51 protein-coding genes and 4 tRNA genes (2 of these 55 only partly in view) are annotated in these 57,671 nt (G+C 53.0%); 14 read left to right on the top strand and 41 right to left on the bottom strand.

Going from position 1 to position 57,671, the window contains the following annotated elements:
* Positions 1-778, bottom strand: the beginning of a protein-coding gene (leuS, locus tag BSR28_RS08055; protein ID WP_073713887.1) for a leucine--tRNA ligase. Its footprint begins 2,087 nt before the window's first position; 778 of the gene's 2,865 nt are visible here — the first part of the coding sequence; it begins with the start codon at positions 776-778; its stop codon lies beyond the left edge, outside the window.
* A gap of 115 nt (positions 779-893) precedes the next feature.
* Here leuS and BSR28_RS08050 point away from each other — a divergent pair, with 115 nt between their 5' ends.
* Positions 894-1,295, top strand: coding sequence for an HIT family protein (locus BSR28_RS08050; RefSeq protein ID WP_073709448.1), 402 nt, complete (start codon positions 894-896; stop codon positions 1,293-1,295).
* Positions 1,296-1,585: 290 nt separating this feature from the next.
* Here the strand turns inward: BSR28_RS08050 and BSR28_RS08045 are convergent, their stop codons facing one another.
* Entirely contained in the window at positions 1,586-2,470 is an 885-nt protein-coding gene (locus tag BSR28_RS08045) for a vitamin K epoxide reductase family protein (protein WP_073713886.1), read from the bottom strand.
* A gap of 175 nt (positions 2,471-2,645) precedes the next feature.
* Between BSR28_RS08045 and BSR28_RS08040 the strand changes: the two genes are divergently transcribed.
* The 3 genes from BSR28_RS08040 to BSR28_RS08030 all read left to right on the top strand — a co-directional run bounded on the left by BSR28_RS08040 (position 2,646) and on the right by BSR28_RS08030 (position 3,467).
* Positions 2,646-2,718 (top strand) — tRNA-Lys (locus tag BSR28_RS08040).
* Between the two features lie 35 nt (positions 2,719-2,753).
* A tRNA-Lys gene (locus BSR28_RS08035) sits at positions 2,754-2,826 on the top strand.
* A gap of 110 nt (positions 2,827-2,936) precedes the next feature.
* Complete coding sequence (locus BSR28_RS08030) at positions 2,937-3,467, top strand: hypothetical protein (RefSeq protein ID WP_073709450.1); 531 nt, start codon at positions 2,937-2,939, stop codon at positions 3,465-3,467.
* Between the two features lie 117 nt (positions 3,468-3,584).
* On the opposite strand, the gene BSR28_RS08025 is transcribed toward BSR28_RS08030, so the two are convergent.
* Positions 3,585-4,055 carry a peroxiredoxin gene (locus BSR28_RS08025; RefSeq protein WP_073713885.1) on the bottom strand — a complete coding sequence of 157 codons (471 nt, stop codon included), beginning with the start codon at positions 4,053-4,055 and terminating at the stop codon, positions 3,585-3,587.
* Between the two features lie 137 nt (positions 4,056-4,192).
* On the opposite strand from BSR28_RS08025, the gene BSR28_RS08020 reads away from it, so the two are divergent.
* Positions 4,193-4,277 (top strand) — tRNA-Leu (locus BSR28_RS08020).
* A gap of 126 nt (positions 4,278-4,403) precedes the next feature.
* Here BSR28_RS08020 and BSR28_RS08015 read toward each other — a convergent pair.
* From BSR28_RS08015 to BSR28_RS07980, 8 genes are all read right to left on the bottom strand, one after another.
* Positions 4,404-5,291, bottom strand: a complete 888-nt coding sequence (locus tag BSR28_RS08015) for a metal ABC transporter permease (protein WP_073713884.1) — start codon at positions 5,289-5,291, stop codon at positions 4,404-4,406.
* Positions 5,288-6,253 (bottom strand): metal ABC transporter permease, encoded by a 966-nt coding sequence (locus BSR28_RS08010; protein WP_073713883.1) that lies wholly within the window; start codon positions 6,251-6,253, stop codon positions 5,288-5,290. The genes BSR28_RS08015 and BSR28_RS08010 overlap by 4 nt, the downstream gene beginning before the upstream one ends.
* Positions 6,250-6,990: a metal ABC transporter ATP-binding protein gene (locus BSR28_RS08005; protein WP_073713882.1), complete on the bottom strand. Its 741-nt coding sequence runs from the start codon at positions 6,988-6,990 to the stop codon at positions 6,250-6,252. The genes BSR28_RS08010 and BSR28_RS08005 overlap by 4 nt, the downstream gene beginning before the upstream one ends.
* A gap of 24 nt (positions 6,991-7,014) precedes the next feature.
* Complete coding sequence (locus BSR28_RS08000) at positions 7,015-7,992, bottom strand: metal ABC transporter substrate-binding protein (RefSeq protein ID WP_073713881.1); 978 nt, start codon at positions 7,990-7,992, stop codon at positions 7,015-7,017.
* A 184-nt stretch (positions 7,993-8,176) separates the two neighbouring features.
* The gene (gene mnmA, locus BSR28_RS07995) at positions 8,177-9,292 is read right to left on the bottom strand and encodes a tRNA 2-thiouridine(34) synthase MnmA (RefSeq protein WP_073709456.1); all 1,116 of its coding nucleotides are present in this window, start codon (positions 9,290-9,292) and stop codon (positions 8,177-8,179) included.
* Positions 9,289-10,521 (bottom strand): cysteine desulfurase family protein, encoded by a 1,233-nt coding sequence (locus tag BSR28_RS07990; RefSeq protein ID WP_073713880.1) that lies wholly within the window; start codon positions 10,519-10,521, stop codon positions 9,289-9,291. Before BSR28_RS07990 ends, mnmA begins: the two co-directional genes overlap by 4 nt.
* 4 nt (positions 10,522-10,525) lie before the next feature.
* The gene (locus BSR28_RS07985; protein WP_073709458.1) at positions 10,526-11,521 is read right to left on the bottom strand and encodes an electron transfer flavoprotein subunit alpha/FixB family protein; all 996 of its coding nucleotides are present in this window, start codon (positions 11,519-11,521) and stop codon (positions 10,526-10,528) included.
* Entirely contained in the window at positions 11,518-12,342 is an 825-nt protein-coding gene (locus BSR28_RS07980; protein WP_073709459.1) for an electron transfer flavoprotein subunit beta/FixA family protein, read from the bottom strand. Before BSR28_RS07980 ends, BSR28_RS07985 begins: the two co-directional genes overlap by 4 nt.
* An 80-nt stretch (positions 12,343-12,422) precedes the next feature.
* Here BSR28_RS07980 and glgX point away from each other — a divergent pair, with 80 nt between their 5' ends.
* From glgX to BSR28_RS07955, 5 genes are all read left to right on the top strand, one after another.
* Complete coding sequence (gene glgX / locus BSR28_RS07975; protein WP_073709460.1) at positions 12,423-14,732, top strand: glycogen debranching protein GlgX; 2,310 nt, start codon at positions 12,423-12,425, stop codon at positions 14,730-14,732.
* Positions 14,733-14,797: 65 nt separating this feature from the next.
* Entirely contained in the window at positions 14,798-15,895 is a 1,098-nt protein-coding gene (trpS, locus tag BSR28_RS07970; protein WP_073709461.1) for a tryptophan--tRNA ligase, read from the top strand.
* 277 nt (positions 15,896-16,172) lie between these two features.
* On the top strand, positions 16,173-18,218 hold the full coding sequence (locus BSR28_RS07965; RefSeq protein ID WP_073713879.1) for an alpha-1,4-glucan--maltose-1-phosphate maltosyltransferase: 2,046 nt from the start codon (positions 16,173-16,175) through the stop codon (positions 18,216-18,218).
* Positions 18,219-18,241: 23 nt separating this feature from the next.
* On the top strand, positions 18,242-20,410 hold the full coding sequence (gene glgB / locus BSR28_RS07960; RefSeq protein WP_233120639.1) for a 1,4-alpha-glucan branching protein GlgB: 2,169 nt from the start codon (positions 18,242-18,244) through the stop codon (positions 20,408-20,410).
* 192 nt (positions 20,411-20,602) lie between these two features.
* Positions 20,603-21,307 carry an MgtC/SapB family protein gene (locus tag BSR28_RS07955; protein WP_073713877.1) on the top strand — a complete coding sequence of 235 codons (705 nt, stop codon included), beginning with the start codon at positions 20,603-20,605 and terminating at the stop codon, positions 21,305-21,307.
* A gap of 36 nt (positions 21,308-21,343) precedes the next feature.
* On the opposite strand, the gene BSR28_RS07950 is transcribed toward BSR28_RS07955, so the two are convergent.
* From BSR28_RS07950 to BSR28_RS07940, 3 genes are read right to left on the bottom strand one after another with little or no spacing between them, the layout of a single operon-like run.
* Positions 21,344-22,249, bottom strand: coding sequence for a tetratricopeptide repeat protein (locus BSR28_RS07950; protein ID WP_073713876.1), 906 nt, complete (start codon positions 22,247-22,249; stop codon positions 21,344-21,346).
* Between the two features lie 16 nt (positions 22,250-22,265).
* Positions 22,266-23,303, bottom strand: coding sequence for a hypothetical protein (locus BSR28_RS07945; protein WP_073713875.1), 1,038 nt, complete (start codon positions 23,301-23,303; stop codon positions 22,266-22,268).
* Positions 23,300-24,514 carry a hypothetical protein gene (locus tag BSR28_RS07940; RefSeq protein WP_073709467.1) on the bottom strand — a complete coding sequence of 405 codons (1,215 nt, stop codon included), beginning with the start codon at positions 24,512-24,514 and terminating at the stop codon, positions 23,300-23,302. The genes BSR28_RS07945 and BSR28_RS07940 overlap by 4 nt, the downstream gene beginning before the upstream one ends.
* A 229-nt stretch (positions 24,515-24,743) precedes the next feature.
* On the opposite strand from BSR28_RS07940, the gene BSR28_RS07935 reads away from it, so the two are divergent.
* Positions 24,744-26,096, top strand: coding sequence for a DivIVA domain-containing protein (locus BSR28_RS07935; RefSeq protein WP_073713873.1), 1,353 nt, complete (start codon positions 24,744-24,746; stop codon positions 26,094-26,096).
* 33 nt (positions 26,097-26,129) lie between these two features.
* On the opposite strand, the gene BSR28_RS07930 is transcribed toward BSR28_RS07935, so the two are convergent.
* From BSR28_RS07930 to rpmE, 18 genes are all read right to left on the bottom strand, one after another.
* Positions 26,130-26,906, bottom strand: coding sequence for an alpha/beta fold hydrolase (locus tag BSR28_RS07930; protein ID WP_073713872.1), 777 nt, complete (start codon positions 26,904-26,906; stop codon positions 26,130-26,132).
* A 310-nt stretch (positions 26,907-27,216) separates the two neighbouring features.
* Entirely contained in the window at positions 27,217-28,413 is a 1,197-nt protein-coding gene (locus BSR28_RS07920; protein WP_073713870.1) for an N-acetylglucosamine-6-phosphate deacetylase, read from the bottom strand.
* Positions 28,414-28,453: 40 nt separating this feature from the next.
* On the bottom strand, positions 28,454-29,146 hold the full coding sequence (nucS, locus tag BSR28_RS07915) for an endonuclease NucS (RefSeq protein WP_073713869.1): 693 nt from the start codon (positions 29,144-29,146) through the stop codon (positions 28,454-28,456).
* Between the two features lie 20 nt (positions 29,147-29,166).
* A complete protein-coding gene (locus BSR28_RS07910) occupies positions 29,167-29,583 on the bottom strand; it encodes a DUF2550 family protein (RefSeq protein ID WP_073709473.1) in 417 nt (138 codons plus the stop codon).
* 5 nt (positions 29,584-29,588) lie between these two features.
* Positions 29,589-29,843: a F0F1 ATP synthase subunit epsilon gene (locus tag BSR28_RS07905; protein WP_083563227.1), complete on the bottom strand. Its 255-nt coding sequence runs from the start codon at positions 29,841-29,843 to the stop codon at positions 29,589-29,591.
* Between the two features lie 5 nt (positions 29,844-29,848).
* Positions 29,849-31,303: a F0F1 ATP synthase subunit beta gene (gene atpD / locus BSR28_RS07900; protein WP_073709475.1), complete on the bottom strand. Its 1,455-nt coding sequence runs from the start codon at positions 31,301-31,303 to the stop codon at positions 29,849-29,851.
* Between the two features lie 9 nt (positions 31,304-31,312).
* Positions 31,313-32,245, bottom strand: a complete 933-nt coding sequence (locus BSR28_RS07895; protein ID WP_073713868.1) for a F0F1 ATP synthase subunit gamma — start codon at positions 32,243-32,245, stop codon at positions 31,313-31,315.
* A 3-nt stretch (positions 32,246-32,248) separates the two neighbouring features.
* The gene (gene atpA / locus BSR28_RS07890; RefSeq protein WP_073709477.1) at positions 32,249-33,871 is read right to left on the bottom strand and encodes a F0F1 ATP synthase subunit alpha; all 1,623 of its coding nucleotides are present in this window, start codon (positions 33,869-33,871) and stop codon (positions 32,249-32,251) included.
* Between the two features lie 23 nt (positions 33,872-33,894).
* A complete protein-coding gene (locus tag BSR28_RS07885) occupies positions 33,895-34,710 on the bottom strand; it encodes a F0F1 ATP synthase subunit delta (RefSeq protein WP_073713867.1) in 816 nt (271 codons plus the stop codon).
* A gap of 10 nt (positions 34,711-34,720) precedes the next feature.
* Positions 34,721-35,272, bottom strand: a complete 552-nt coding sequence (locus BSR28_RS07880; protein WP_073709479.1) for a F0F1 ATP synthase subunit B — start codon at positions 35,270-35,272, stop codon at positions 34,721-34,723.
* Entirely contained in the window at positions 35,269-35,475 is a 207-nt protein-coding gene (gene atpE / locus BSR28_RS07875; protein WP_073709480.1) for an ATP synthase F0 subunit C, read from the bottom strand. The genes BSR28_RS07880 and atpE overlap by 4 nt, the downstream gene beginning before the upstream one ends.
* Before the next feature lie 44 nt (positions 35,476-35,519).
* On the bottom strand, positions 35,520-36,332 hold the full coding sequence (gene atpB, locus BSR28_RS07870; protein ID WP_073709481.1) for a F0F1 ATP synthase subunit A: 813 nt from the start codon (positions 36,330-36,332) through the stop codon (positions 35,520-35,522).
* 70 nt (positions 36,333-36,402) lie between these two features.
* The gene (locus tag BSR28_RS07865; protein WP_073709482.1) at positions 36,403-36,855 is read right to left on the bottom strand and encodes a hypothetical protein; all 453 of its coding nucleotides are present in this window, start codon (positions 36,853-36,855) and stop codon (positions 36,403-36,405) included.
* Positions 36,856-37,935, bottom strand: a complete 1,080-nt coding sequence (locus BSR28_RS07860; RefSeq protein WP_233120637.1) for an MraY family glycosyltransferase — start codon at positions 37,933-37,935, stop codon at positions 36,856-36,858.
* A gap of 44 nt (positions 37,936-37,979) precedes the next feature.
* Positions 37,980-38,624, bottom strand: coding sequence for an L-threonylcarbamoyladenylate synthase (locus BSR28_RS07855; protein ID WP_073709484.1), 645 nt, complete (start codon positions 38,622-38,624; stop codon positions 37,980-37,982).
* Positions 38,625-38,682: 58 nt separating this feature from the next.
* Positions 38,683-39,555 (bottom strand): N5-glutamine methyltransferase family protein, encoded by an 873-nt coding sequence (locus tag BSR28_RS07850; RefSeq protein WP_083563225.1) that lies wholly within the window; start codon positions 39,553-39,555, stop codon positions 38,683-38,685.
* A 24-nt stretch (positions 39,556-39,579) separates the two neighbouring features.
* Positions 39,580-40,665 (bottom strand): peptide chain release factor 1, encoded by a 1,086-nt coding sequence (prfA, locus tag BSR28_RS07845; RefSeq protein WP_073709486.1) that lies wholly within the window; start codon positions 40,663-40,665, stop codon positions 39,580-39,582.
* An 89-nt stretch (positions 40,666-40,754) separates the two neighbouring features.
* Complete coding sequence (gene rpmE / locus BSR28_RS07840; RefSeq protein ID WP_073709487.1) at positions 40,755-40,967, bottom strand: 50S ribosomal protein L31; 213 nt, start codon at positions 40,965-40,967, stop codon at positions 40,755-40,757.
* Positions 40,968-41,237: 270 nt separating this feature from the next.
* Here rpmE and BSR28_RS07835 point away from each other — a divergent pair, with 270 nt between their 5' ends.
* The gene (locus tag BSR28_RS07835) at positions 41,238-43,181 is read left to right on the top strand and encodes a DUF6541 family protein (protein WP_073713865.1); all 1,944 of its coding nucleotides are present in this window, start codon (positions 41,238-41,240) and stop codon (positions 43,179-43,181) included.
* On the opposite strand, the gene BSR28_RS07830 is transcribed toward BSR28_RS07835, so the two are convergent.
* The 5 genes from BSR28_RS07830 to argS form a co-directional block, all read right to left on the bottom strand.
* A complete protein-coding gene (locus BSR28_RS07830) occupies positions 43,178-43,942 on the bottom strand; it encodes a class I SAM-dependent methyltransferase (RefSeq protein ID WP_073713864.1) in 765 nt (254 codons plus the stop codon). The genes BSR28_RS07835 and BSR28_RS07830 overlap by 4 nt on opposite strands.
* A gap of 15 nt (positions 43,943-43,957) precedes the next feature.
* On the bottom strand, positions 43,958-45,775 hold the full coding sequence (gene rho / locus BSR28_RS07825; RefSeq protein ID WP_073713863.1) for a transcription termination factor Rho: 1,818 nt from the start codon (positions 45,773-45,775) through the stop codon (positions 43,958-43,960).
* Positions 45,776-45,998: 223 nt separating this feature from the next.
* Positions 45,999-46,970, bottom strand: coding sequence for a hypothetical protein (locus tag BSR28_RS07820; protein WP_073713862.1), 972 nt, complete (start codon positions 46,968-46,970; stop codon positions 45,999-46,001).
* A 27-nt stretch (positions 46,971-46,997) separates the two neighbouring features.
* The gene (locus BSR28_RS07815) at positions 46,998-48,143 is read right to left on the bottom strand and encodes a hypothetical protein (RefSeq protein ID WP_073713861.1); all 1,146 of its coding nucleotides are present in this window, start codon (positions 48,141-48,143) and stop codon (positions 46,998-47,000) included.
* A complete protein-coding gene (gene argS, locus BSR28_RS07810; RefSeq protein WP_073713860.1) occupies positions 48,143-49,822 on the bottom strand; it encodes an arginine--tRNA ligase in 1,680 nt (559 codons plus the stop codon). Before argS ends, BSR28_RS07815 begins: the two co-directional genes overlap by 1 nt.
* Positions 49,823-49,915: 93 nt before the next feature.
* On the opposite strand from argS, the gene BSR28_RS07805 reads away from it, so the two are divergent.
* Positions 49,916-49,988: transfer RNA gene (locus tag BSR28_RS07805), tRNA-Arg, on the top strand.
* Between the two features lie 152 nt (positions 49,989-50,140).
* Here BSR28_RS07805 and BSR28_RS07800 read toward each other — a convergent pair.
* The 4 genes from BSR28_RS07800 to BSR28_RS07785 all read right to left on the bottom strand — a co-directional run bounded on the left by BSR28_RS07800 (position 50,141) and on the right by BSR28_RS07785 (position 54,484).
* Positions 50,141-50,980, bottom strand: a complete 840-nt coding sequence (locus tag BSR28_RS07800) for a glycerophosphodiester phosphodiesterase family protein (protein ID WP_073713859.1) — start codon at positions 50,978-50,980, stop codon at positions 50,141-50,143.
* Complete coding sequence (locus BSR28_RS07795) at positions 50,974-51,996, bottom strand: M23 family metallopeptidase (protein ID WP_073709495.1); 1,023 nt, start codon at positions 51,994-51,996, stop codon at positions 50,974-50,976. Before BSR28_RS07795 ends, BSR28_RS07800 begins: the two co-directional genes overlap by 7 nt.
* 113 nt (positions 51,997-52,109) lie before the next feature.
* The gene (locus BSR28_RS07790; protein WP_073709496.1) at positions 52,110-53,168 is read right to left on the bottom strand and encodes a hemolysin family protein; all 1,059 of its coding nucleotides are present in this window, start codon (positions 53,166-53,168) and stop codon (positions 52,110-52,112) included.
* Entirely contained in the window at positions 53,165-54,484 is a 1,320-nt protein-coding gene (locus BSR28_RS07785) for a hemolysin family protein (RefSeq protein WP_073709497.1), read from the bottom strand. The genes BSR28_RS07790 and BSR28_RS07785 overlap by 4 nt, the downstream gene beginning before the upstream one ends.
* Positions 54,485-54,741: 257 nt before the next feature.
* Here BSR28_RS07785 and BSR28_RS07780 point away from each other — a divergent pair, with 257 nt between their 5' ends.
* On the top strand, positions 54,742-57,671 hold the 5' portion of the coding sequence (locus tag BSR28_RS07780; protein WP_233120636.1) for a multifunctional oxoglutarate decarboxylase/oxoglutarate dehydrogenase thiamine pyrophosphate-binding subunit/dihydrolipoyllysine-residue succinyltransferase subunit. The gene runs 679 nt beyond the window's last position; the window shows 2,930 of its 3,609 coding nt (coding positions 1-2,930); the start codon lies at positions 54,742-54,744; its stop codon lies beyond the right edge, outside the window.

Genomic DNA, 57,671 nt, shown 5'->3' with positions numbered 1-57,671 from the left:
TGGCGGGGAATACGGGGTAGTTGCCGCGTTCGGAACGACCGTCGGCGGTGACCTCTTCGTTCGCTAGTACGGTACCCAATCCGGGGCACCAGTTCACGCGTGCTTCGGTAACGTAGGCGAGGCGCTTAGAGTCTAGGTAATCGCGCTTTTCAGCCTCGGTAAGGTCGGCCCAGGCGCGATCATCTTCGAGTTGGCGAGTGCCATTTTCAAGTTCTGCGCGTAGTTCTTCGATCTTGCGGGCGCGTCCCTGGCCTTGGCCGTTACGGGCCGGAGCATCGAAATCGTACCAAGAGTTGAAGACTTGCAGGAAGATCCACTGGGTCCATTTAACGTATTCTTCGTCGGTGGTAGAGAAGGTACGGCGACGGTCATGTCCTAGGCCGATACGACGCAGTTGCCGTTCCATATTGGCAATGTTCTCTTCAGTGGTAATGCGCGGGTGCTGGCCGGTCTGAACGGCGTACTGTTCAGCGGGTAGACCAAAAGCGTCATAGGACATGGTGTGCAGGACGTTCTTGCCCTGCATGCGCTGGAAACGCCCCACGACGTCGGTGGCAATGTACCCTAGCGGGTGACCGACGTGGAGGCCCTTACCGGAGGGGTAGGGGAACATGTCTAGTAGGAAGAAGCGGGGCTTTTCGGCATTGGGTCCGGCTAGGTCGCCGACTGGGTTATCTGCATGGTAGGAGCCTAGCTCTTCCCATTTCTTTTGCCACTTAGCTTCAATTTGTGCGGCCAGGGACGCATCGTAGCGTTCGTTAATTTGGCTTTCAGTCATTGCTACACCTAGTTTTGTTCTTTAGTTTCGTTACCAGAGTTTATTCTAGTTGATTTTTACGCTTTTCTTCTCACCTGAGCCAGAAAATGCCCGAAGTTTAGGCCACAATATAGCTATGAGCACTATTTTTGAACAGATTATTGCGGGTGAGATTCCCAGCCAGAAGGTCTACGAGGACGATGTCTGCGTGGCTTTCCTAGATATTGCCCCTCAGAGCCACGGCCATTTTCTGCTTGTTCCGAGGGTGCCGGTTGACCAGTTCGATGAGCTTCCGGCAGACACTTTAGCGCACCTCTTTGAGCTAGTGGGTAAGTTTTCGAAGCCCTTACGTGAAGAGTTCGGTTCCGAACGCTGTGGCGTGGTGATTGCCGGTTACGGTGTCCCCCACGCCCACATTCACCTTTTCCCCACCAACGGGATGGAAGATTTCAACCTAGAAAAGCATCTAGAGGTTTCGCCTGAAGAGTTGGCCGCTGATGCCGAACGAGTTCGCAAGGCGCTTAGCTCGGTTGGTTAGCTTTCTGCACGCTTGGCTTCAGTCCGCTTGACTTTAGTCCACCTAGTTTTAGTCCACCTGGTTTTGGCCCGCCAAGGTTCCGGAAGCGAAGTTTTGTTTGTAGTTCGGAATGCCTCTGGCGTTATAGTCTGCGCTTGCCTGTCGGCTTTCGCCTTCACAATGCAGAGTGCTGAACTTCAGGTAAATACGAGTTTGGGTCCCGGGATTCTCGGGACCCAAACTTTTTCTCTCAGTAGTTAGTCAACTTTTTAGCTGAGGCTTGAGGTTGATTGCTACTTGAAGACGAATAACTAGCTAAATAGGCGAGTTCCCAATCCAGCTACGATGATGATTACGATCAGCGCGTACATGATGGCCATGAAGGCCCACCATTCGCGTACCATCGGGCGTCCTAGCCAACCAAGGCCCGGAATCTGGGCGCGGGCAGCACGGCCTACCAAAATGGTGAAGATCGCGATCATGACTACCCACGTAACCATACACCAGGGGCATAGGGCACGGAAGGTGAAGGCTGATTCCCAAGCGAACCAGTAAACGAATAGCAGTGCCACGACGGCCGCAAAGCTCATGGCAATCCAGAACCAGCGAGCAATCTGCACCTTTGAAAGCAGTAGGACCGCGACGGTGCTTAGCGCTGCAAAGGCCATTACACCCACAAGGGCGTTGGGAATCCCCAGGATTTCTGACTTCCATGAAGACATTGAAGCGCCACAGGAGATCCAAGAGTTGATATCGCAGGACTGCTTGGCTAACGGATCTTTAGCATGTCCGATGGTGGCCACAGTTAGCGCAACCGAAGAAACCAACCCGATCAGGGACAGTAGCAATAAGGAAAGCGAAGGCAGGAAGTCTAGGCCGCCGGCAGCCTCGTGTTCGCTGGGCTGGTTCCGTGCTTTTAGTTCTGCGTATAGTTCCGCGTCGCTGAGCTTCTTCGATTCCGATTCTTCGGAAGCTTCGTCGGCCGGACCGGTGATCTCAGTTTCAGATTCTGGTGATTCTGCTGAGCCTGCTTTAAGATTTTCGGCTACTTCTTGGGGCTGAGAGGAAGCATTAGCCTCTGCCTCCACCGGGTTAGCGCGGTTTGGATCCACATTTGCCGCATCCTGAGGAAGGGTGGATGCTTGCCAATCTTCAGTGTCGGGGGTGGGTCCAGTAGGCCTATTTTGCTCGGACATAAAGCTCCTTAATTTGGTTTACTTCTGCTATTATCCCGATCCCGCCGGGCCGCTGCAGGTTTTAGGTTCTTTCCCCCACTAACTGTGTTCTTTTTGACACGCGTGCGCGTCGATTTGTGTAACTGCGAACTAACGTGTAAAGTTTTCGTGTTGCAAAAATGAATGCAACAAACCAGCGCCGTTAGCTCAATTGGCAGAGCAGCTGACTCTTAATCAGCGGGTTGGGGGTTCGATTCCCTCACGGCGCACTCTGAAAAGGTTTTTCAAACCGTTCAGTAACCTTGCGCCGTTAGCTCAATTGGCAGAGCAGCTGACTCTTAATCAGCGGGTTGGGGGTTCGATTCCCTCACGGCGCACTTTTTATTTCCATTTTTAGGGTTAACCAAGTTGACCTTACCATCATTCTTTTCCCTTCAAAAGAAGGGAAATTTCAATTTCATAGAATATTTTTAGAGCAGGAGGCCGAATGGCACGCCGTCGTCTTACCCCGACAGAACGCGAACTATTAGATGCTATCGCTGACCGCATTGCCAGCTACCCTCCCAGAGAAATCAACCCCGCCGCCGTTAAAGAAGCAGCTAGGTTAACAGTTTCTACCCTTCGCAGCGCAGATTCGCTGCAACAACTGGTTGGACCCACCTGTTCAACTTCCGAGTTGGCCGCCTGGTGGGGCATTTCCCGCCAGGCCATTCACAAGGCCACTTCCCTGGGGCGTGTAGTGGCCGTACAGGACCCTCGTCGCACGTGGCACTACCCCACCTGGCAGCTACGAGAGGACCGCGTTCCGGTAAATGGCATTGCCGAATGCTTGGAAGCCCTAGATAAGGTACCTCAGGCCGGTGCCGCAGCTTGGTTCGTCCGCCCCAACGCCTTCCTAGACGATTCCACTCCCGCCGACTGGCTTATCGCGGGCAAGGATCTAACCTTGGCCACCATGGCTGCACGCAAGTATCAAGCTGCCTACCTACGTTCGGTTCGAGCACGACAGGGAAACTAATCCTACTAGTTGGCTACCAACTGAACGCTTACATCAGTCAGAGCTAAATAGATTTACAGGGGACCTAAGTTTGACTTAGGTCCCCTGTTTTATGTTCGTTTCACTCTGTCCCGAAGCTCAGTCCAGTTCCAGCTCCTTGATTAGGCGTTCCACGTGCCCCTTTGCCCGCACATTGGATTTCGCAAGCACAACCTTACCCTTCGGATCAATCACAAAGGTCGAGCGAATAGTTCCAATTACGGTCTTGCCGTAGTTCTGCTTTGGCCCCCAAGCGCCATAGGCACTCATAACCTCATGATCCTCATCAGAGAGCAGCAGGAAGGGTAGCTCATGGTCAGCTGCAAACTTCTCCAGCTTAGAGAGCGGATCAGGGCTAATCCCCACCACTTGATATCCATAAGACTCAAGGCGCGCTAAGTTATCACGAAAATCGCAAGCTTCAGTGGTACATCCAGGCGTATTAGCACGGGGATAGAAATACACCACTACCCCCTTCTTACTACTTTTTAGCAGCTCACTTAAAGAAACATTTCCCTTCGGGCCCGATAGTTCAAAAGCAGGAGCCTGGTCTCCAACCACGATACTCATTTGGTATTCCTTTCCTTGAATCTTGCTTTCATTCTACGTTCCGCAAGACAGAAAATTAGTATGACTTAAATTACGTCCCCAAAACCTGCATTTCGAGTGGCACACAGAGCGAATAATGGGTAATATTATCTGGTCGCGCGCGAGTGGCGGAATTGGCAGACGCGCTGGATTTAGGTTCCAGTGTCTTCGGACGTGGGGGTTCAAGTCCCCCCTCGCGCACCAGCTCTTTTGGGGGCCAACCAGTTAGGTTGGCCCCCAAAAGTTTTATATTCTACTTTTCCAGTCTCAACTAACTAAAAGTGGCTGCCTAAAAATAGCCAGCCACCAAAACCAACTTATCCCGGTCTTCTAGACGGCCGTCAAAGAACGCAGGGCGCGTCCTCGGCGGAAATACTGCACTAGTTCCTTCAAACCCAGAGCCCCTAAGAAGAAGACCCCGTCCATGACCGCCATCATTGCTGAAGTTGGTAAATCCAAGAAGTAGGCAATCTCAAAACCCAAAACGGCCGAAATAACCGCTACCACCTGCCCCCCAATCAACATCTGAGGTAACGTTCGCGCCCACAAATAAGCGGTCGCCGGCGGCACAATCACCAAAGCCACCACCAAAATCGCACCCGCAGTATCAAAAGCGACCACGACCGTTAACGAAACTAGGAACATCAACAGCCAATCCACTAGCTTCACGGGAAACCCTAGGGTCCGAGCTAAAGCCGGATCAAAAATCCCAAGTTTCAGGACCTGATAGGTCAAGGCAATAAATACTGCATTAACCACCCACACCATCACCAGATGCCAAAAGGCTTCTGGGCCGAAGGTTAGGTTGCCATAGATCAGATGCTCAGTCGGTAAGGCATTTAGATTCATATCCCCCGTCAAGACAGTATCTTCGCAGACGTGGACATTCTTCAAAGTAGTTGAAAGTAGCAACACCCCAAGCGCAAAAAGGAAAGGGAAGATCAACCCCTGGTTAGCATCCCCGGCAATTAAACCGGTACTTTTAAGCCAGTTAGCCCCTAGGACCACCAGCATGCCCATCAAGGCCGCCGCTACCGCCATCAGGAAAGAATGCGTACTACCGCTTAAAATCACGCCCACCACAATGCCCGGCAACACTGCATGGGACATCCCATCAACCAGCATTGATTGCCGCTTAAGAACTAGGAAGGTTCCTGGTAGCGCACAAGTCATGGACGCCATAATGGCAAGCATCAAAACCCCAGTTGCCAGACTCATACGCCAGCTCCTAAGGTCTTACGGATCCTTTGGCGACTCAGGCGCCTTCTAACCACCGAGCGCTCCGCGGGGAAGATCAATGAGAGAACAAAAACCCCGAACAGGATCATAACAATCACTGGCCCAGTTGGAACCCGGCCGGCATTAATTGCTAGATAACTACCTAAGAAAGCGCTCGCTCCCCCAATTAATGCCGATAAAACCAGCATCGAAGATAGGTTCCGAGTCCACTGCCTAGCGGCTGCGGCCGGCATAATCGCAAAAGCAATCATCAAGATCAATCCAACCGCTTTTACGCCCATGACAATTGAAACCGTGGCGCAAAAGAGTAGCACTGGCGTTAACACCTGACCGCGAAAACCCTGCGTAGTAGCCAATAACGGGTCAAAGATATAAACCTTCAATTCCTTCCACAGCAGGGCGATCACCAGTGCCACCACCAGCGATAAAACAGCCATTATCAGGACGTCTTCTTGGGACAGTGAGGTGGCATTACCGAACAGATAATCCTTGATACCACCGCGGTTAGGTAGGCGTGAATGGGTAATCAGATGAAGTCCGGTAATCCCCAGACCATAGAAGAGTGCTAGACAGATGGCCATGGCAGCATCCTGCCCCAGCTTTGAGGCACGACTAATCCACTCACTTAGGAACACTGCCAATCCCGAAGAGATGAGTGCGCCCGTAGTTAGCACCATCATTGAGCGGCCATCTAGATCCAGCCAAAGTGTGGCAACTGCGAAAGCTCCCATCACCCCAGCAATGGCGGAATGTCCGATAACATCAGTAATGAGTGATTGTTTACGAAGATACAGCAAGACTCCAACGGCTCCAGCACAAGCGCCAATTATCGTAGTGCCTAGGGTTACGGTCCGATAGATGTAGCTGGTGAACATCTCCCAAATCGAAACCCGATCAGAAGTTCCTCCGAAATTAGCGGCAATTATCCATAAAGTATTCATGATTTTGTCGTTAGCAGTTCCGGAGCGATGCCGTAGGCCCGATGCAAAGCATCTGCAGTGAAAACCTGATCGACTGGACCGCTGGAGATAACCTGCTTATTTCCTAACAGCACGGCCCAAGTGCAGAAGTTCTTCACGGTAGAAAGATCATGATGTACGATCACGATTGTTTTCCCCTGGTTTTTTAGGTCTATGAGCACCTCAGTTAGGGCTTTTTCAGAAGCTGCGTCCACGCCGGCAAAGGGTTCATCCATCAGAAAGAGATCTGGGTTTTGAGCCAGAATTCGTGCCATAAAGGTACGTTGTTTTTGCCCACCTGAAAGCTGCGAGATTTGCCGCTGGGCTAGATCTTCGATCCCAACTTTCGCTAGGGCTGCTTGTGCAGCTTCATACTGTGGTTTCTTTGGCCGTCTAAACCAGCCTAGGTTCCCGTAGGTGCCCATGAGTACAGTATCGAAGACCGTAGTCGGGAAATCCCAGTCCACCTGTGCCGCCTGGGGCATATAGCCAACTCTTGCACGAACTGCGTCAAACGGTTGACCGAAGAACGATACCTGTCCCCTGAGTGGTGGTTCCAAGTTAAGCGAAGCCTTTAACAAGGTGGACTTACCTGCACCGTTGGCACCCAGTAGGGCGGTCACCTCTCCCTCGGGGAGGGAGAGATTTACTCCTTGCAAGACCACGTTATCGTGATAGGCCACCGTTAGGTCGTTAATCTCGATTGCACTGCTACTCATGGGCATCCTACTGATTCTGGTTTTTTACTTGGAACTTAGAGCCTTTGAGATGGTCTGGGCGTTATGCTCGAAAGCTCCCAGGTAGGTATCAAGCGGAGCTTCCGTGCCCAGAGTGTCTGCGTATAGCTCTTGGTCAGAGACCTTTACTTCCCAGCCCTTAGATTTAACGGCCTTTTGCAGGTTTTCGATAGCCTTCGGGTTCTTCAAGTTATCTTGGAAGATCACCGGGACCTGCTTGGTCGCGATCAGGTTGGCTAGGTCGTCTAGCTGTTTGGCTGACATTTCCGATTCTGAAGAAACGAAGTCAGTCGCGTGAATTTCAATATTAAAGGTCTTACCTAGGTAGTTGAAGGCATCGTGGCCCGTGATAAGAACGCGTTTTTCAACGGGAATCTTGTCGAATTCCTTCTGTGCTGCGCCTCGGGCCGCTTCAATCTTCTGGTTGTAGGCCTTAGCGTTTTCCTGGTACTTGCTTAGATTGTCCGGGTCCACTTTGCCTAGTTTGTTGGAAATGTTGGTAACCACTTTCATCCAGATATCTGGGGAGTTCCAGACGTGCGGATCATGGCCTTCAACTTTGCCATCTTCTTCCCACGGCAGGAGGAGGGGTTCGATATCAGGGCTTTCTGCGGCCGGCAGCTGCTTGTCCCCCATTTTGTCGAACTGAGCCATCATCTTGTGTTCCATGTCGTGACTAGTCCAGACGACCAGGTCGGCATTGGCGATTGCCTCGGTGTCTTTGGTAGTTAGTTCTTGAGTATGCGGGTCACCGCCAGGTTGAACTAGAACTTGGACTTCTGCCTCGGGTGCAATATTTTTAATCGCGTCTCCCAAGTACCCGGTGGTGGCCACAATCTTCAAGGTCTTGTTAGTAGCTTTTCCGGTAGCGGTGCTGGCATTAGAGCTGCCAGTTTCTGAGTTTGGGGTGACTGCACAGGCACTAAGAATCATTCCTGTGGCGGCGATTAGAGCCGCTAAAGTCAACGGTTTTTTGGGTTTCATAACAATCTCCACGTAAGGTCCGAATCATTTTGTTAGGGAGGCCTAACTCGTGAAGGTTAGCATAGCCTAAGAGTATCTGACAAGAGTTAAAGAAGTGTGCCTTAAAAAGAAATAAATGTTTCTTAGAAAATAAAAAGTGTCAGTTCATGTAAAGAGGCTAAAGACCTAAATCCAAGCCTTTAAACTAGACCCGCGCCGCGTTAGCGATCGTCCCTTGGGCAATAACCCGTGAATCCCGGTAAACCACTAGCGATTGGCCGGCAGCAATGCCACGCATACCAACCCTGTCTCCATGTTCACAGCCGGTAATCTCCACTTGCATGGAGTCTTCAAGGCCCTTAACAATCGCGGCAATCGGCTTACCATGTGCGCGCACTTGAATCAGAACCTCGTCTCCCTCGGCAGAGAAGATCGCATCCTCCGGATCAGTGAGCCAAACCGGTTTTTCTACCTTAATCCGATTCACCGTAAGTAGTTCAACCGGGCCCACTACAACCTCATTGGTTTCTGGTCGCGTCTCCAGAACATAACGCGGCCTTCCGTCAGCCGCGGGGCGACCAATATTTAGACCCTTACGCTGGCCAACCGTAAAACCAAAGTAGCCATTATGCTCCCCCAAGACTTCACCTTCGGGGCTAACAATGGGACCAGGCTGACGACCTAAATGAGACTGGAGGAAGCCATAGGTATCCCCATCCGGAATAAAGCAAATATCGTAACTATCGGGCTTATTGGAAACCGTCAAACCTCGGTCAGCTGCTTCCTGACGAACCGCGGCCTTCGAGGGAGCATCGCCAAGGGGGAAGAGCACACGACTCAAGGCTTCTTGCCCCATCACGGCCAAAACGTAACTCTGATCTTTTAAGTCATCATCGGCCCGGTGCAGCTCTGGCCCCTTGGGTCCCTCAATAAGCTTGGCGTAGTGACCAGTGCAGACAGCATCAAATCCCAGTGCCGTCCCTCGTTCCAAAAGTTCACGGAATTTAACGAACTCATTGCAGCGTACACAGGGATTGGGGGTTCGTCCAGCACTGTATTCGGCTAGGAAATCATCCATCACCGTGTCATGGAAAGAATCGGCCAAATCCCACACATAAAAGGGAATTCCCAGGTGTGCGGCAGCACGGGCAGCGTCTGCCGAATCTTCCAAAGTACAACAGCCCCGCGAACCGCATCTGGAGGTCGCCTGGTTAGAGGAAAGCGCCATATGAACTGCAGTCACATCATGCCCCGCAGCAACGGCCCGAGCAGCCGCCACCGCAGAATCAACGCCACCTGACAGTGCCGCTAGAACCTTCATTTCGTTTTCCTCTCTTTACGGGCTGAAAAAGCCAGTGCCGCATCTAGGGCTTTAGGCAGCGCCTGTAAGAATGCCTGCACATCAGCGCTAGTATTTTGGGGCCCAAAGGAAACCCTTAGTCCCCCCATGGCTTGGTCCTCATCGCAACCCATGGCCAAAAGTGAAGCCACTGGACGTGCGACTCCGGCAGAACATGCCGAGCCGGCACTCACGGCCACCCGATTTTGGTCCATCACCAACAGGGAAACTTCCGGATTGGTCACCGGAGTTAGTAGATGCAGAATATGGGGCGAGGTCGCGGCCTGCGAAGAAACGTGCACACGGGAATCCAAGCCGGCAATCGTTTCCGCCTTTAGAGACTCTAGGTATTCTTGTCGCTCCCCCATTTCCGCGACCGCCAGTTCTAAGGCCTTTGCCAGTGCCTGCGCCATGGCCACCGCCTGGGTACCCGAGCGCAGATCACGCTCTTGTCCGCCACCAATCCGGTCGGATCGAAGCGGATACTCACGCCGCACGACCAGCGCCCCGATTCCCGCCGGGGCCCCAAACTTATGTCCAGACAGGCTGAGAGCATCAACCCCCAGCTCTGAGAAGGAAACCGGTATTTGCCCCACGGCCTGCGCGGCATCACAGTGAATTAACGCAGTTGGGAAGGCCTGTCGAACTAAAGCAGCTAGCTCTGCCACTGGCTGGATTACGCCGGTGTCGTTATCGACCAGCAGGAAAGAAGCCAACACTAGACGCTGTGGTTCAGCAGCTAGCTCAGAGAGCATTTGCGCTAGGTCTGACACTGAGACCTGGCCGTCATAAGTAACGGGAACCCAAAGCACCTCAAAGCCTAGTTCTTGGGCCCGGTCAGCCCATTTCCGAACCGCCGGGTGTTCTAGCTCAGAGGTAATCATCAGCGGCTTTGAAGCTTCCGAATCATCCGCAGCCAACTCGGCGAAACGTGCTAGCGCACCACCGACAGCTAAAGAATCAGACTCAGTGGCCCCCGAGGTAAAGATAACCTCCGGCGCCTGTGCCCCTAGGAGCTCGCCTACCTGGTGGCGGGCAGCCTCTAACTGTTCCCGAGCGAAGCGTCCGCCGAAATGTAGTGCCGAAGGATTACCTCCCTGGCGGGAAAGTGCTTCAGAGACCTCTAATAGGTGCGTCAAAACCCTTGGATCTACCGGCCGTGAGGCGGCATTATCCAAGTAGGCTCCACTTTCCTGGCTACTAACAGGCATAGGGTTAAGACTGCTCCAGTTCAGTAAGGACCTCAGCTAGGACCTCATGGCAATCACCAATCACAGCCAAATCTGCGAGTTTAACCAAGGGAGCTTCCTCATCCTCGTTAATAACCACGATCTTCTGAGCCCCAGAAATTCCACAGGTGTGGTGAATAGCCCCGGAAACGCCAACCCCAATGTAGAGATTCGGTGCGACGGATACGCCGGTCTGGCCGATCTGGCGTGAGCGCTCAACCCAGCCTTCATCACAGACCGCGCGGGTGGCACCAATCGCCCCATTAAGACGATCAGCTAGCGCTTGCGCATCCTCAATCTCGCCATCGGTGCCGTAACCGACACAAACCACAGTGCCAGCTTCAGTTAGAGCCGGGCCGTGTTCCTTAAGTTCCTCAAGTTCCATCACCTCTACCGCGTCCGAGGGCGCAGAGAAGTTTACGTTTACCGGGATAATTCCGGGGGTCGCCACCGGAGTGGGTTCCGCAGCTTCACCAGCACCGGGACGCATGGCCACGATCGGCAGGCCCGAGGGAATAGTGAAAGCAGTCTTCCACTGGCCACCCAAAACCGATTTGTGGGCACTAATAGCACCATCAACCACGGAGACGTCGGTGACGTCAGTAGCGGCACCGGAACGGAAGTGAGCGCCTAGGAAAGCGGCAACTTCGCGGCCTCGGTAGTTAGACAGGCAAAGAATTGCACCTAGCGGGTTCTGCGCTAGCGCACGCTCAGCGGCGATCACAGCGTCAGCAACTACTGAAGACACGCGCGGTGAACGACCAGCGAGTTCCGGCACCACTACCCTAGAGACACCGCAGGCGCTGAGCTTTTCCATCTGCGGGCTGGCGTTTAGGACCAGGGCGATCACTTCGTTATTGGTTAGGGTACCGGCAACCTTTAGTAGGTGTTCCGAGGCCGCGGTGAGGGTGTATCCGTTTTCTTCATCGCCTAGGTGGTCAACCACCACCAGTACGGGGCGATCAAATTTATCGCAGCTCATTTACTGGCCTCCTTAATAAATTCAGCTAGTTTCTTGGCGCCGCCTTCGATAGCGCGGACCACTTCGCCCTGTTGGCGTTCATCGGCGCTAATGGCGTTTTGTACCTGCGGGGATTCCTTGCGGTTTTCTAGCTGAGCTAGGACCTCGCTAACGGCAGTGCCGTGAATCTGAGCGTCTTCAGCGGCTTCGGCTAGCTCTTCAAGGTCCATTTCCTCTAGCGGTTTCTTTCGGGCCGCCGCCATCGCCTTAAAGTTCGGGTAACGCGGGTCGTTCAGCTGGTCGGTCACAGAGACCACTGCTGGTAGGGGTAGGCGGTAGCGCCCTCGGTAGCCGTCTGCTTCACGTTCGCAGATAACTGAGTCGCTCTGGACTTCCATTTCGCGGGCCAGGCCCACGTAGGGGCGTCCTAGGTAGTAGGACAAGGCGGCGGGCAGCATGGAGGTCATCCCATCTAGGGAGGCCATGCCGGTGATGACTAGGTCGAATGGGCCGGCTTCTTCCTGTGCCAGAATCGCGGTAGCAAGTACTTGGGCGGTGACAAACACGTCAGCGCCGCTCAGGCGCTCGTCACTGATGTGGACTGCCCGGTCTGCCCCCATTTGTAGGGCACGCTGAAGGGCCTCGGCAGCGTCTTCAGGGCCCATGGTGAAGGCTACAACCTCGCCACTGCCCTGTTCTTCAATAATCTGTACGGCCGCTTCGATAGCGTTTTCGTCTAGTTCGTTAAGCACGTCATCTTCGCCGCGGACTAGTCGTCCGTCTTCGAGACGTCGCTCAGAGAGGACGTCCGGCACGTGTTTTACACATACTGCAATCTTCATGACAAATACCATGCCACAGATTAGTGATTTTTTGGTTAGTGAAGAGCCTAAATGTGGCAATTGTGGGATAATTCAGAGTTATGTTCGATCCCCAGAATGATTCTACTAACTCGGCATCCTTCCCCCAGTGGAAGTCCGACGCTCCCCTAGGTACTGCACCGGCACCCTTCGGGACACCTTTGGGGACCACAGTTACCGCCGAAGGCACCTACTTTGTTGTCTCTTCCGCTAATGCGTCCGCGATTGACCTCTGCCTCTGGCAAGACGGCACCGAAAAGCGCATCCAACTCTTTGGTCCGGATAATGGGCTCTGGTCCGTGTTTGTCCCGGGTGTTGGGGTTGGGACCCAATATAACTACCGCGCGTACGGTCCTTGGGATCCTACCGCCGGTCACCTCTTCAACCCAGCGAAGCTACTAATTGACCCCTATGCCATGGGTTTGACCGGCACGGTTGAGGCACACGCTGATCTCTACCCGCATCTGGTGGATGATGAGCTACATCCGACCGCTTTCCCGCCGGTGATCTCTCCGGTAGATTCCTCGGCCCGGGTTCCCCGATGTGTAATTACTGAAGCTCGTTTCCCCTTAGCGCCGGGCCCAAAGTACGCCTGGGAAGAAACCGTCGTTTACGAAGCCCACGTCAAGGGTTTCACTTTGAATCTGCCCGGAGTTCGTGACGATCTGCGTGGTACCTATGCGGGTCTAGCTTCTGAGGCTGCGATTTCTTATCTTAAGGATCTTGGCATTACCACCCTTGAGCTACTGCCCATTCATGCTAAGAGTTCGGAACCGTTCCTAGCTCAGCGCGGTTTGAGTAACTACTGGGGCTATTCCACTCTTTCATATTTCTATCCTGAGCCTTCCTATGCCACGGCCGCTTCGCAGGCCGCCGGGCCGCAGGCGGTGATTGACGAGTTCCGCGGTATGGTTTCACTTCTGCACGAAGCCGGTATCGAAGTGGTTTTGGATGTCGTCTATAACCACACCTGCGAGGGTGGCGAGTTTGGTCCGTCGCTTTCTTGGCGCGGGCTGGATAACCTCACCTACTATCTGCAGGACTTCTCCAACCCCGGTCGCCTCTGGGACGTTACCGGTACCGGCAATTCCCTCGATTTTGGGGCGTCACCGGTAGTGGCAATGACCCTTGACTCCCTGCGCTTCTGGGCCAATGAGATGGGCGTTGACGGTTTCCGTTTCGATCTGGGGGTAACCCTAGCTAGGAACCGTGGTAACTTCCTGCGCGAGCATCCTTTCTTGGTTGCCGCTAGTTCAGACCCGATCCTGCGTACTAAGAAGCTTATTATGGAGCCTTGGGATGTGGGTTACGATGGCTGGCATACGGGAGATTTCCCGGTTCCTTTTGGGAGCTGGAATGACCGTTTCCGTTCCGATGTTCGCAATTTCTGGGTTGCCACTGTGGGCGCCGTAAATGCGGGCGAGGCTGCTACCGGACAGTCGGCTTTGGCTACCCGTCTAGCGGGCAGTGCTGATACTTATTACCGTGACCCGCAGGGAGTGGTTCGCTCTCCCCTAGCTTCAGTTAATTACGTGACCGCCCACGATGGTTTCACCATGGCGGACTTGGTAAGTTTCAACCACAAGCATAACGAAGCTAATAAAGAGCAAAACCGCGATGGCTCTGACGATAACCGTTCGTGGAATCACGGTTTTGAAGGAACCTTCGAAGCGCTCAGGCAAGCTGAGGAGCTCTCTCCCTCAGAAAAGCAAGAGATTTCAGATTTCCGCACCAAGAGCATTAAGAATCTATTCGCCACGCTAATGATTTCGGCTGGTATTCCCATGATCTGTGCCGGCGATGAGTTTGGTCGTACCCAGCAGGGCAATAACAATGCTTACTGCCAGGACTCGGCGATCTCGTGGGTCGACTGGGACTGGGATACCTGGCAAGAAGAACTGCACTCCATGACCCGTCAGCTAATTCACTTGCGACGTCAGCACCCAGTACTTCGTCCTACCCGTTTTGCTACGGGAAAGCCGACCGTTCCGGGACATACACACCGGGACCTAGCCTGGTTCAATGCCAAGGCTATGGGTATGGATAGTAACGAATGGTCTCAGCCAACGGGTCGTATTCTCCAGATGCACCGCTGCTCAGGCAGTACTGAAACTTCAGATGCCCTAGTCGTCATCAACGGCACAGCCGAACCACAGATCTATAAGCCGGCAGTGCCCACACATGCAACAGCTGAGGCCAATCTGGTCATTAATGCCCAGGGTCCGAACTCAAGCGGAGACTTGGAGTACCAAAAACTCTGGGATTCAGCCTGGTCCACCTATCCGGACCAGCTACCAGACACCATTACGGCATCCTCGGAATGTAAAATTGAGCCCTTCTCAATGCAGATTTTCCTCTCCAAGGTCGATTGAGAAACTAAAATACGATAACTTTATTGAGAAAATCGCCACCAGGTAGAAATAGGTAAGGAATTTTAATGAGCGAAAAAGACCGCGTAGAGCAGGCCACCGATGCTGCTTCCCTGGCTCGAACCCAAGAACGTTCAGCCCAGATCGAAGAACAGATCAAAACCAACCCAGAAAAGTTCCGGATCCTAACCGGTGACCGTCCTACCGGCCACCTCCATCTTGGACACTACCTAGGCACCCTGAAGAATCGGGTTCGCTTACAGAACGCCGGCGTTGACACTTGGGTAATTATTGCTGACTACCAGGTCATCACCGACCGCGATGGTGTTGGCCCCCTAAAAGAACGTGTCTACTCGCTAGTCACCGACTACCTAGCCTGTGGGATCGACCCAGAAAAATCCACCATCTTTAACCACTCTGCTATCCCGGCACTTAACCAGCTAATGCTGCCCTTCCTTTCCCTCGTGACCGAATCGGAACTGCACCGCAATCCCACGGTTAAATCAGAACTGGAAGCGACCAATGGTCGGGCCATGTCCGGGCTCATGCTGACCTACCCGGTTCACCAAGCTGCCGATATCCTCTTCTGCGACGCTAACCTCGTACCTGCCGGTAAGGACCAGCTTCCCCACATTGAACAGACCCGTCTGATCGCACAGCGCTTTGAAAAGCGATACGGCCATGCTGGTCTCGATCACCCGGTCTTCCGTCGCCCCGATGCCCTCCTTTCCCAGGTTCAGAACCTGCTAGGCACCGATGGCCAGAAGATGTCCAAGTCCCGGGGCAACACCATCGAACTTCGCATGACCGCAGACGAGACCGCAAAAATGCTTAAGCGTGCCGTCACTGACTCTGAGCGTCTGATCACTTTCGATCCTGAAGGCCGTCCTGCCGTAGCAAACCTCCTCTTGATGGCCTCCGAAGCCACTGGCGAAGATCCCCGCACAATCGCCGACCGCATTGGCGATGCGGGTGCAGGTGCGCTTAAGGCCCTAGTAATTGAATCAGTCAACGACATGCTGGCTCCGATTCGTGCTCGCCGAGCTGAACTAGAACAGAATCAGGACTACCTGCGGACTGTCCTCCAGGCCGGCAATGAAAAGGCCAATGAGCAGGCCGAGCGCAAGCTCCAAGAAGTACGCGAAGCCATGCAGATGATCTACTGAACAACATGACTTTTATCCCGGGTGGATCGTAGACTTTCTACAATTCACCCGGGATTTTTTCTTTTCCAGCACAATACCGTGAACCACCACACTATAAAGCTACGCAAAACCTAAGGCTGCGGGTTATCCTAGAAGGGTGAGAAAGAAAAAGCACTCCACGCCCAGCAAAGCCGCTGTGCGAACAGTTAACGCCGAAGCAAATCCAAGCCCGCAACAGGTACCGGTGAGCTCAACCCAAACACCGCAACCTGCCCCCTCGGAGAAGAAGGGTGACACGATGAATAATCCCGCGGTACTCCAGATTAATCGGATTCCCGTAACTGAGGTTTTTCCCCGCGTAGAAGATGGCACGTGGGCGGCAAAAGCCGTTGTTGATGAAGCTTTCCCGGTGCGAGCCACGGTCTTCCGTGAAGGACACGATCAACTAGGAGTCGCAGCCCTATTACTAGATCCCAACGGCACGGTCGTCCAACGTCGGAAAATGATCGATATTGCGCCTGGACTTGACCGTTACGAGGCTTGGCTAGTTCCCCCCACCACAGGAGCTTACTCTTTCCAAATCGAAAGTTATTCTGACCCCTATGCCACCTGGTGCCACGATGCGGCTGCTAAGATCCACGCCGGAATCGACACCGAGCTGGTATTCGCCCAGGGTGTGGAACTCTTCAACCGGGCCCTGAATCGTGAGACCTTCCCGCCGCTAGCAGCTGCCGGAATCGAATCTGATCCGGCACTACCGGCTGAATCCGTGAAGGTCCTTAAAGAAGCTATCAAGCTCATGCAAGACCGCAAGCTTTCACCTCAGGAGCGACTATCTGCAGGGTTGGCAAGCGGTTCACGTCGGATCTTCGAAGCTCACCCACTGCGTGACCTCTGTTCACGAACCAAGCCCCTACCGATCTACGTCGACCGTCAACGAGCCCTCTACGGTTCTTGGTACGAGGTTTTCCCGCGTTCCTACGGAGCCACCCAGAATGCTGACGGTACTTGGACTTCTGGGAACTTCCGTGGCCTCGAAAAGGACCTAGATCGAATCTCTCAGATGGGTTTCGATGTCCTCTACCTAACCCCCGTGCACCCCATCGGCACCGCGTTCCGTAAGGGCAAGAATAATACCCTGACAGCCGGTCCAAACGATCCTGGCTCCCCGTATGGCATCGGCTCACCTGAGGGCGGACACGATGAGATCCATCCCGACTTGGGAACCTGGGAAGACTTCGACCACCTGGTTTCTGCCGCTGCTGAACACGGTATGGAAATGGCCCTTGACCTAGCGCTGCAGTGCTCCCCTGACCATCCGTGGGTCAAGGAACACCCAGAGTGGTTCTCAAAGCGTCCCGATGGCTCCATTGCCTACGCCGAAAATCCCCCCAAGAAGTATCAGGATATTTATCCCCTGAACTTCGACCAAGACCCCGAAGGTATCTTTAAGGCCATCTGGGATGTCGTCACTAAATGGATCAACCACGGCGTAAAAATCTTCCGCGTGGATAACCCCCACACCAAGCCACTGTCCTTCTGGCAACCATTCTTAGCCAAGATGCGACAGCAGCACCCAGAAGTACTGTTCCTGGCTGAGGCCTTTACGCGCCCCGCCATGATGCGAACCTTGGGCATGGTTGGTTTCCACCAGTCTTACACCTATTTCACTTGGCGTAACTCAAAGGCTGAGCTGGGCGAATACTTCACTGAAGTGTCACACCAGACTGACCACCTGATGCGCCCCGCATTCTGGCCGACTACCCACGACATTCTGACACCCACAATGACGAATGGTGGCCGTGGCGCCTTCGCACTACGCGCCGTCCTGGCAGCCACTGGTAGTCCGACTTGGGGAATCTATTCGGGCTACGAACTAGTTGAATCAGAACCACGTCCCGGTTTTGAAGAACAAAACAACAATGAGAAGTACGAGTACCGCCCACGCGATTGGGAAGCCGGCAAAGAATTCGGGATTGCCCGCTTGCTGACCAAACTCAATGCGGCCCGAGCACAGCACCCTGCCCTTCAGCAGCTACGTGGCTACCAAACCCTCGATACTACCTCGGATGAAGTTTTCGCTTTCATCAAATACATCCGTAAGGAAAACTCCCCCACGGGTAAAGCTGATGCCGTGATTGTCATCGTGAACCTTGATCCCCATAATCCTCGGGAAGCCAGCGTTAAGGTAGATACTTCACTACTTGGCGTTGACCTACACTACGGTCGCTACCAAGTCAGAGATCTACTAGACGATCAGGTCTACCAATGGGGAACAGACAACTATGTCTACCTCAATCCCGTTGACCGTCCCGCCCACGTTTTTGCCGTCGAATCTCTATGAGCCCCACAGGAAGGATCGCTCCCATGGACAATGTAGTTCCAGTCCCCCAAGAAACCCTAGCCACCGTCGCTGCCGGCGCCTACTATGACCCGCACAGCGTACTAGGTGCACACCCTTACGCTGGTGGCCTCACCATTCGCACGGTCAAGAAACTAGCTGAGCGCGTCGAGGTCGTAACCAAGCAGGGTCGCTACCCGGCCGAACACGAATACGAAGGCATCTGGGTGGCCCACATTCCGGGCTCAGAAGTAATCGACTACCGCCTAGAGGTTACCTACGGAGATACCACTCGCACCACTGACGATCCCTACCGTTTCCTACCCACGGTGGGTGAAATGGATCGTTACCTCATCAACGAGGGACGTCACGAAGAACTTTGGAAGGTACTAGGTTCTCATCGCCGGACTTTCACCGGTCCCCTTGGTGACGTTGAGGGTGTTTCCTTCGCGGTTTGGGCACCGGCAGCCAAGGCCGTTCGCGTCATTGGCGACTTCAACTACTGGGATGGTACTGCAAGTTCCATGCGTGCCCTAGGCTCGTCCGGCGTATGGGAACTATTCCTTCCCGGAGTTGGTATCGGTGCACGTTACAAGTACGAAATCCTGACCCAGGATGGCCAGTGGATCCAGAAAGCTGATCCTCTCGCCCGTGCCACTGAAATCCCGCCTGCAACCGCTTCCGTGGTCACCGATAATCACCACGAGTGGGCCGATGAGGCTTGGCTAGAACAGCGCCGTAACACTAATCTTCATGAGCGCCCTATGTCGGTCTATGAAGTCCATGTTGGATCCTGGCAGCAGGGCCTGGGATATCGTGGCCTAGCCCAAGAGCTAACCGCATATGTTAAGGAAATGGGTTACACCCACGTTGAGTTCATGCCCGTAGCCGAACACCCCTTCGGAGGTTCCTGGGGCTACCAGGTAACCAGCTACTACGCGCCCTCGTCGCGCTACGGTACTCCCGATGATTTCAAGTACCTCATTGATACCCTGCACCAAAACGGTATCGGCGTCATTTTGGACTGGGTTCCCGCCCACTTCCCCAAGGATGCTTGGGCGCTGGCTCGTTTCGATGGCTCCTGCCTGTATGAGGATCCGAACCCGAAGCGTGGCGAGCACCCGGACTGGGGAACCCTAGTGTTCAACTTTGGCCGCGCAGAAGTTCGTAACTTCCTAGTAGCAAACGCACTGTACTGGCTCGAAGAGTTCCACATCGACGGCCTACGCGTTGACGCGGTAGCTTCCATGCTTTACCTCGACTACTCGCGTGAAGACGGACAGTGGGAACCGAATATCTACGGTGGCCGCGAAAACCTAGAAGCGATTTCTTTCCTCCAGGAAGCAAACGCCACAGCCTACCGTCGCAACCCCGGTATTGTCATGATCGCAGAAGAATCTACCGCTTGGCCGGGAGTTACGGCACCCACTGATGGTGGCGGCCTAGGCTTCGGCATGAAGTGGAATATGGGTTGGATGAACGATACTCTTCGCTACGTCGAAGAAGATCCAGTTAACCGCAAGTGGCACCACGGTGAGCTCACCTTCTCCTTGGTTTATGCGTTCTCTGAGAACTTCGTCCTCCCGCTTTCTCACGACGAGGTGGTACACGGAAAGGGCTCTATCTTCAATAAGCTGCCGGGTGACAAGTGGCAGAAGCTTGCGGGCATGCGCCTACTTTATGCCTACCAGTGGTCACACCCCGGAAAGCAGTTGCTCTTTATGGGCCAGGATCTTGGTGCCGTGGGCGAATGGAATCCTGACTGGTCCGTGGACTGGGATCTACTGAAGGACCCGCAGCATGAGGGTCTGCGCAAGTGCCTAGCGCGCATGAACCACCTATACCGTGATCTACCTGCTTTCTGGGTTGATGGACATGAGGGTTTTGAGTGGATCGACGCGAATGATGCCAACGCAAATTTGATCACTTATCTGCGTCGTGGTCGCGATCCTCAGGATCTAGTAGTTTGCATTATGAACTTCTCTGGTATGCCCCATGAAAACTATCGCATCGGCCTACCCGAGGGTGGACACTGGGAAGAAATCCTCAATACCGACAGCGTGGAATACGGTGGTTCGGGCGTAGGTAATCTTGGTGCTTTCGACGCCGAGGAAACGCCTTGGAACGGACGGCCTTATTCAGCAGCGCTCCGCGTGCCTCCACTAGGCGCATTGTGGCTACGCCCGGCTAGGTAGTCCGACTGCTTCACTGGGGGTTTGTTAGCTTGTCTATCGGCTAACAAACCCCCAGTTCTATGCCCTTGCGTGGATTTCCCCAGCTGCTGGCGTGCTAAAATATTCTCCATATTTTTTAGCGGTTGAGATTAGGTTCAACGTGGTTTTCTGATCTGAACCTTGATTATGACAGGGTTTTATTTAGGGGAGATTATGCATTTAGCGGTAGATTGGTCCACAATTCCAACTCAGTTTGTAACTCTGACAGCAGCTTTCGTCATTTGCTCACTGCTGGGTGTTGAAAGGCACTTCCATCAGAAGAATGCCGGCGTTAAAACCCACGTTCTGGTTGGTATGGGTGCTTGTATCTTTACCCTGATCTCTGCCTATGGATTCGCTCCAGTTCTGGGAGCCGATGTCCATCTGGACCCTTCACGTATTGCGGCGCAGATTGTTTCCGGGATTGGTTTCCTAGGCGCGGGCGTAATCTTCGTAAATAATGACACCGTCAGGGGGCTAACTACCGCCGCAACTGTTTGGCTTTCAGCAGCTATCGGCATGGCGTGCGGGGCTTCGATGATTCCCCTAGCAGTTTATGCTCTTTTCCTCCATTACGTAACGGTCTTTGCCATCGGTCCACTTTCGAATCTAGTCCCTGAGACAGGTAGAAATAAACGAACCGTGATTGAGTATGAGGCCGGTCAGGGCGTCATGCGACGCATCATGCTTACGGCTACCCAGCTTGGTTTTAAAGGAATGGTGAATAAGTCCTCCCCCATTCGTACCGAAAGTGGAAAAGGTATGCGCGTGATCATGCAGTTCGAGGGCCATGCCCCGACCGAAGAGCTGGATATGGCTCTAGCGCAAGTCGAGGGGGTTCTGGCCGTCGATACGGTGACCAAGGATCGCTTAGACTAACTCCCCGATTAATGCCGTGGGCTTGAACCGGGATTCTTAGAATAGTAGCGAAGCCAGTCTGGCACGTGCATTCTTAACGCGAGCGTCGCCTGCCCCAAGAATCGTAAAGTATTCGACTAGCCGATCTTTAGCGGCAGACTTAAGTGGTTCATCCTGGGTGGCTACAAGATTGAGTAACTCATTGAACGCGTCGTCTATCTGCCCAGACTTAAAGCGCTCATCGATTTGCGCCAGTGGATCTTCACTTTCGCTGGCTGCACGGAGCGCTAATTTGGCACCCGCTAGTTGCCGTTTCGCTTCTTGATCTTGTGGACGAACGGTGACCACATGTTCCCAGGCAGCCAGAGCTCCTGCTAGGTCGCCAGCCTCAGCTAATCGTTTAGGTTCGGCATATTCTTCTGGCTCTTTAGCTATTTCTTGATCGTCTGGTGCCTGTACTTGTCCGTTGATCCCATTTTGTTCGCACATTTGTAGCAGTTGCATTAGCACTTGCTCAACCTGCTGGGGCTCGGGAGAACCCGCGTAAAGTGGCACTGGCCGTTCATTAACTAGGGCAAAAACGGTGGGATAATCCTTGATTCCGAAGGCTTGGATTAGGCGTGGGTTATTGGCACCCTCAACTTTTCCTAGTAGGAAACGTCGATTAGCCTGTTTCTCGGCTGCCTCAAGAACCGCTAGGGCCTGCTTAGAGATTGGGTCCTCGTCTACAAAAACCAAGACTACTGGAACCTGTTTCGAGAGTTGCGCAACCTGCTGAAACTCCCCTTCAGTAACCGGTACTGAACCGATTCCGGGTAGGGCCTTCCCGTCTTGTCCAGCATTAGCGTTATTTGGATTAGCACTTTCGGTAGACGAAGCGGTGGGATTTGCTCCGCCCAGGTTAGCTAGGTCTACCGCACCATAGGCGTTTGCGATTTCCTGTTTTTCGGGTTGTTCAGCCACTTATTTTCCTTGAATGTTAATTATTGCCTTCAGGGGTTGGGTTCGCCGGGGCAATATCTTGCCAGGGCTTATTTTCTGCCCCTACTACTACGGTTTCTGCTCCTAGAGCTTTAAGTTTGTCGCTCTTATCCTTTGCCGGGTCCAAAAGTACCACGCTGGCTACGGAAGTAATCGACAAAAGACCCGTTGATTCGGCCTTGTCCGCTCCGAGGAAGGGAACTACCGCTTCAGGTGCACGAAGCTTAGTCCCTTCGAGCTTAACTTTCATCGTTAAAGTGTATTTGACCGAGGCAAATACAAGCGCATCCGAGTTATTTAGCTGAACGGCGGTAATGGGATTATCGTCAGCTTCAACCTTCAAGGTGACTTCGACAGCATCTTTATCCTGATTGGCAGCTTGCTTCAGGTTCGTCAGGCTAGACTTAAGAAATTCCGCGAACGGATCAGTCTCAAAGGTGTCTTTTTCTTTCCCTGATTGGTCACTTAAGTAAGCAACATATTTCGTCACTGCATCGCGGGGAGTAAAACGGTACCCGGTAGCCGTTGGCGCGACTAGGGGAACACCAGCTTTAAGCTTGGGTACTGACGGAACGGTGACGCCGCTAAAGAGCCGTGAATAATTAGAAAGCTTGTAGTTTTCTAGCGAGTTTTCAGTACGCAGTAAAGAAATAGTTGGTAGCTGGCCTTCCCCGCCCTTGGAAATATTTAGAATCCCACGCGGGTAAGCAGGACCGATGGTATCAGAAAGGATATCGGTGGAAAGGTCAACGGGGGCCACGTTGGTATTGGTGGCCTTCGCTACCTGATACTGTGCGGTCCGCATTGCCAATGCTGCTCCAGAAAGCCTAGTTTTCAGCGCTTCAGTATCCTTATTAGCAGCGGAATCAAGCATAACTTTGGTAGTCTGCGACAGAATACGCTCCGCTTGGGCTTCATTTAAGTTTGCTACCGGTTGTTTTTCATCGTAAGTGACAGCCGGGATCGATGCCGAACAGGCGCCCAAGAGTGAGATACTCAGGGCAGCAGCGGCAGCGGCGATGGTTTTTCGCTTCATTTCTGCTCCTCTACTTCCTGATTTTCCTCATCTACCTCAGCATTTTCGGATTCATTTTCTGAAACCTGTTCAGGGCTTTGATTTTCAACGATAGGTTCTTCGACAGGCTGCTGATCCTCAGAAGTTTCCGTTTCAGGTTCTTCCACCACTACTGGTTCATCGGCAACTTTTTGCCACGCACTGTTACCACGCCGACGCCTACGGATGAAGCTCACGGGACGTTCTCCGGTACCCTCACCTGCATCAGAGGTGCTGGTGGCAGCTGCCTTTGCTTGAGCAATTTCGGCCTCCACTGAAGAGAAGTTGGCATCCTCTGGCACTACTACCTGGCCGGCCGCAGATTCAGACTTTTCCATATCCTCTAAGACCTTAGGTAGCGCTCCGGTCGGATACTTGACGCCTTCAACTTCGACTTCATTTTCACCACGTAGTCGGGCTTCGCGCAGGGCTCGACGACGCGGCATGTGAATCTCACCGGTGACTGCCTTAATTGATTGGATCTCTAGTTCGGCAGTAGTGGGACGACTTTCATCTTCAGTCTTCGGTTCGGTTTCAGAATCACTGCCACCGACAGTAAGTTGACGTTGGTGTTCACGACGACGAAGGAAGAGGAAGGCCAAAACCGCCAAAATAGTAATCAAGACACCAAGGGTCAAAATTACCCATTGGAAAGTAGAGCTGAAGCGGTAGGGCCACTCAAGAGTCATTACCGGGGCTTGCTCGCAATCAACGCAGAAGGCCATCACCGAAAGATCATCGATCGGATCTGAAAGTTCTAGGGAAGCGGTTCCCTTAGCAGTTACGTTTTGTTGCCACGCATCCGCCGAGCTAAAAGCACTTAGCGGGGGTTCATCTTTCTCTGCTTTCCTAGCCTGATGCTTAGTTTCGAGCGTCGACCAGTTTGCTAGGCCAACGACGTCGGTGGAATCCTTGGTAGCGGCCCACAAGGCGACATCATAGGGGCGTCCGGTCAAAAGGGTTACTTCTTTACCTTCAGGAACCGTCGCAGTTACCTTCACTGGACCAGAGAAAAGTGGAAGTACGCCACCGGAGGTGTAAACCAACTGAGACTTGGCAACCGAGGGGGTCTGCGCCACGATCTTTGAATCAGCCTTAAAGGCAGTTAACGAAAGAATCCCCGCTAACACCATTACGATTCCGACTAGGAATGCTACTAGTGGCCACAGATATCGTGAAACCGCTTTCCTCACAGTAATGCTCCTCAAGCAATAGGCAATATGAACCTCATGTTAGGACGATTATCCCACGTTAGGAACGGCTTTGATACTCCAGCGGGACAAGAAACACTATGAGCGGAATCTAGATTAAGTAAAACCGAGAGTCTAGCGTCTCTTTTCCCACATAGTTGTTAAACTTATAAGCAGTTGCGTATTAATACCTGACTTTCAATATCTTTAACCGCAGAATGGAGCCCCAAAAGTGACCGATGAACAGGCCGGATTCCCTATCGTCATGCGCGGCTATGACCGGGTGGCAGTGGATGCTGAGCTAGAGTCTCTTCGAAATGAGCTCTCCGCACAGCGTGCGCAAGCCATTAGTGCCACTTCCCGGACCAGGGATTTGGAATCTCAGGTAAATGACCTAACTCGTCAGCTTTCCGAGGGAGATCGAGGCTATTCCGGGATTGGATCCCGCATTGAGCAACTACTTCATTCCGCTGAAGAACAGGCCGCATCGGTCCTGAACAAGGCTAATACCGAAGCTGAAAGCCTACTCGAACGCACTCGAGAAACCACCTCTCGGATGACCCAGCGCGCTGAATCCGAATCAGCTTCAATGGTTTCGGAGGCACGTCGTGAGGCGGAAGAGCGTTCTAGCCGAGCCGCCTCGGAATCGGAAACCCTACTTACCAATGCACAGCACCGCGCCGATGAGCTTGTAGCCGCCGCGACCCGTGAAGCGTCCTCACTACGTACTGAGGTTAATACCCAGGTAAACGATCTTCGCGCCACTGCCCAGCGAGAAACCGAACTCCTTCGGGCCCAGGCAGAAAAAGACTTTGTAGAGATGCGAGTGGAAGCTGAAAAAGCTGCCTCTGCACTTCGTTCAGAAGCCAATAACGAAGCACAACAGCTTCGTGAGAGTGCGCTAGCGGAAGCAACTACCACCCGCGAAACAGCACAGAAGGAAGCTGACCAGTTCTTGAACAATGCGCGTCAAGAGGCCGATGCGATCCTCCGTAAAGCCCGTACTGCCCTTGAGGAAGCACAGGCTGAGATTGCGCGTATGCGCCAAGAAGCTGAAACTGAAATCGCTTCTAAGCGGGCAGCTGCTCGTGAGGCTGACGCTCAGGCTCACGAACAGGCGCGTAACGAGACCGCCACGATGGTTGCAGCCGCCAAGTCCCAGGTCGCGGAGGCGGAAAAGCACCTTGGTGAGACACTGCAGCGCGCCGAACGCCTACTTTCTGATACCGACGCAGTAGTTCGTCGCCGTCAGGAAGAAGCCCGTCGAGCTGCTGACGCCACTTTGGTCCAAGCAGAGGCGGAGGCTCAGCAGATCCGTGAATCGGCTCGTAGTGAAGCCGCAAACGAACGGCTCTTGGCGCAGCGCACCGTTGAGAAACTCGAACGTCAGCGTCAAGCCGTCTCCACTTACCTCGAAGAAATGCGTGGCCTACTAGGTACTGCGCCCGGTTTCTCTCCCGAGATTGCTGCAGCTCAGGCTTCTTCCGCGATCGAATCTCACTCGGAACGGGCTCAGCTAGATAAATCCACTTCTGTACCAGCAGAAAAAGAAGATCTATTTACTGCTGAAGATTCACAACAGTAAACAGATCTTAAGACTCACTCTTGGGGCTTCCTTTTAGGAGGCCCCAAGTTGCATTTTACGAAGGATCTTAGCCAGTAGCGCTGGAGCTTCATTGGGCAATAAGTGTCCCTTCCCCTCAAGAATCCGAGGAGTAACTGATAGTGCGCGGGCAAGGTCTTCAGCATCGGCTATCGAAGAGGCCGGATCTTCCGTTCCTTGAACGATCGTAACTGGAAACTCACGCCGGGATTTCAGTAGTTCAAGCTCAGAAAGGCGATTTTCCCGGTTCGCCATTGCGCGTTGGCACCAAGCAAATGATTCGGCTGTTAATCCTTCGGTTGCCGCTAGCACTTCTGCCTTTACCTGGTCAGTTGCGCTTGCTCCCAAAAGTGAAAGTGCGGACTCCTTGATAGGTTCCAAATCGGCTCCCGCCATTATCGAAACCGCTTTTGAGAGCCGTTTACTTCGCGCCTCTTCACTGTCTGTTCGGCCGTTTGTGCCCACTAGCAGCATTCCTCGGACACGTTCGTCATTAATCGCAAGGGTCTGAGCTACATATCCTCCCAGAGAGTTGCCAGCTACGATCAACCGGGTCAGACCATAGTCATCGACAACTTTTCGGATTACTTCCGCGTAACCTTCGATACTGGGCACTGGATCCGGTAGCGGTTCCCCAAACCATCCCGGAGCGTTAAAAGCGATGGAAGGAAGGTCCCCTAGACCTTCTACTACCCTATCCCACTGGTGCGCGTTTAGGGGAAATGCTGGGATTAGGAGCACGACGGGGACGTTGCTACTGAAAGTACCGTGTGTAAGAATCGTTGGATTCATTTCTTGACCTTTTCTATGCCACCGGAGGTAGATTTCGATCCCAACATGAGCTGTGCCAGTGGCGGCGCCCGGCAAGATCTTGTGCTGGCCCCATTATTGAGCCTTCCGACCACACTACAACGTGAGGGTTTCCTTGGAAAACGGTTTGTCCGCATCCCGGGCAAATGTAGTCTTTTTGACCTGAAAAAACCTGTCGAACTGAATAGGTGACACCGAGTCTAGTTACGGTTCTAGGTACAGAACCTAGGCGCGCCATATTCAAAGGAACATGACGCGCCTGGTTACGTTTGTTGCTACGCCTAGGAGACATTTACTCCACGATCTGGCCCTTGCGGTATACCGCAAGAGGCTTGAAGTTAGCGTCTACGCAGACGGCATCAGCGCGTTTGCCTGCAGCTAGTGCTCCGATGGAGGTGTCACCTAGAATCTTGGCGCCTTGTTCGGAAGCGCAGTAGACCACATCAACCAACGGCATACCAAAGTCGACAAGTAGGCGAACTTGGTCCAAGAGATGAGAGGTTCCACCGGCAATCGCATCACCACCGGTTAGTCGCGCAATCCCGTCTTTTACCGTTACTGCCTGTGGTCCCAGCACGTAGGAACCGTCGGGCATACCGGCTGCTGCCATCGCATCAGTTACGAAGACAATGTTTTCACGACCTACGGTTTCATATACATCGCGAACAATCGAGGGGTGCAGGTGGATACCATCGGCAATCATTTCCAGCACTACCCCACCACGCTTGGCATCAGATAGGCACTCGGCGATCGGACCAGGGTTACGGTGATGTAGGGGTCGCATACCGTTGAAGAGGTGCGTAACGGTAGCTCGGGGGCTTAGAGGTTTCTCAGCCTTTGCGAGGTGTTCACGTGCATCCTCTAGGGCAGCGCGTACTGGTGCCGGATCAGAATCCGTATGTCCGAAAGACGGTAGTGCTCCATTGTTGATCAAGGCCGCGCTGACACCATCAGGGCCGGTAATATTCGGCTTTTCAGGAGCGATTGTCATCGTCTTTACGTGCCCACGCCCGGCAGCAATGAGTTCCTTGGTCAATTCGGCATCAGGGTCGATGATGAATCGAGGATCTTGTGCTCCACAACGATCCTTAGATACGAAAGGACCTTCAAAGTGGATACCAGCTAGTTCACCGGCTTCACATTGGTCTGCCATTAAAGCGGCTCGAGCCTTTAAGGTCTCAGGATCAGCCGTAACGCAGGAGCCCACTAGAGATGTGGTACCGTGACGACGGTGTTCCATAATAGCCGTTTGTAGTTCTTCCGCAGTGGTGGAATCTGGGAATGAAGCACCCCCGCCACCATGGCAGTGTACGTCAACCAGACCAGGAAGGATATACCCCTCTACGACTTCCCCTTCAGGAAGATCTGCAGGAGCAGATTCGGAGCTACCTACGTAGGAAATTTTTTCATCTTCAAAAACTAAGACACCATCTTCAAGGACGGTGTCTGCGGTGACAACTGCACCACGCAAAACAACTTTGTTACTCATATCTCTATTATGGCACTATCAGAGGAAAACACAAAAACCTCTAGAATAGTGTCCCCTGCGGGTCCTCAATCCCTCGTAGTGCATCGTAATCGAGGGTTACGCAAGCAAATCCACGGTCTTCCGCTAGTACTCGCGCTTGTGGTTTTATTACCTGTGCGGCGAAGACACCTTTTAGACCTGAAAGCAACGAGTCGCGTGAGAGCATCTCAAAATAGCGGGTCAATTGCTCCACCCCATCGATTCCTCCGACACGCTTCACCTCGATGATGACCGGTTCACCATCAGCATTGCGGCACATCAAATCTACGGGTCCAATGGGGGTTGGGTACTCACGTCGGACCAGTTTCAAACCGGGTATTACTGCGCCGGGATCGCGGGCCAGGAGTTCTTGTAGATGAGCTTCCACGCCGTCTTTTGTCAGACCTGGGTCAATCCCTAGGTCGTGCTCGTATTCTGCATGCACTTCAAAAATGGTAATGCGGAGCAGGTCATCAGATTTCTGCGCAGTAACATCCCAGATCTCGAGGGCTTCGGGAGCGACAGACTCGTCCGGCTCTTTTACCTCTAGCTTCGCTGGCGGACTCATCCAGTTTAGAGGTTTATAGGATCCGCCATCGCTATGTACCAATACTGAGCCATCAGCTTTTAGCATTAATAAACGTACGGCTCTGGGCAGATGCGCGTCTAGACGTCCGGAGTAGTCTACCGAGCAATCCGCAAAAACAATCCTCAAAGGGGTTTCCTCTCTAGATACTAGAAAATTTCCGCTTCTTCTGGTGGAGCTGAATCAGCCCAGGAGATCATGGCGTGAAAGCTTGCTTCACGAAGCGACATGTAGATGGTTGATTGGCCATCACGCGCCTCAACTTCCACCACATCAGACCCTGGTCGACGATGTGGATCAGAAAAGGTCAAGGTTGAGCGGCGTAGTTCCACTCCGGGTTTCAAGGATAGTGAAACGGTTCTATGCCACTGCAGTTCATGGGTATTAAAGAGCCCCATGCCGCTAGTCCAGGAATCCTCAGGAGACTTTTTTATAGCCAGTTCGAAAGACCCTACCCGGTGTAGGATCATCCGAATCCGGTACATCCCTAAGACTCCAAGAAGAATCAGGGCAAGAAGCAGCAAGGCAATCAAGAAGCCCAATGAAAACCAGAGTGCTGCTGGCATCAGCCTTAGCCTTCTACCTGCTCGCCCGAGTGTGCGGCAATAGTGACAAGGTCGTTGTCGACCGAATAAATCCCGCCCTTCACTTTGAAGATCTTTACGTCGCCTTCTGTGTGCAGACGAAGGCGTCCCTCACCGAGCACCCCAAGCACTGGTTCATGCCGCGACAGGATACCCAATTCGCCGCTTTCAGCAGGAATCGTAACCTGGGTGCACTCACCGGAAAACAGTGACTCGGTGCGGGAAACAACCGTTACGTACATGGGGATTATTTCTCCTCTGCCTGGAGGCGCTTCCAGTTGGCTTCGAGGTCTTCGATGCCACCAATGTTGTAGAAGGCCTGTTCTGCAACATGATCGTATTCGCCATCGGCAATGCGTCGGAAGGCTTCGACGGTTTCATCGAGCGGAACAGTTGAGCCGGGAACACCGGTAAACTTTTCAGCCATGTAGGTGTTCTGAGAGAGGAACTGCTCGATACGACGGGCACGTGCAACGGTGACCTTGTCTTCTTCCGATAGTTCGTCAACACCCAAGATCGCGATGATGTCTTGGAGTTCCTTGTTCTTCTGCAAGATGGACTTAACGCGGGTAGCGACCTCGTAGTGGGTCTTACCAACGTAAGAAGGATCAAGAATACGCGAGGTTGAAGCCAAGGGATCCACCGCCGGGTAGAGACCACGAGAGGCGATTTCACGGCTTAGTTCGGTGGTTGCATCTAGGTGAGCGAAGGTGGTCGCCGGAGCCGGGTCGGTGTAGTCGTCCGCAGGGACGTAAATTGCCTGTAGCGAGGTGATGGAGTGACCACCAGCGGAGGTAATACGCTCCTGCAGTAGACCCATTTCATCGGCTAGGTTGGGCTGGTAACCCACCGCGGAAGGCATACGGCCCAGAAGGGTCGAAACCTCAGAACCCGCCTGCGTAAAGCGGAAGATATTGTCGATGAAGAGCAATACGTCCTGGTTCTGCACGTCACGGAAGTATTCCGCCATGGTTAGAGCTGACAGGGCAACGCGAAGACGGGTGCCCGGGGGCTCGTCCATCTGGCCGAAGACGAGGGCGGTCTTATCGAAAACGCCAGCCTCGCCCATTTCGACGATAAGGTCGTTACCTTCACGGGTACGTTCACCTACACCGGCGAATACGGACACACCACCGTGGTCCTGGGCCACGCGCTGAATCATTTCCTGGATCAACACGGTCTTACCAACACCGGCACCGCCGAAGAGGCCGATCTTACCGCCCTGGACGTAGGGGGTCAGGAGGTCAATAACCTTAATGCCGGTTTCGAACATCTTGGTCTTAGATTCAAGCTGATCGAACTTCGGAGGCTGACGGTGAATTGGCCAGCGTTCGTTGATTTCGAGCTTTTCGCCTTCCTTTAGGTTGAGGACGTCACCAGTCACGTTAAACACGTGGCCCTTGGTTACGTCACCGACTGGTACCGAAATCGGAGCGCCGGTGTCGCGAACCTGTGCGCCACGAACCAGACCGTCAGTCGGCTTTAGGGCGATAGCGCGAACCATGTTATCGCCTAGGTACTGGGCGACCTCGAGGGTCATGGTGTAGCTGTTTTCGCCTTCGCCCTGACCTGATAGGTCCACGTCAACGTGTAGCGCGTTGTACATGTTGGGGATCTGGTCCGGCGGGAACTCGATGTCTACCACCGGCCCAATAACGCTAGCGATCCGACCGATGCCGGCTGCAGTTACTTCGTTAGTCATGAGTTTTCCTTATCTTGCGTTATTTAGGGCGTCAGCACCCGAAACGATTTCACTGATTTCTTGAGTAATCTCCGCCTGGCGCGCTGAGTTAGCCAAACGGGTGTAGTTCGTGATGAGCTCCTGAGCGTTATCCGTAGCTGTGTGCATGGACCGCTGACGGGACGCAAGTTCAGAAGCTGCGGACTGCAGTAGGGCGTGGTCGATACGGGTAAAGACGTATAACGGCAATACCTGGTCAAGTACGCCCTCAGGCGAGGGATCAAATTCGTATAGGGCTCGCGCATTGGGCGCTTCCGTAGCGGATGCCACCGGTGCGCTGGTTTCTTCCGGAGCTTGGGGCTCATCCACCACGGTTAGGGGAAGCATCTGACGGTCTTCAACGCTTTGCTTGACCATGTTGTGGAATACGGTGAATACCAAGTGCACTTCTGCTACACCGGTTTCCGGATTCGGGTCTAGGAAGCGTTCCAGAAGTTCATCTGAGACTTCAGAGGTCATCTTCTTCGAGGGTGCGTCAGATTCACCAGTCCACGAGCGGGCGATTGGCACACCGCGGAATCGGAAGAAGGCATCACCACGGCGTCCGCAAACGTAGAGCACCGGATCTTTGCCCTCACCCTTTAGTTTCTCGATTAGAGCTTCGGTTTCGCGCAGGATCACCGCTGAGTAGGCGCCGGCCATACCGCGGTCAGCAGTAACACATACGATTGCCACCCGATTGGTGTCAGTCCGAGGACGGGTCAAGGGGTGATCGAAATCGGAGTGCAATGCTACCGCAGCCACAGCGTCAGTGATTGCCTTAGCAAAGGGAGTGGAAGCACCTGCTGCCGCTCGCGCTTTACCAATGCGAGACGCTGCGATCAGCTCCATCGCACGGAAAACCTTTTTCAGGGTTTCCGTGGAGCGGATTCGCTGCTTGTAGATTCTTTGCTTTCCGCCCATTGATTAGCCTTTGGCTCCGGGACGGACGATCTCTTCACGAGTCTGCTGTACTTCAGCCTTTTCTACTTCTTCAGCGGCCTCTTCATGGCGGAACATGGGAACGAACTCTTCGACCTTTGCCTTTAGCTCGGCTTCGGTTTCTTCAGTGAGTTTGCCCGTGTTCTTAATGGTTTCGAGTACCTCGGTATTTGAACCTAGGAAGTCAAGCAGTTCATGCTCGAATCGGCGAACGTCCTTTACCGGGATATCGTCTAGATAACCGTTGGTACCGGCCCAGATAGAAGCAACCTGTGCTTCTACGGTGTATGGGGTGTACTGAGGCTGCTTTAGTAGTTCCATTAGACGCTCGCCTCGTGCCAGCTGGCGACGAGTGACGGCATCTAGGTCAGAGGCGAACATGGCGAATGCCGCCATGGATCGGTACTGAGCTAGCGTCAACTTCAAGGTACCTGAAACTTGTTTCATTGCCTTGACCTGGGCAGCGCCACCAACACGAGACACCGACACACCGACGTCTACAGCAGGACGCTGATCGGCGTTGAAGAGGTCGGACTGAAGGAAGATCTGACCATCGGTAATCGAAATTACGTTGGTAGGAATGTATGCGGAAACGTCGTTTGCCTTGGTTTCAATGATCGGCAGACCGGTCATTGAACCGCCACCGAGTTCATCGGAAAGCTTTGCACAACGTTCTAGTAGACGGGAGTGCAGGTAGAAGACGTCACCGGGGTAAGCTTCACGGCCCGGCGGGCGACGGAGCAGCAAAGAAACTGCACGGTAGGCTTCAGCTTGCTTGGACAGATCGTCGAATACGATCAGGACGTGCTTACCGTCGTACATCCAGTGCTGACCGATAGCAGAGCCGGTGTAGGGGGCAAGGTACTTGAAGCCTGCCGGATCGGAGGCCGGAGAAGCCACGATAGTCGTGTATTCCATAGCTCCGGCATCTTCAAGGGCGCCACGTACGGAGGCGATGGTTGAGCCCTTCTGGCCGATTGCTACGTAGATACAGCGAACCTGCTTGCTGGGATCTCCACTGCGCCAGTTTTCGCGCTGGTTCAGGATGGTGTCGATGGCGATGGCAGTTTTACCGGTCTGACGGTCGCCGATGATCAACTGACGCTGACCACGACCGATTGGAATCATCGTATCGATTGCCTTTAGACCGGTCTGCAGCGGTTCATGCACTGATTTACGTGCCATTACGCCGGGAGCCTGGAGTTCTAGAGCACGGCGTCCCTGAAGATCGGTAATCTCACCAAGACCATCGATCGGACGGCCTAGTGGATCAACGACGCGGCCTAGGTAGCCGTCACCGACTGGTACTGAGAGGACCTCTCCAGTGCGGTAGACGCGTTGGCCTTCTTCGATGCCGGTGAAATCGCCTAGAATAACGGCACCAATAGAACGGACATCAAGGTTCATGGCTAGGCCTAGGGTGCCATCTTCAAAACGCAGGAGTTCGTTTGCCATGGCGCCGGGAAGGCCTTCAACCTCGGCGATGCCGTCGGCTGCTAGAGTAACGTACCCGACTTCTTCAGTGGCGGCCTGCGGTGGCTCATAGCTTTCTACGAAGCTATCGAGTGCCGCACGAATTTCTTCGGGGCGAATGTTCAAATCTGTCATCTGTCGTTCCTTAAAACTATTGATTATCCCGCCATTCGACGCCGTAAGGCCGCGAAATCGGATTTTAGAGTTCCGTCGATAGATTCAGTTGCTAGTCGTAACCGAAGTCCACCGATCATATTGGGATCTACCGTAACGTTGATAGTTACAGGACCGTACTTGCGCTGCAGGATCTGTTGGAGGCGATCCATTTGCGCTTCTGAGAGGGGTGCAGCACTGGTAACGCGAACTAGACGTTGTTCGTTTAGGTGGGCCCCCAAAGAAGCAAGCCGGTCAAGATCAAGAAGTAGTGATGAACTACGTGGTCGCTTAACTACCCGTCGAACGAGATCGAAAGTAATGGGGTTAAGTCGCTCCCCTAGTAGCTTTTGCAACAGGTTATCTCGTTGATCATCACTGAGCACGGAAGCTTTTGAAAGCGCAACGCGTAAATTACGATCGGTCTTTAGAAGACTTCGAACCGCACCAAGTTCTGATATCAGTGTGCCCAGATGTCCCTCTGATTTAGCTCCAAACATGAGCGCTTGGGAGCCTAGGTTATCGAGGCAGGTTCGTAGATCTTCGTCTTCCGATAGTCGCGCCGCTGCTAGGACCTGCACGACCTGCAATGTAAGCGGGCTAACCTTGGACTCAAATAGTTGAGCAAGTAGCTTGGCTTTGTCATTGGCATCGCGTGATGGGTCATTGAGGGCGCGTCGCAACGAACCTGTAGACATAAAAACCTGTCCCAGGTCGAAAAGTTCTTCTCCAACGCGCTGAGCCTCGGTCGGCTCTGCCGACAGTGACGCAACTAGCGCTTTGGAAGCAGCCGCGAGGGCCTTTTCGCTTGCGTTACGCATATCTTCCTTTCTACGCCACCATTTCGCGGTCTAGCTCATCAAGGAATCGATCAATGACGCGGGAGGTCAAAGCTTCGTCCTCGAGGTGTTCACCAACGATCTTTTCGGCCAGGTTGGTTGCCATCGTACCGATGTCAGATCGTAGGGATTCCTGGGCAGCGAGCTGGTCGGCGGCTAGCTGAGCGCGAGCCACTTCGGCCACGCGGTTAGCTTCATTGGTAGCTTCAAGCTTCGCCTGAGCAATGATCTTGCGACCCTGCTCTGAGGCATCCTCACGTACTTGCGCCGCTTGACGATAGGCTTCGTCTAGGATTGCCTGTGCTTCACTATTGGCCGCAGCTAATTTCTTCTCTGCAGTTTCGGCATTTTCTAGTCCTGCACGAATAGTTTCAGTACGTTCATCGAGAACTGCGTTGAAACGCGGTAGGACGTAAATGTAGAAAACGATAGAGATAATTAGGAATACGACTACACCCCAAACTAGATCATAAATATGAGGTAGTAGAGGGTTATGAGAAGTTTTGCTACCGTGCTCTGCGGCGGCTAAAACTAGACTCGTCATAGCCACAAGATACCAGCAACGAAGCCTAGTAGACCAAGTGCCTCAATAAAGGCAGAACCAACTAGCATGTTGGTAAAGAGCTTACCGGCAACCTCAGGCTGACGGGCGGTTGCTTCCTGGGTTTTTGCAACCAACATACCAATACCGATACCTGGGCCTAGGGTACCTAGACCGTAACCGATAACCGCAATTGCACCTTGCATGAGTTTTCCTCCTGTTTGTTAAGGACTATTGTCCGTCTACTCGGTCAGTGCTCACTGACCGAAAGCTGAATATAAATGGCGGTAAGCATTGCGAAGACGAATGCTTGAATTCCGGCCACCAAGGTTTCCAAAAGAATAGTAAATAGCGACCCCGTAAAGGTCAGCGCTGCCGCTCCCTTGAGGAATCCATCAGCGAAAAAGAGCAAATAATGGGTTCCGAAGAAAGTCAGAGCCAACATCAAGTGTCCCGCCAACATGTTTGCCAAAAGACGAATAACTAGAGTTACTGGCCTGACAATAAAAGTCGAAAAAACTTCAATGGGCGTTAACAAAATGTAAACGGGTTTGGGCACCCCAGGGGGGAATAATTGGCTCTTGAAGAAGTGTAGGAAGCCCTGCTCTTTGATACCCGCACCGATAAATAGCAGGTAAGAGAAAAGGGCGAAGACAATCGGCGCACCGACAACCGAGGTACCGGCAATGTTTAAGAAGGGCAATACGCCAGTAATATTCATGGCAAAGATGCCCAAGAAAATTACGGTCAATGGCGGCGTGTAACGCTTTGCTAGCTTCGGTGATTCGATCACCGCACCCGCAATCTGAGTACGAACGAAATCAAGAACAATTTCTAAGGCTCCTTGGAAACGTCCAGGAACTTTTTTCGCTCTAGCAGCACCGATTGCGAAAATTACGCAAATTGCCACGACGGCGATCACGCGAACTAGCATGATGCGGTTCATCGCGAAAGGGGTACCCTCAAAAAACAAAATCTCAGGGTAGAAATCTTCGATGCTCGGTCGGGGTGGTACCTCACCTGAGGAGGTCGAAATCAGGGCGCTTAAAAGACCTAATGCCACAACGCTTCCCTTCCGAAGAACAGATTAAAAATCCTTACCGACAATATTCTACACAGCGAATTTAAAAAGGTCATTCTTTATCCGGAGTAGGGTTATCTGGATTACTAAAATGAGAAGCGATTCCCTGTAGATTAAGCTTCTTTAAGATCATTAACTGTGCTCCCAAGACCAAAATAATCCCTACGATCACGATGATCAGCGCCGGCTTTAGTCCTAGGCTGGGAAGTTTGATAGTTATCGCACCTAAAATCAGTACTAGCAACATTTTTGCCAGTAAAGTCCCCAACAGTACGGGGGCAAAATTACTAGGGATTTTTACGATCCAATACATTTGGAGATACAGCAGTAGGAATAGAAGTAGATTTACCGCCACACCGATACTAACCGCTAGCAGTGCACTACTACCCTTGAGATACACGATAGTTGCACCGACGAGGATTGAAACTAGCAATACCAGCGGAAAAACAACTTTACGAAGAGCCCGAAATAGTCCAGAGTTTTGTGCTACCAAATCAAGCGACATTTATTTTCCTCTCCCAGCTGTTTGCTTGCGTCTCCGATATCTAGGTACTCCCGCAGTGATGATTAACGCGAGGATGACTAGTGGTACCGCGAACACTAGCATCTGTCCCCAGTTCAAGATCACTAGAGAGGCCATTGAGAAAGCCACTACGGCTGACCATAGGTACATCACTAAGACTGAACGTTTATGGGAGTGCCCTAGGCGAAGTAGACGATGATGCAGGTGCAGTTGATCGGGATGAAACGGGCTCTTACCCTTTGAGACCCTTCGAATAACTGCCATGGTCATGTCCAGCAGGGGAATAAAAATCACCGCGAAGGGCAAGAATAAGGGCAGCAGCACAGAAACTTGACGCGTGGCATTTAAGCGAACTGGGTCGATTTGCCCCGAAACAATAACGGCTGCCGAGGCGACCACTAGTCCTAGCAGCATCGCTCCCGAATCTCCCATAAAGATCGTCGCCGGATTGAAATTGTGTAGTAAGAATCCGGCACAAATCCCCACGAGGGCGATGCATAGGAGCGAGGCTAACGAGGCATATGAGACTGACTGCATGACTCTGGTTAAGAAATAGCAGTAGGCAAAGAAAGCTAGTGAGCCAATTGCCAGCATCCCAGCTGCTAGACCGTCAAGGCCGTCCACAAAGTTAACTGCATTAATCGCTGCAACTACCAGCAAAATGGTGACGAAAGCAGATAGTCGTGAAGAACCGATCGTGACCCCAAAGACGGGGAATGAAATCATTTGGATTCCCTGCCATGACATGGCTCCGGCAATTAGTATCTGTCCGGCAAGTTTGGTATACCAGTCCAAATCCCAAACATCATCGATCATTCCCAAAAAACAAATCGCCACGGCTGCCCACACCACAGTCCACCCTTGGGAGGATAGGAAAATATCATCCAAGAACGGCATTCGGGAGGCCATTACCATCGCTCCGACAAAACCGAACATCATCGCTACCCCACCTAGCCGCGGGATCGGATGATCGTGGACGTCGCGGTCACGCACCGGAGTAAAAATATTAGTAGCCAGTGTCAACTGCCTGATGACCGGCGTGATCAGAGCTGTAAATGCCATTGCGATAAGCAGGATTAAAACATAAACCTTCATATAAGCCTGCTTTATCTACCTGCTACCTGAGTTCCAAGGCAATCGGATAATTCTGACGCGCCTACCCCACCTGCACGCAGGATAGTTGGAGTATCTTGGGTCAAATCCAAAATCGTTGAAGCGGTGCCACTACCTTCGGTGTCGTCTTCTAGGTAAAAGCTAACTTTTGAACCGAAATACTCTATCGCTTGGGCACAGGTCGTGGCTGGGGGCTTCCCGGTGAGATTGGCACTGGTTAAAGCCAGCGGACCGGTCTGTTGTAGAACAGACAAGAGCCCCTCATGCCCGGGGACTCTAATCGCGATGGTTCGATTATTAGTCGAGAGATCTAAGGTGAATCCTTCTGCGGTGGGTAGAATCAGGGTCAGCGCTCCGGGCCAGAAGGTTTCGGCTAGTGCCTCTAGGTCATATTTCACCGGAGCACAGAAAGCCTGCAGGTCAGTAAGTGAAGCTCCCACGACTGGGGGCGGCATCTGTCGGTCTCGGCCCTTGGCAGCTAATAGTTTTGTGATCGCGTCAGGATCGGTCGGTTTAACGCCGATCCCGTAGACGGTATCGGTAGGGACGACGATTAGCTGATATTCAGCTACGGCCTTTTTTAGCTCTTGCATCGCATCAGCTGCCAGAGGCATTGTCATCCGGTTTTTGGTATTCACAAGCTTATTTTCGCACAGGCAGCATTTTCTGTCCGCTTAGAGTCTTGGTGTGGCCGAACTAGATTTTAGCTACCAGGAAGCGGTCTCTAGCGTTTAGGTCCCGAATTGTTTGTGCTTCTTGATATCCTTGCTCTTTCGCACTGTTAACCAGAGCAACGCCCTGGGTATCGTCATGCTCCATGATCAAAACGCCTCGATCATTCAAAGCGTAACTCGCGGATGCCAGGATCCCTTGCGGAATCTTTAATCCATCATCCGAGCCTCCAAAAAGAGCTCTTGCTGGATCATAGTTAATAACTTCAGCGGGTAGCTGCCGTTGCTCAGGTATATATGGTGGATTGCAAACGACTAGATCGAATGAATGCTCTGCCACTATCCCGGCCAGTTGAAGAGCATCAGCTTTTAGGATTCGGGCGCTAGGAGCAAAGCGTCGTAGGTTGATCGCCGCCACTTGGTAGGCTGCCGAATCGATTTCGACCCCCACGTAGCTGATTTTGGCTTCTGGTTCTTCAGCAGCTAGTTCAGAGGCTAAGGCCGCTGTGATTGCACCTGAGCCTAGGCATAGTTCGAGGACGCGTATCGGACCGGATCCCTGCGCAAGTTTCTGATGAATCGCCTGCTTGGCTAGATCAACAAGCATTTCGGTTTCCGGCCTTACGATGAAGACCCCGGGTTTGTATTCCAAGGTTAGATAGCGGAAATACATTTCCCCGAAGATAGCTTGGAGCGGTACTCCGTCACTTCTTTTTTGACTGGCCGCCAAGATTCTAGCTACTGCTTGGTCATCTAGTTGCGAGGGGGCGGCGTATTGGTGTGGGTAACCTGAAAAATGCCGGAAAATCAGTTCGGCCTCGCGCGCGTAAGAGGTGATTCCAGCTTCAGCTAGCTGGTCTCTAACGCTCTTGATTATGACCGAGGTTGCTTTTGGCACGCTGCTGCTCGTTTGGCTATTGGTTTAGTTGGCGGCGTTTGCGAGTCGCTGCGCCTCGTCCATTTCGATTGCGGAGGCGATTACGGGGCCTAGGGCTCCGTCTAGAACCTGGTCTAGGTTGTAGGATTTGTAGCCGGTACGGTGATCCGAGATCCGATTTTCGGGGAAGTTGTAGGTCCGGATACGTTCCGAACGGTCTACCGTGCGCACCTGGGAGTGTCGCATATCGGCCGCTTCTGCTTCACGTTTGGCCTTGGCCTCTGCTAGGAGCCGAGACTGTAGGACGCGCATAGCGGCTTCTTTGTTTTGAAGCTGAGATTTTTCGTCCTGCATCGAAACGACGATGCCAGAGGGCAGGTGGGTAATACGGACAGCCGAGTCGGTCGTGTTAACGGATTGGCCTCCGGGACCCGAGGAACGGAAAACGTCGATTTTCAGGTCGTTTGGATCGATTACGACCTCGTCATCAGATTCGACTTCTGGCATGACGAGGACGCCCGCGGCGGATGTGTGGATTCGGCCCTGTGATTCGGTCACGGGCACGCGCTGTACTCGGTGGACGCCACCTTCGAACTTCAGCTGGGCCCACACACCTTCTTCTGGTGCCGGGTTTCCTTTAGCTTTAAAGGATACCTGCGCGTCTTTGATACCACCTAGGTCAGATTCGGTTAGGGAGAGTACCTGGACACTCCAACCCTTGGTTTCGGCATAACGGGTGTACATGCGCAACAGATCGCCGGCAAAGAGGGCCGATTCGTCACCGCCTTCCCCGGCTTTGATTTCCATGATGACGTCACGAGCATCGTCTGGGTCGGCTGGGGCTAGCACTTTTAAGAGGTTATTTAGGGCTTGGGATTTTTCAGCTTCAAGCCCTTCAATTTCTTGTGCGATTTCAGGATCATCATCGCCTAGTTCTTGAGCGGCAGCTAGGTCTCCTTCAGCCCGCTTGAAAGCGTTTGCGGCTTGTACGATTCGACCTAGTTCGGCGTAGCGACGTCCCAACTTGCGTGCTTTCCCCTGGTCTTCGTGGACGCTGGGGTCAGCGAGCTGTTTTTCGACCTCTGCATATTCTTCGAGCAGTGGGGTTAAAGCGGCTAGTTGGTCAGTCATGGAGATCCTTTAATAAAGATTATTAGTTTTAAGTTTTAGGTAGCCGAAAGCGCCGAGGGTTTCCCCTTCGGCGCTTTCGGTTTAAAAGACTACTTCTTGCGCTTGCCGTAGCGAGCTTCGAAGCGTGCGACACGACCACCGGTGTCCATGATCTTCTGCTTACCGGTGTAGAACGGGTGGCAAGCTGAGCAAACGTCTACGCGCATCTGACCGGAGGTCAGGGTAGAACGGGTATCGAATTCGTTACCACAGGTGCAGGTAACGTGAGTTTCGACGTACTCGGGATGGATATCCTTCTTCAAAACTAACTCCTTAAGGGATTCGAGGATACCGGGTCCACTCCAGATCCGGAGCGGTGAACCGGGAACAGTCCTCTATTATGCCCCAAGTAATCGGGATTTCGCTAGATGAACAGAAGTGAAAATACAGAAAGCGAGCATTTACACACTTGCGTCAGCTACTTCGTAAAACCAGCTAATACCGATTGTTCACCATTGTTTTGTTACTTTGCGCTGATTCTTCTTTAACTTTACTGTTCCAATGTTTACTAAAAACCAATAGACTATGGTCTGATGAGTATTTATTTATTGCTTAGAGTCCTGTTTTTCCTGTGGGTCCCGGGTTTAGCCTTGGCGGCTTCAATCCGAGTGCGTGGCAACCTCGTTTTGCTGCTTAGCCCGGCACTAAGCGTGGGTTTGATGTCTCTTTACGCGGTACTAAATACCTTTATCCCACTTCCCTATCCGCGGATAGAATTTTTCTTCTTCGTGGCCCTTCTTTGTGGATTCGGTTATTGGTTAAGTCGGGTCTTAACTTTGCCGATCATTCAACTGCCGGAACATGAACAGGGTGCTGACCGGGATTGGCTTCACAGTTTTATTGCTTGGCTAAGCGGTATCCTTGCGGGCACCGCGGGCATGTGGACCTTCCAACGTGCTCTGGGAGATGTCGATCTATCCCCCACTCTTTGGGATCTGCAATTCCATAATGGCCTTTTGCGCTTTATGGATCAGCACAATGCCATTTCCCCATTCTTTGTTACTTCTTTTGCTGGAGGCACTCCGATCCAAGCGGGTGCCATGTATCCAAATGCATTGCACTTAACGGCCTTCTTCGCCTACCAAGACAATCCCATGCCCGCACTGAATGCGGTAGCAATTATTTGCGTTGGGATGTTTGGTTTGGGAATGGCACTTTTAGCCTCCCTTATCTTCCAGAAGCACCTTTGGGCCGCTCCCCTTACCGGCTTCCTCTCACTTGATTTTATGGCCTTTAACGCTAAGGTCTTTGCCACCGGTGGCCGCTGGGCTTACGGTTTTGGTTTCTCCCTAACCCCTTGGCTTTTGATTGTTATTTGGGCACTTTGGCTTCATATCTCTGAACAGCAAAGGTTCGGGGCTTACCTACAGGCCATCATTATCTTCCTTGCCGCAGTTCTAGCAGGCTTCAACGGCCACGCTGGAGCTCTGTATCTGCTGGGAGCAATTACTATTCCGGCAGGACTCTATTTAGTCCTAGTTAACCGAAAAGATTCAGCTAAACGGAATCTAGCCCTGGTTAGCCTTGCGCTACAGCTCCTAACTACTTTCGGTTTACTTTTCTACGGTTTAGGTCACGTTGGTGCTATTAAGTACGGGAAGCTTTCTGAGTTCTCCGATGCCCTGCTCGAAGGCCTATCGGGTGGGGAAATGTCCCGTTGGTATCCAAGCACCGAAAAGATCGGCTCCTGGTCGCTTCTGATTATGGTGATTATGGCACTAATCGGTCTAGCCCTGTTCAAGGGACGTCGCTGGTGGCTTCTGGTCGAACTGAACGCATTAGGGCTCTACGTAGCCGCGGTCTACATTAGCGTTCCCTGGTACGTGCTAATCCATCCGCTCTATAATGACCGGACCCGTGTTGCCTGTCTTCTTTCATTAACAATGCCGCTCATTATTACTGCGGGTTGGAGCAACTGGGCCGAGAAGTTGGAACTACTAGTCCCCAACGTTAATGCTAAGCGAGTAGTCAGCATTGGTATTCCTGCCGCGCTCATTCTGGCGACCGTGCTACCTGGTGGTTTTGCGCGCTCTACTGAACGTTTTGAGATTTTGAATGCCGCTGCTCGGGTGCCCGGCCATGATCTGCTCACGGAACCTGAGGTTACCCTCATGCGTAGTTTTGCTAAGGATCACCCGGGTGGGATGCTTGGTCATCCTGCGACCGGCGCTCCGCTGTACTATGCAGTTACTGGCGAGCCGGCGTTCCCTCGCTATACCTCGATGAATGCCACTAAGGAAGAGCGTAAAGCTTTAACTAGTATTGATCAGGTCTTCTCGAATCCGGAAGTGTGCCAAATGGCTAATAAACTTGGTTGGAAGTATTTCTACTTTGATACTGAGCTTTACCGTTCGGGAAATATCGGCGATACGAAGAGCTATGAGGCTCTTGTAAATCTTGGGGAAGCACGCGATCACCTAGAACAAGTGGCTTCCTCTGGGACGGTAACCATTTACCGCCTACCTTGTTCAAACTAGCTCTCTGTCTTAGTCGCGCTCCACGCTAGGGTCGTATAGGGAAGCAGTATGGGTCCCTCCCCTAGTTCGAGATGTTCGCTAAGGTACCAAAGCAGATTTTCCTGCATTTTTCTTTGGTACTCCGAGCTACCTTTGAGATATGCGGAACGGGTACGACCCAGCGCAAGGACTTCTTGGGTTGAACAGCGTTGCGTCCAGTAGGATAGCTGCAGTTCTGGCTCAGAGAAGTATTCGCTTAACTGGGGTACTTGGGAGACGCGATGTACGTCCCCAGATCGCATGATTCGGCTGAGTCGATACACCCACGGGATGGAAACGTCTAACTGATTGAAGAGGATCCAAACCCTTGCCTCTGGTTTCAATAGCCGCACCAGCATGCTGCTGGTTACTTCGGGGTCTACCCAGTGCCAGGATTGGGCGAATACGGCCGCGTCGAAGCTTTCACCTTCTAGTTCACTGTCACCTAGTTGTTCTGCCGTTGTTTGAATCAGGGTGACCTGGTCGGACTCCCCAAAGTTACTATTAAAGGTTGCGCACATTGATGGAGAGGGCTCTACCGCCACTACTTCGCATCCGAGTTCCAGCAGTTGTCGGGTCATCTTGCCGGTACCTGCCCCCAACTCAAGGATTCGGGTGGGTTTATCGGAATCGGCTTTTAGATACGAGGCAGCCTGCACCAGTTCTTGAACCAGCTTGGGCGGGTAGGCCGGTCTAGTTGGTTCGTATTCTGGTGCAGGCTGTTCGTATGGGTTCGTGTTCAAACTGAAGCTTCCGCGTCAGTCAGCTACAGGAGTATTCTTTGCAATCATCATGAGGAATTCAGCGTTGGAGCTGGATTCCTTGAGCCTTGACAATACCAACTCGGCAGCTTCTTGGGTGTCCAATGCGCCCAAGACGCGACGTAGCTTCCAGAGAATCTGTAGTTCTTGCTGGTTGAAGAGGGCTTCTTCGCGGCGGGTACCCGAAGCGTTGATGTCCACGGCCGGGAAGATGCGACGGTCGGCAAGCTGGCGCGAGAGGCGTAGTTCCATGTTGCCGGTGCCCTTGAATTCTTCGAAGATGACTTCGTCCATCTTGGAACCGGTTTCGATTAGTGCGGTAGCTAGGATGGTTAGCGAACCGCCGCCCTCGATGTTACGAGCAGCACCGAAGAACTTCTTGGGCGGGTAGAGTGCAGAGGCATCGACACCACCAGAGAGGATACGCCCAGAAGCCGGAGCGGCTAGGTTGTAGGCGCGTCCTAGACGAGTGATGGAGTCCAGCAGGACGACCACGTCTTGGCCTAGTTCCACTAGGCGCTTGGCGCGTTCGATGGCTAGTTCTGCCACTAGGGTGTGGTCGGAAGCCGGACGATCGAAGGTCGAGGCAATGACTTCACCGCGGACGGTGCGCTGCATGTCAGTGACTTCTTCGGGGCGTTCGTCAACTAGGACCACCATGAGGTGGACTTCCGGGTTGTTAACAGCGATCGCGTTGGCGATCTGCTGCATGATGATGGTCTTACCGGCCTTGGGCGGTGAAACAATCAAACCACGCTGGCCCTTACCGATGGGAGCGATTAGATCGATTACGCGAGGAGTAATAGCCTTAGCGGTGGTTTCTAGGCGCAGCTGCTCCTGCGGGTAGAGCGGAACTAGTTTATTGAATTCAACTCGTTCAGCGGCCTGTTCGATGGTCATGCCGTTGATGGTATCTAGTCGAACTAGGGCATTGTATTTCTGACGAGGACGCTCTCCCTCGATAGGTGCGCGAACGGCACCTTGGATGGCATCGCCAGGACGTAGTCCGTGGCGGCGTACCATACCTAGGGTTACGTAGACATCATTGGGTCCGGGTAGGTAGCCGGAGGTGCGTACGAAGGCGTGATTGTCCTGAACATCCAAGATACCGGCAATGGGGACTAGGTCCTCAGCGTTGGCGTCATTATTGGAGTTAGGGGTTTCCTCGTCACGATTTCGGTTATTGCGACGGTTGTTCTTCTGGTTACGTCCACGGCGACGACGACCACCACGATCATCTTCGTCGTCCCGGTTGTTATTCTTTTCCGGAAGGGCGATTTCTTCTAGGTCTTCGACCTTGGCTTTCTTTTCTGCCTGGGGGCGCTCAGCTTCGCGTTCCTTCGGAGCTTCACCTAGTTCATCAAGCAGTGCGGCTTTGACATCTAGCGGTTCACCGGCGGGCGCGGTTGCTCGACGACGACCACGGCCACGAACGGGCTTTTCGCGATCGTTGCTGTGCTTGGCTTCAGCTTTTTCTGCCGGCTGCGCATCAGTCTTATCCTCTGAAGCTGTTAGTTCAGTGTCCTTAGCGGAGGTTTCTACCTCAGCCTTTTCTGACTTTCGACGGTTGTTCGATCGTTTTCCGTCATTGTTCTGTTTTGCCTGAGCTGTTTCTTTTTCAGCTTCTGGAGCTGGTTTTGCTGCCTCGCGACCGCCATTGGTTGCGTTGCGTGCTTCACGTACGAGTTTGATTAGATCTTGTCGGCGGGTTTTGGGGGGAACGTCAAGTCCCATTTCTTGGGCCAATGCCTGAAGATCAGCCAGGCGAAGAGTTGACAGAGGGCCACTCTTTAGAGTCTGTTCTGAGTCTTTCACTAGATTCCTTAGTGTTTAGGGATCCCCAATTTATGGGGTCAATTTGAATGCCAGATCCTGAAGGGAATTGCGTTGTAAATGAAGAAGTCTTCAATCACAGAAATTCAGCGGATTCAGGTCGACTTTGATACGTCCGAAGACTGTAAAGCAAAATCTACCAGTATTTTGTCTTTCTGTCATCCCAAATTGTGGTCAGATATCCACATGAGCTTAAGAATATTAGCTACTTAACACTGATTAGCTTAAGCCCTTGCCCAGAGAGGCTACAGTAACGAGTCTGCCATCCGGCTGCTTCCGCTGCTGCTATGGTGTCTCCCCCAACTCGTCCAGGAACGACAATATTCTGAGTAAAACCAGCTAGGCTGGGTGCGTATCCCTGCTCTTTTAGCCAAGTCAGCATCGCGGCAGCTCCAGGAGAAATTTGATCTATTAGAGCAATAATTTCCGCATGTTCGGCAGCCCAGAGTGAAGCCGGAAGGTCCTGTTCGGTCTTTAGAAAGGCGCTAGCCAGCGCACTGCGCCGTTGCAGATCAGCTAAAGCACTAATCGAATAGTTCTGATGCGCTAGTAGCATATGCATTTGCGACGCGGGTAAAACAAACTCAGGGTGGAAGATGGTTACCCCGAACTGTCGATTGGTCTCAAGCTTGGTGACGCCAGATTTGGAGTCAGTTACTTCCGATGATCCAAGTAGCTGTTTATCCCCTAGTTCTGTAACGCTTAACCAGATACCACCCTCAAGGGCGGCAAATACGGCCGGCATGGATGGCACTTGGGACGATAATGCTTGCTCACAAAACTCGTTAGAGAATAGTTCCGAAGGTGAGGTCAGAGCGCGCAGGATACCAATTGCCACCGCTGCTGAGTTAGTTTCAACGGCCCCGGTGATAGACATGGCGAGGGGTGCTCGGAAGGTGATTTTGAAACCAACTTCTGGCCCTCCCTGCGCTTCTAGGAGCAGGCGAAGGTAGCGCAATACGGGATGCTCAGTGCCTAGATCTTCGTGGTTTCCTAGCGTGTCTTTGAGCCGGACTTCGCTATCTCCCAAAACAGCTTGAGCGCGAATAGTATCCCGAAAGTCCAAAGCTATTGCCAGTTGGGTGGCTGGTTCTGGGAGTGCCCCTAAGGATCCGAATCCAGGGATTACCGTAGGCAGATTAAAGGACGCAAAATCGTGTGCAAAGCGTAGCGACATTTTCCGGACCCTCTTTTCCTCAGTGAATCAGTTTTGAGATTGTTCTCCACTTATCCATGAGTGTACGCGGATAGTTTGTCGGTTTATCCCCACGACTTGGGCGGGTTGCGAATATGGTTGACCAGCAGGATCAGTTTTTTGCGCTAGACGAGCAGGCACTAGGACACCTGCCGATTCATTATTGACCTTTGCGATACCCATGGTACTTTGTGCCAGTACTTGGGTGGATACTGCGTTATAGATGCTAGGTATCGTTAGGTCGAGTTGTTGACAGATAATCCGGACGGTCTCAGCCAGTTTTAGGCTGATTTCATTGGCACTTAGCGGTTGTGGATCGCTTCCCGTGAGGCGCGCTTTGGATTCGTATCCGGTTAGGATTACAAAATCCGAGGTCGCTCCGGCTTCCCGTACCTGTTTCAAGCCTCTTAGTAGGCTCAAGATCCCATCAGGGAGCGTGCTTACATCGCTAAGCGACTGATGTTCAGAACTTGCCACTCCGTTGATCTGGGCTTTGGAATGAGCGGCTAGCGACTGAATCGTCGTAGCAGAAACTTGTTGAATATCAATTAGGAGGTTATTGATTGAGCTTCTAAAAGCTCCCTCAGGTTCTGCCAGCAGCACTTCGGGTAGTTCTTGGGCCAGATTCTCGCTAGCTATTACTAGATCCAATCCCGAAAGCGAGTGAGAGTCTAGTAGGTCGCTAAGTTCCTTAAGCAGGTTTGCGCTTGCGGATTCCGCTGCCGAGGAGAGCACTAGGAGGATCGATTCTCCGTTGATCCCCCACTGCGCAAGTTCGCGTAGTTGCTGAAGGCTATTAGCCCGCAGGTGGATTCCGCTTCCTACTATTTGTTTTGCTAGCTCAGCGGAGAGACCGGCACTTACGTCGTAGAAAACTGTTGCCCCGGACATGCCATAGCCATCCCAGCAGGCTTCACTGAGTGCAGAGCGCCAGACGAATAGTCTTGAGATTAGATCTACCTCATCAAGGATTACTGCTTGGTCACCGAACTGTGATTGGATCTCCGCTAGGGATAGGCCGTCAAGTTTTAGCTCACGATCACTATCCCTAGTCAGATTCCAAGGCCAAAACTCCGGGGTTTCCCCGGGTTCTGGGGTGTTAGCGTGGGTTGTGGCGCTAGGGTCAGCGCTCAGTGGAATGAACGCCGTGGTCATTACATGCGTTCGGGTGCGCTAACACCCAGCAGATTCAAACCATTGGAGAGTACCTGGGCTACTGCCTGGTTTAGGTATAGTCGTGCGGCGTGCACCGGTTCTACGCTTTCGCCGGCACGCGGAGTAACCCGGGAGTTTCCGTACCAAGCGTGGTAGGCGGCAGCTAGGGATTCTAGGTAGCGAGCAACGCGGTGCTGTTCACGTAGCGTGGCGGCCTGGGCGACGATTTCGGGGAACTGCGCTAGCGTCCCTAGGAGTTCGGTATCAGCTGCCGAGTCAAGCTGCGCGGGGTCGAATTCGCTCTCGAGGGTGATTCCCGCTTCCGCTGCATTGCGCGCTACGGAACATGTGCGAGCGTGCGCATACTGCACGTAGTAAACCGGGTTCTCATTTGAGGCTGATGCTAGTAGATCTAGATCAATGTCGATCATTGAATCCATTGAAGAACGAGCTAGGGCGTAGCGAGCTGCGTCAACCCCTACTGCATCCACTAGGTCTTCTAGGGTGACGATCGTGCCGGCACGCTTTGACATGCGTAGCGGCTTGCCGTTCTTTTGTAGGTTTACCAGCTGGCCAATGATGATCTGCAGGTTCTTGCCCGGCTCATCACCGAAGGCGGCACACATGGCGTACATGCGACCAATGTAACCGTGGTGGTCAGCACCGAGAAGGTAGATTGCGGCATCTGCGCCGCGTTCGCGCTTGTTTAGGTAGTAGGCGATGTCGCCACTGAAGTATGCGGCTTGACCGTCGGACTTAATAATCACGCGGTCTTTGTCATCGCCAAGTTCGCTGGACTTAAGCCAAATAGCGCCGTCTTTGTCGTAGACCATGCCACGTTCGCGGAGTCGTTCGATGGCCCGGTCAACATCACCTGATTTGTGCAGAGTGTCTTCGTGGAAGTAAACATCGAATTCGACTTTAAAGTCATGCAGTTCAGACTTGATCTCGTCAAACATTAGCTGCACGCCCACGGACCGGAATACTTCGAGCGCCTTTTCGTCTTCTAGCTCGGAGGGGTTGGGACGTCCAGCGGCGGTCTCAATAGAGATGACCTCTTGGGCGATATCGTCAATGTACTGACCGCCGTAGCCGTCCTCAGGGACCTCTAGGCCACGCGCGCGAGCCAGCAAAGACTTAGCGAAACGGTCGATCTGAGCCCCGTGATCATTGAAATAGTATTCACGGGTTACCTCTGCCCCCTGAGAGGTCAGGATTCGCGCTAGGGAGTCTCCAACCGCAGCCCAACGAGCATGCCCCAAATGGACTGGACCGGTTGGGTTAGCCGAAACATACTCGAGGTTAATCTTTTCCCCGGCCATGGTCTTGGAGGTGCCGTATTCGCTTCCGGCAGCCAGAATGGTGCGGGCTAACTCGCCTGCCGAGGCGGCGGAAAGGCGGATATTAATGAATCCCGGCCCAGCGACCTCGGTCGAGTCAATACCTTCCTGCTGAGCTAATTTTTCAGTAATAAGCTCCGCGAAAGCACGCGGATTCAGACCCGCTTTCTTTCCCAGCTGTAGAGCAACGTTGGTCGCCCAGTCACCGTGCTCGCGAACGCGCGGACGTTCAACCTTCACCGGCTGCGGCAGGTCCTCAATGCTTAGGTTAACTTCATCAAGCTCTGTGAGCTCTTCTAGGATATGAAAAATTACTTCAGATAATTCAAAAGGCGTCATGAACCAAGATTAACCGTTTAGGTAAACATCGTGCATGTTTTAGCGATAATCGATTAGACCACGTTTAAAATCTGGTGATATACTGTGCAGGTTGCCCCGATAGCTCAGTGGATAGAGCGTTCGCCTCCGGAGCGAAAGGTCGCAGGTTCGAATCCTGTTCGGGGCACTTTTAGTACCCCCAATCAGCTATTTACACTCATCCGCATTCAGTTATCGGCACTTACTTTTTCAACGTTTAACCTAGCTTCTCCAGGATAGCCAAAACGGTTCAGAACCATCACGAAACCTTAGGCAGGGATCCATATTGGTCAGCGAATCCTATTGCTGTTGAGTTAGGTAGTGATAGGCGCGTCGGGGGAAGTCGGAAATCACTCCATCACCACTATGATTGCGAATCGCCTTACCGACTTTTTCAAGTTGCTCGGAGGAGTTGACCGTCCACACCTGCATCGACAAGCCTAAAGCCTCGGCATTCTTTGCCACTCGCGAAGTCGTAACGGGGAAGATCCCGTGGAAGACATCAGGCACCTGGGCGGCCACGGCGGCCACGGTAGACTTCCCTAAAACCTTCTGACGCAACTTAAGCGGATCGATCCCTAAGGGATGTTTGGTGGCATAGGACCAAGCCAATAGTTTTACCACCTCGGGTGCGGAAAGCGAGGTTGCTACCTCTCCCCCGGTTAGCTTACGCATTTGCTGCATTCGGCGATGACTAAAGGTAGCCAGACAAACTCGCTTTTCGGCCTTAGCCGCAAGAATCGTGTTAATTAGCGGCTCGACTGCCTGCGGCGACTTGGCATCAAGATTGAAAACCATATCGGGAAACTCTTCTAATACCTCATCAAGCCGCATTGGATGAGAGCCATCTTTTAAAGTTATGGCTTTGGCGTCTTTCCATGACATGGTGATAAGAGGACGAATTTCGTCACTGACCCTAATAAAAGAAGGATCGTGTAAAACTACTGGAACTCCGTCGCTGGTTACGCGGATATCGGTTTCAATGGCACTGATGGGCTTTGCCAGTGCGGCTTTAAAAGCAGTTAGGGAGTTTTCGACCTTATTCTCTCCCGGTCCGCCACGATGAGCGAACACCAATGGGTCAGATGAGGTGGCCCAGTTAGCGGGAAGTACGGGTTTGGCAGCAGGCGACTCTAGCACTGCTTCATGGCCTCACGTTCGTCAAGGAAAATGGCCTTACTAGACTTCATCCAAGACATGGGCTCAGTGGCCGAATGGTTATCGGCATCGTTACCACGGTGTACTTCGAAGTGTAGGTGCGGGCCGGTGGAGTTACCGGTCGATCCTAACAGACCAACTTGGTCGCCGGCGGATACTTCCTGACCTACTCGTAGATTGGAAGAGCCGCTAATCATGTGACCGTAGACCGTGGTGATATTGCGGGACGGGTGGTAGATCTCAGCAGAGTATCCTAGGCCTGAATCCCAAGAGACTCGCTTGACCACGCCGTCGGCAACCGAGTGAATCGGCGTGCCAGCAGCGCCGGCCATGTCCACGCCAGCATGTAGTCGGTAGATACCCAGAACCGGGTTAACGCGCATCCCGTAACCCGAAGCAATTCGGTAGGTGCCGCGGCTTAACGGCCAGAAGAGGAAGTCATCCTTCGCCTCAGTGGCATCAGGCTTAACCAGTGCCGTGCGAGTACCGTTGGCAGAGGCCGCAACCTTCAGGCAGCGTTCGTTATCTTGCAGTTGTTCACGGACCGCGGCGCGGGCGGCAGCGGCCGGCTTGGAACGGAGTGCGGTAGCTTCCGCGGCATCGATCTTAGACTCAATGGTATCGGCCCAGGCCGGGGTAGATACGGGAGCAGCATTAGCCTGTGAACCACCGGGGGTCACCATTCCGGAAACGGGAACAATCACCGTGGCGGCGGCTAGGGCAACTAGTAGGCTTCCTCGAATAGAACGAGTCCAAGAAGACTCTGCCGGAAGCTCACGATTTTCCGTAGCGTGCACGGGGGTACCCAAAACTTCACCACTCTGTCGACGGGCTGCGCGACTACGAGTGGGGAATTCGGTGGTGCTGGTGGAGAGTTCAGAGCGCTCCGACGGGCCACCAAACTGACGCTTTTGGGTATGATCCTGCGCTTGCTGTGCCTGTCGGTAGGCACGTCGAGAAGGAATGGCTGAGTTATTCTCAGATCCGTAAGTTGACACTAATTACTCCTGCAAAATACGTTAATCAGGCTAATCATATACCTTAGCGAGTTCAAAGACCACCAATTTATAAAAAATCGATAACTCTTGTCTAGATACGTTCCTCACGTAACTTAGCTACGCTCCTCACGTTGCATCGTATCGCGGACGTCACCCACCAGTTCCTCAATAATATCTTCGAGGAAGAGCACCCCAATTTGTTCCGTTCCGTCCATCACGACGGCGACGTGAGTGGCACTCTTTTGCATAATCGAAAGCGCATCATCAACTTCGATATCTTTAGAGACCGTAGCCAATGAGCGCATCCGCCACGCGGGTACCGGCTGGGTGCGTAGTTCTTTCCCCTCAGCTAAGGAAGCGTAAAGCACGTCCTTAACGTGAAGGTAACCTACGAGGGAGGAATCGTCCTCGTCCTCAATCAGGAAGCGAGAGAAACCGGTCCGTGCCACCGCTCGATCAATCTCTTCCGGGGTCACGGTCTCCGGGACGGTCACCAATTCAGCAAGCGGTACCATTGCTTCCCCGGCAGTTTCCGAAGAAAACTCGATCGTCCCTGAAAGCAAACCAACCTCATCTTCCAGAACGCCTTCTGCCCGGGAAATCTCAACGATAGAGGCAACTTCTTCCAAGGTGAATGCCGCACCAACTTCAGATTTTGGCTCAACTCCGCAACGTCGCAGAATCCAGTTCGCGAAGCGATCTAGGAAACGCACGATGGGGCCAAAAACTCGTTCTACCGCTACCAGTGCCGGGCCAAGAATCAAGATGGACTTTTCCGGTAGTGAAACCGAAATATTCTTGGGCACCATTTCGCCAAAAACGACGTGCAAGAAGACCACTAGCAGCAAAGCAAAAATGAAACCAACTGCGTGAGCAGAATAGTCCGGCATTCCCAGTTTTATTAGCGGGTCATGGACTAGATGCGCAATCGCTGGCTCTGCCACCATACCTAGACCGGTAGAACATAACGTCACGCCCAACTGCGCGGTAGCCAACATGACTGAGAGATGCTCTAGGGCCCAAAGCGCCCAGGTGGCCCCGCGCCGCCCCTCGTCCTTTAGCGGCTCAATCTGAGCTCGACGAGCGGACATTACCGCGAACTCGGCGCCCACGAAAAAGGCGTTACCCAGCAGCAATAAAACCGTGATAATCAGTGCAACTTGAGTACTCATTCACTGTCCTCCACGGGAATTGGAGTCAGTCGAATCGAATCTACGCGACGTCCGTCCATACGGCGAACTAGAAGCTTAGCGCCCCCAACTTCAACGCGGTCACCGGCTTTAGGAATCCGTCCCAGTTCGTTCATAATTAAACCGCCGAGGGTTTCATACGGGCCATCATCTGGCAGCATTACGCCGGTAAGCTCTCCTAGTTCATCTGGACGCATCAAGCCCGGAATGATCCATTCATCCCCTAGGCGTCGAGTACCGGTAGCCACGCGCTTATCGTGTTCATCCGCTACTTCCCCAACGATCTCTTCAACAATATCCTCTAGCGTCAGCAAACCTGAAGTGCCGCCATATTCATCAACCACAATAGCCATCTGGAAACCACTCTCACGTAGTTCTACAAGGAGTGGGGCCAAGGATGCCGTTTCCGGCACTCGATGCGCTTCAGTCATCAAAGAGGAAGAAGCTACCGAAACTTCAGCGCGCTTCTCATAGGGAACTGCAACCGCGCGACGCAAGTACACAATCCCTTGAATATCGTCCGTATCGTCACCAATCACCGGGAAGCGTGAATGACCGGTTTTAGCAGCCAGTTCAATCACTTCATCCGCCATCTGATCTACGTGCAGGTAGTGCATCGAAGAACGGTGCGTCATCACGTCCTGAGCCGTTAGATCGCCAAGGGCCACCGACTTCGTAAAGATCGTCGCGGTCATGGGGTCAAGCACGCCCTCATCCGCTGAGTGCCGAACCAAAGAAGCGAGTTCAGGAGCTGAACGGGCAGAAGAAATCTCTTCCGTTGGGGTGATCCCAAAACGCTTTAAGACCCAGTTAGCAGTGCCGTTAAGAACCGCAATGACCGGAGCGAAAATCCTCGTAAAAAGCATTTGCGGGCCAGCTACCCGTCGAGCCGTCTTAAGCGGATCAGAAAGGGCGAAGTTCTTAGGTAGCAGTTCGCCGCCCAACATGGAAAAGGCGTTAACTAAGATCGCCGCAATAATCACGGCAATCGTGGTAGCAATCGTAATCGCCAACCCAAAACGCACACCTAGGGCGGTAAGTAATCTACCCAAGGCGGACTGCGTAGTGTAACCCAACAGAATTGTTGTCAGGGTAATTCCCACCTGTGCGCCTGAAAGCTGGGTTGAAAGAGAACGAAGCGCACGTAAAACGCCCTTAGCACCCTCGTCCCCTTCATTAACGCGCCGCTCAACCATAGCGGGGTCGAGGGCTACTAAAGAAAACTCAGCGGCCACGAATAAAGCTGTCCCCAGGGTCAAAATCACGCCAAGGAACAGGTAGAAAATTTCAAGCCACATGCGTGGAAGGGCACCTCCCGCAGGCGCTAAAAGAAACGCAATGGTGATAGTCATTCATGATGTAGGTAGTTTAGCTATTTTTTTGGCTCTCAGCACCTCCCGTAGATGGAAGCTCGGGCCCGCTAGCCGCAGTGATGTTGAGATTGCCTAACTTTAAGACGCAATCGACGCAGAATTCGCTATTCGTATTGAGATAAAAGCCACCATCGCCTAATCTTTACTCAAAGCTCAAACACGAATAAATGTGAGGTTCAAACGTGAGCGCAGAGCACAATGACCCAACGACGGGTCTAGATTCATCCGCGAATAATTTCTTCCCATCTCAACAAGCTCATTACGCACCCCCAGCACCGCCCAGCGGCGGTTCGCACCTGCAGGACGCTTCCCGCTCAGACCTGCCTCCGCTACCCAATGTGTATATGGAGCCGCCTACCTCTCCCTATGCGGCACAGCAGGCTCAAAAGCGCGCCGTCATGGGGCAGCCTCAAGCTGAAGAACAAACTCGTCTCAAGGGCGTGGCAGCAGCAATTGCCCGAAATATGGACGCCTCGCTTTCAGTACCGACCGCCACTTCTGCACGCACAGTGCCAGTCCGCATCCTGATTGAAAACCGGAAACTAATTAACGATCACCTCCAGCGGACCACCGGCGGCAAGGTTTCATTTACCCACCTGATTGGCTACGCGCTGGTCGAAGCACTTACCGAAGCCCCCGAGCTTAACGTCAAGTACGAACTAGAAGACGGGAAGCCTATCCTGCACCGCCTCCCCCACGTCAGTCTGGGTCTAGCCGTTGACGTGCCGACCAAACAGGGCCGAACCCTGATGGTGCCGGTCATTAAGAATGCTGACGAAATGACGTTCCAGGAATTCTGGACCGCGAATAATGAGCTAATCGACCGGGCACGTAACGGTAAACTTACCGCCACCGACATGGTCGGGGCCTCAGTTACCCTTACCAACCCGGGAACTGTTGGCACCCTCCATTCCGTGCCGCGTCTGATGCAGGGTCAGTCCATCATTGTTGGCGTGGGCAGCATGGACTTCCCCGCCGAATGGGCTGGTGCTTCAAAGAAGCAACGCGCCCTGGCTGGTATCGGCAAGGTCATGACCATGACTTCCACCTATGATCACCGAGTGATTCAGGGTGCTGCATCTGGCCTCTTGCTGGGACGTATCCAAAAGAAGCTAACGGGTGAAGATGGCTTCTTTGATCGCGTATTCGAAGCCCTGAAGATCCCGATCGAGCCCTTGGAATGGTCCGAGGACCACGACTGGGATGAACAGGATGAACTGGGTAAGAGCTCGCGTGTCACGGAAATGATCCACGCCTACCGCTCGCGCGGCCACTTGGCCGCCGACACTGACCCGCTCCACTATCGTGGACGTCGTCACCCCGACTTGAACCTAGCCCATTATGGTCTTTCAATCTGGGACCTAGACCGACTCTTCCCCACCGGGGGCTTAGCCGGAACCACGCGACTGCCCTTGCGTGAGATCCTTGACCTCTTGCGGGACACCTACTGTCGTACCGTGGGCATCGAGTACATGCATATCCAAGACCCGGTCCAGCGACTTTGGATGCAGCAGCACATCGAACTGCCCTACACCAAGGTTTCCCCAGAACATCAACGTCGGATCCTACGCACACTGGGACAGGCAGAAGCTTTCGAGACCTTCCTCCAGACTAAGTACATGGGTCAAAAGCGCTTCTCCTTGGAGGGTGGCGAGACCCTGATTCCGATCTTGGAGAATGTGCTTTACCATTCTGCCCATGCGGGCCTGCATGAGGTTGCCATTGGGATGGCCCACCGTGGCCGTTTGAATGTGCTTTCCAATATCTGCGGTAAGAGCTACGGCCAGATTTTCTCTGAGTTTGAAGGAAATCCCGGCAACTCCCTCTACGCGGGTTCCGGTGACGTCAAGTATCACCTAGGCACAGAGGGCACCTACACCTCTGATGACGGTGCCAGCACCAAGGTTTACCTAGCCGCTAACCCCTCTCACCTGGAAGCTGCTGACGGCGTCCTAGAGGGTATTGTCCGAGCCAAGCTGGACCGTCTAGGTAGTGACAATCAGGTGCTGCCGATCTTGATTCACGGCGATGCCGCCTTCATTGGCCAGGGCGTAGTTTATGAGACGCTCAATATGAGCCAACTTGCGGCCTATCGAACCGGTGGCACCATGCATGTGATTGTCAACAACCAGATTGGCTTCACAACCGGACCTACCGGTGCCCGTTCAACAAACTACTGCACCGACCTTGCCAAGGGTCTGCAGGTACCGATCTTCCACGTGAACGCTGACGATCCTGAAACTGCTGTGCGCGTCGCTCAACTGGCTTTTGAGTACCGTCAAGAGTTCAAGAAGGACGTCATCATCGACTTGGTGTGCTACCGACGTCGCGGCCACAACGAAGCAGACGATCCGTCCATGACTCAGCCAATCATGTACGCACAAATCAACGCCTTGCCTTCTACCCGTGAGGTCTACACGAACAACCTAGTTGGTCGTGGTGATATTACTCAGGAAGAAGCCGATCAGGCACTAGACGAGTTCCGGGCCGAACTGGACCGGATTCTCAATGAGACCCGAGCCCAGCAGGCGGCCCTTTCCGCCAGCGCCCAAAATGCTACCGATCAGGTTCGGGGTCTTGATCTACCTCAGTCTCAGCAGGACGACGAAGCCCCAGAGCACTGGAAGAGCGCCGTGGATGCTCATCTACTAGCCCGTATTGGTGAAGCCCAAACCAATGTTCCCGAAGGCTTTAACGTCCATCCGAAACTCTGGCAGCTGCAAGAAAAGCGGCACAAGATGGCCCTTGAAGGTCCCGTCGACTGGGGCTTTGGTGAACTTCTGGCCTTTGGTTCTTTGCTCCTCGAAGGCGTACCGGTCCGGATGAGCGGTGAAGATTGCCGACGAGGCACGTTCGTACAGCGTCACGCCACGCTTCACGATACGAAGACCGGCTACGAATGGACCCCCTTGCAGAACCTCTCTGAGGGGCAGGCTCCCCTAGCTCTCTACGACTCCTCACTTTCGGAATATGCCCCCATGGCCTTCGAATACGGGTATTCCGTAGAGCGTCCCGACGCCTTGGTCCTATGGGAAGCCCAGTTCGGTGACTTTGCGAATGGTGCCCAAACCGTCTTGGACGAATTCATTTCTTCGGCCGAACAAAAGTGGGG

This window comes from Boudabousia liubingyangii (assembly GCF_001907245.1).
GTDB lineage: Bacteria > Actinomycetota > Actinomycetes > Actinomycetales > Actinomycetaceae > Boudabousia > Boudabousia liubingyangii.
The sequence above is the reverse complement of the archived record's forward strand: the minus strand, read 5'-3'. Positions and strand labels throughout refer to the sequence as shown.

Bases quoted from the DNA above. Each gene is read 5' to 3' on its own strand.
- BSR28_RS08050 (WP_073709448.1), top strand. From the start codon at position 894: ATGAGCACTATTTTTGAACAGATTATTGCGGGTGAGATTCCCAGCCAG.
- BSR28_RS08045 (WP_073713886.1), bottom strand. From the start codon at position 2,470: ATGTCCGAGCAAAATAGGCCTACTGGACCCACCCCCGACACTGAAGAT.
- BSR28_RS08030 (WP_073709450.1), top strand. From the start codon at position 2,937: ATGGCACGCCGTCGTCTTACCCCGACAGAACGCGAACTATTAGATGCT.
- BSR28_RS08025 (WP_073713885.1), bottom strand. From the start codon at position 4,055: ATGAGTATCGTGGTTGGAGACCAGGCTCCTGCTTTTGAACTATCGGGC.
- BSR28_RS08015 (WP_073713884.1), bottom strand. From the start codon at position 5,291: ATGAGTCTGGCAACTGGGGTTTTGATGCTTGCCATTATGGCGTCCATG.
- BSR28_RS08010 (WP_073713883.1), bottom strand. From the start codon at position 6,253: ATGAATACTTTATGGATAATTGCCGCTAATTTCGGAGGAACTTCTGAT.
- BSR28_RS08005 (WP_073713882.1), bottom strand. From the start codon at position 6,990: ATGAGTAGCAGTGCAATCGAGATTAACGACCTAACGGTGGCCTATCAC.
- BSR28_RS08000 (WP_073713881.1), bottom strand. From the start codon at position 7,992: ATGAAACCCAAAAAACCGTTGACTTTAGCGGCTCTAATCGCCGCCACA.
- mnmA (WP_073709456.1), bottom strand. From the start codon at position 9,292: ATGAAGGTTCTAGCGGCACTGTCAGGTGGCGTTGATTCTGCGGTGGCG.
- BSR28_RS07990 (WP_073713880.1), bottom strand. From the start codon at position 10,521: ATGCCTGTTAGTAGCCAGGAAAGTGGAGCCTACTTGGATAATGCCGCC.
- BSR28_RS07985 (WP_073709458.1), bottom strand. From the start codon at position 11,521: ATGAGCTGCGATAAATTTGATCGCCCCGTACTGGTGGTGGTTGACCAC.
- BSR28_RS07980 (WP_073709459.1), bottom strand. From the start codon at position 12,342: ATGAAGATTGCAGTATGTGTAAAACACGTGCCGGACGTCCTCTCTGAG.
- glgX (WP_073709460.1), top strand. From the start codon at position 12,423: ATGTTCGATCCCCAGAATGATTCTACTAACTCGGCATCCTTCCCCCAG.
- trpS (WP_073709461.1), top strand. From the start codon at position 14,798: ATGAGCGAAAAAGACCGCGTAGAGCAGGCCACCGATGCTGCTTCCCTG.
- BSR28_RS07965 (WP_073713879.1), top strand. From the start codon at position 16,173: ATGAATAATCCCGCGGTACTCCAGATTAATCGGATTCCCGTAACTGAG.
- glgB (WP_233120639.1), top strand. From the start codon at position 18,242: ATGGACAATGTAGTTCCAGTCCCCCAAGAAACCCTAGCCACCGTCGCT.
- BSR28_RS07955 (WP_073713877.1), top strand. From the start codon at position 20,603: ATGCATTTAGCGGTAGATTGGTCCACAATTCCAACTCAGTTTGTAACT.
- BSR28_RS07945 (WP_073713875.1), bottom strand. From the start codon at position 23,303: ATGAAGCGAAAAACCATCGCCGCTGCCGCTGCTGCCCTGAGTATCTCA.
- BSR28_RS07930 (WP_073713872.1), bottom strand. From the start codon at position 26,906: ATGAATCCAACGATTCTTACACACGGTACTTTCAGTAGCAACGTCCCC.
- BSR28_RS07920 (WP_073713870.1), bottom strand. From the start codon at position 28,413: ATGAGTAACAAAGTTGTTTTGCGTGGTGCAGTTGTCACCGCAGACACC.
- BSR28_RS07910 (WP_073709473.1), bottom strand. From the start codon at position 29,583: ATGCCAGCAGCACTCTGGTTTTCATTGGGCTTCTTGATTGCCTTGCTG.
- BSR28_RS07905 (WP_083563227.1), bottom strand. From the start codon at position 29,843: ATGTACGTAACGGTTGTTTCCCGCACCGAGTCACTGTTTTCCGGTGAG.
- atpD (WP_073709475.1), bottom strand. From the start codon at position 31,303: ATGACTAACGAAGTAACTGCAGCCGGCATCGGTCGGATCGCTAGCGTT.
- BSR28_RS07895 (WP_073713868.1), bottom strand. From the start codon at position 32,245: ATGGGCGGAAAGCAAAGAATCTACAAGCAGCGAATCCGCTCCACGGAA.
- atpA (WP_073709477.1), bottom strand. From the start codon at position 33,871: ATGACAGATTTGAACATTCGCCCCGAAGAAATTCGTGCGGCACTCGAT.
- BSR28_RS07885 (WP_073713867.1), bottom strand. From the start codon at position 34,710: ATGCGTAACGCAAGCGAAAAGGCCCTCGCGGCTGCTTCCAAAGCGCTA.
- BSR28_RS07880 (WP_073709479.1), bottom strand. From the start codon at position 35,272: ATGACGAGTCTAGTTTTAGCCGCCGCAGAGCACGGTAGCAAAACTTCT.
- atpE (WP_073709480.1), bottom strand. From the start codon at position 35,475: ATGCAAGGTGCAATTGCGGTTATCGGTTACGGTCTAGGTACCCTAGGC.
- BSR28_RS07865 (WP_073709482.1), bottom strand. From the start codon at position 36,855: ATGTCGCTTGATTTGGTAGCACAAAACTCTGGACTATTTCGGGCTCTT.
- BSR28_RS07860 (WP_233120637.1), bottom strand. From the start codon at position 37,935: ATGGCATTTACAGCTCTGATCACGCCGGTCATCAGGCAGTTGACACTG.
- prfA (WP_073709486.1), bottom strand. From the start codon at position 40,665: ATGACTGACCAACTAGCCGCTTTAACCCCACTGCTCGAAGAATATGCA.
- BSR28_RS07835 (WP_073713865.1), top strand. From the start codon at position 41,238: ATGAGTATTTATTTATTGCTTAGAGTCCTGTTTTTCCTGTGGGTCCCG.
- BSR28_RS07820 (WP_073713862.1), bottom strand. From the start codon at position 46,970: ATGTCGCTACGCTTTGCACACGATTTTGCGTCCTTTAATCTGCCTACG.
- BSR28_RS07815 (WP_073713861.1), bottom strand. From the start codon at position 48,143: ATGACCACGGCGTTCATTCCACTGAGCGCTGACCCTAGCGCCACAACC.
- argS (WP_073713860.1), bottom strand. From the start codon at position 49,822: ATGACGCCTTTTGAATTATCTGAAGTAATTTTTCATATCCTAGAAGAG.
- BSR28_RS07790 (WP_073709496.1), bottom strand. From the start codon at position 53,168: ATGAGTACTCAAGTTGCACTGATTATCACGGTTTTATTGCTGCTGGGT.
- BSR28_RS07785 (WP_073709497.1), bottom strand. From the start codon at position 54,484: ATGTGGCTTGAAATTTTCTACCTGTTCCTTGGCGTGATTTTGACCCTG.